This window comes from Shewanella oncorhynchi, from assembly GCF_012584455.1.
GTDB lineage: Bacteria > Pseudomonadota > Gammaproteobacteria > Enterobacterales > Shewanellaceae > Shewanella > Shewanella oncorhynchi.
Genome location: NZ_JABAEB010000005.1, coordinates 1 through 57,671, shown reverse-complemented (window position 1 = coordinate 57,671; position 57,671 = coordinate 1). Strand labels below are relative to the sequence as shown.

Genomic DNA, 57,671 nt, shown 5'->3' with positions numbered 1-57,671 from the left:
TCTGTATAAAACATATTTTTACCCGAAAGCTTATGTCTCCAAGCGCCTTGAATAGAATAATATTCATCACTGTCCTTTTGCTTTGCCCACCTATGTTCAGTTGCAGGATTATTATGCGTTTGATCTAATCTATACCAACAACGAATATAAGTATGACTGTGACCAGCTTCCAAATGGTTATCTGGACCATCTGTCTCATCTATATCATCTATCTCATCTATCTCATCGATATCCGCAGATCTAAGCGTTTCCAATATGCTAGTTTGGCTCTCCATATCATCCCTAAACGTTTCATTAGCAGCCCAAGCAGCTGAAAAAGGTAGGGTTAATGAAAAAAATAATAAAGCCTTATTCATACATTTCCTTAACAAAAATAAAATCAACACACATAAATTGGCCATAAAATTAAAATTGAGAAACCTAGTCATTCAACAGACTAATAAGTTTTGTCACAGCCAATATCAGAATAAATATTAAGTATGGGAGAATAATGATTAAAAACTCAAAAAAATATTATAATTAGTATGTTGACACCTGAAACTGGTCCGATGAGGTGATATAAAATATCCTTACTACGGGCAGTTATTTACATGAAGTGCTTAATCTTGTTTAACACTTGTGTAGATCGGCAAGTTTAGTAAGGAAAAATATCAGGATCTAAAAACGTTGTGCTACAAATGATGCCTATCAGATCTTTCCACCGAAGTAATTTGTCTACAAGTTGTTATTTAAAATACGTTTTTGTGATAAAACGCATTGATTAAACCGTATAGAGCGGGTTAAAGTGTGACCACAAAGTAAAAAGTGTGACCACTTAAGGAAAATGCAGGGCAAACTCGAACTCAATCATCGAGCACGCCATTTAGGGAAGAAGAAGCAAATCAGCAATGTGCGCCCAAACTCTAAGCAGACAAGTCTGCCACCACTTTCCAAAATAATAAGTACATTTGATTAGCGGGTTATGTCATCGGGTTAACTATTGACTCGCATTACTTCAGGGACGTAAATGACCGATTTCAGCAGCATTCTTTTATCCTACGGGATACTTCTGTCTGGCCTTCTTGTCACAGTGGGTGTGATGTATGTGTTGCTCAAACATCGCGATGCAACCGTCAAGCTGCCCGTTGATCGTGAGCAACTGACCCGTATCCCCGCCTATGGCTTACAAGAGCAAATCCATGATCTGCAATTAGATTTAATCGGCTGCATGATGATGGGACTATTGATTGTTTGCCTTCCATTTGCCGCCAGCAGCATCCAAGCGCATATCACAGTCGGAAAATTCCCTTGGTTGTTCGCCTTAACAGGTTTAATAGGAGTAATTTACTTCGGCATTAAAACTTGGAAACTCTTTTCCAAGCTCATCAAATTACGCCTTGGCCATACAGCAGAAATCGCTACAGCCAATGAACTCATAGGCTTACAAGCATTGGGTTATCAAGTGTTTCACGATATCCAAGCCGACGGCTTTAACATCGACCATCTTGTCGTAGGCAAAAATGGCGTATTCGCCATTGAAACCAAAGGCCGCCATAAACGGAACAAAGACCTACTCCAAACCAATGGAACTGGCCCAGGCTCTGGTAAAAAAGGCTATCAAGTATTTTACAAAGACGGGCGATTAAACTTCCCCTCATGGACAGAAACCAAACCAATCGAACAAGCAGAACGCCAAGCCAAGTGGGTCAGCCAATGGTTAACCAAGGCTACAGGGGCACCAGTATCATCAACCCCAGTCCTAGTATTCCCCGGCTGGTATGTCACGAGTCAATCAAAACCACCGTTCCCGATCCTCAACCACAAACAATTAGTCGGCACCATCCCAACACTCAGAACCCAAGCCCTTACCCAGCAACAAGTCGACACCATCATCTACCAAGTCGCCCAAAGATGCCTGAGTAAAAGCGAAATAGGAAAATGACTTTAATAGAATATTTTTTAACACATTTTCAACACTGCACCTTGAATTCAAAACACGTAGTCCCGATTTACTGATAAATCACAGGGAGAATATGAAATGGCTCGCGCACAAAAACAGTTTGAAAGCTTTCATAATACGATTCTTTTCGGCTACGAAAGCAGCAAAGACCTTCGTGAACGAAGGGATACCCTGCTGACTGATCTAAAAGAAAAAATTAGTGATGATGCACCACCGTATACAACCTTCACTCAGGGTAGCTATGCTCTCGATACAGGTATTCATCCTCTGAACGGCAATCCGGATATGGACATAGGCGTCCTCTTTGAATGTTCTCCTGACGACTACCCCGATCCGTTGGTTTTGAAAAAATACGTTCGCGATGCATTATCCAGACACAACCGCACAGTCAACATTCGCCGGCCTTGTGTAACAGTTACCTATAACAGGGACGGAAATCCCCTCCACCATATCGACCTTGCCGTTTACAGCTTGAACGCCGCGACACAAACTCAAATAGCCTGGTGCAGAGAAAGCACTCCACTAGATGACAGGGAATGGAAGCCGTCCGAAGCCCGGGAGCTGACAGAGAAGATCACCAATAAGTTCTCTGGTAGCGACCGTGACCAGTTTCGTCGATGTGTCCGAGCGCTCAAGCGCTGGCGAGATGAAAAAATCGGCCACAAAAACACCCCGAGCATCGGTTTGACGGTGGCGGCCTACTACTGGTTCATCGCTCGCTATGACAGTATCGATGGCAAACCCATAGATCTGATTGCACTGAGAGACCTAGTAGATGCAATGCTGGCCAGGTGGATGGGCTCACGCCTACAGGTCCATCTTCCTGTAGCGCCATTCAGCGATCTCTTCGAAGGGATGACAGACAATCAAATGACCGACCTAAAGTGCCGGCTTGAAGAGCTGCGTGATGCCTTAAACGAAGCTGATGCCCAGGCCGACACCCATGAAGCATGCAAAATACTGCGTAAGAAATTTGGCGAAGACTTCCCTGTTCCAGAGAAATCCGACACTACCAAGCAAACCTCAGCAGGGGTTAGTACTTCTGGTCGCTCAGCTTGACCGAAGTTCAAAAAGCTTTTATTGCCAAGGTTGAGGTAGCGCTACGAGAGCTTGGCGCGGAAATCGATGCGTTCGATCAAAAACGTCAATTGTCTGTGTGGGACATCACCCTTAACAGAGAGGGTCACTTATGGCCCTTGCGACTAGTCACAGTCGGTTGGAATATTGACGAACTTCCTGCCGTCTACTGGCGGAAGCCATCTCCAATTTGGGGATGGCCTCACGTCAGCAGCTCCGGAGATGTATGCGTAAGCGATCGTGAGGGGTTGGAGTATGACCCAGAGGATGTGTCAGGGGTAATCGAATGGATACTCCAAGAGTCAACTAGATTGCTCGCCAATAGCTGCGCTATGGCTGAGCATGATCGCAAGTTTGCCTTTGCCGATGAACTTGAAGGCTATTTGCGTAATGACGGCTCATCGTCAGCAATCCTTGACGAGAAGCTTGATAAGGCCAAATCCCTTTATGCAGAAGTCGCCTTCATTAGAAGGGGAGTAAGTGGCCCCATCACGCCAAAGGTGTGCCGGGTTAATCAAGGAAACACAAAGCTATCCGCCTGCCATCAAGAGCGATTAGGCATTCTTGATGTCACCATCCATCAAATCGATGGGCTTTTAAGTGAGTGGGGAAGTGACTGGTGGGAAGCATTCCTCAGCAGACTGCAACCGGCTCAGCGAGATATTGTCATCGCGCCTAAAAACCGTGGCGTTGTTCTGCGTGTACCCAACAGCTTTGGGCACTCATTACTGTTACTTTATTGGGGACTGCGCCAAGCAAAGAAGAGATCAACCTATCTTCTGGAGCGGCAGGATCATGAGTACTTGGTCCAACGTACTGGCGGAGAACCAATCATGCGCCACGTCATTGTCGCCGGCTGTGGTTCTATAGGTTCCCGAGTGGCCGAACATCTTGCTCTAGCGGGGGTTAACAAAATCACCCTCGTGGACAAAGACAAATTCAGCCCAGACAACCTGGGCAGGCATGTACTTGGAAGACAGTCGGTCTCCAAGCCCAAGGTTGATGAGCTGGCGACGCTTCTGAAAGAGCGGATGCCTGGTGTTCAAATCGAAGCTAGAGCGACGAACCTTCAAACAGTGCTGGCTAATGGAGAGCTAGCCGGAGCTGATGCTATAGTGCTAGCAACTGGTAATTCGACTCTCGAACGATCTATCGCTCGAAGAGCATTCAGGGAGAAGTGGCCATCATTGATTGTATCCACAAGTGTTGAAGCAGCTGGCTTGGGTGGGCACGCAATTGCTATGCGATCAGATACTCCTGGATGCCTAGACTGCCTATACATAGATCCCGACACACAGCAGTCCCTTCCTAATATGCGTACTACCCTCATTGCACCCGGCCAAAAAGTAACTCGTCAGTTGACGGGCTGTGGCGCCTTCACACCTTATTCAGCGCTAGATGCGACTCGAACGGCGGTCCTGGCTGCAGAGCGTGTGCTAACCAATATTCCTCTCTACTCACGATGGGCTGGGGAAGCTGTTCTCGCCAAAGCGGAAGGGATACAACCCTCTGCTACGTACGAAGCCCTGCGCACCCAGCGCATCGCCTCAGACGTCATACCATCTGAATTCGCCCAGCCGAGGTGTCCATGCTGCAGCGTTTGACTAGTGGGCATGTAGTTTGGGGGACAAATGAGGGCGCTTGCGGATCTCTATCGCCAGACGTGATAAGAAAACTATTCAGCTGGTCGCAAAAGCGCTTCTACTCGAAAGAGGCTGGTGGTTTGATTCTGGGGTTCGTCGATAGCGATACAAATGGTTTATTGGCCGAAGGGATTACAGTTCCCGGAACGGGAGATCAACGTTCTAGGACAAGCTTTTTCAGAAGTGAGAGACACCAACGAGAGGCCGAACTCTGGAATAAGAAAACAAATGGTAAAGGCACTCAACTAGGCCTTTGGCATACTCATCCTGAAGCCAATCCATCACCTTCCACTATCGACCTCAATGATTGTGAAAGTGTATTAAGAAAAGGCAAATTTGACTGCAATGGCCTCCTTTATCTAATTGTAGGCACAGAAACTATTGGATACTGGCATGCATACGCAGGTCGGCAGCTCACTCTTCTAGGGCATTTAAAACCATGAACACCACTCAATTGATGAATCGTATATTTGAACTTGCCACCTTGTATTTTCGAAGGAGCCCTGCTGGTCTGCTTCTCAGCTCCGGGGTTTCCCTTATGCTCGGTGGGCCTTGGCTAGCTGCAAAATTGATTTTCCGAAAAGAGTCCTCTGATGGCAGTTATATCGCAGGAGAAATAAATACGACCCAAACAGAGTGGTGGGTAAATGCCGCATGCTTAGGTGCCGGAGCACTGCTCATAGTAATCGGCTCATATTTCGCATGGATCACATTTCAAGAGCAGCGCAGAAAATTAGTGATCGCCCTAGAACTGCGCGGACTGAGCCAAACCGCAGATAGCCCACTTCAAAGTTCGATTCCCTCTCTGACTCTCGGCCGAAGAGAATCCATATTCATTGATGTACGCCAGCTGGTTCAAGGCACAACAGCACAAAAGCAAGAAGCTGTAAGCGCCGTCAACCTAATCCACATTCGCCTCAAACAACTCAAAGATGGTAGAGATCGCGATGATCTAAGCCTCTATGCTGGAGGGCTAGCACCTGTTCCACTTTTGTTCCTCACAGGAAATCTACTAGCCGCAGAAAGCAAAGTCCATTGGCTTGACTGGAACAGAAAAACATCTAAGTGGGTATCCCCGGATGAGGGCACTGATCTGACTGACCCTTTACCTATAATCTATAAGCCAGCATATCAAGAAGTGGTCTTAGCTTTTTCGATTTCGTACCCCATTGACTGCTTAGAACTCACAACTGCCTTCCCTGGAACTGATATTGTTGAGCTTAAAATAGAAAACCCAGCCCCAGGCATGGTGATCAGTGAAACATCTATCCAGACACTAATGCAAGACTTCATGAACTGCATAGCCACCCTAAAATCCAAAGGTGTGAAGAAAATTCATCTCGTCCTTGCTGCCCCCAGTATCATTTCCATGAGACTTGGAGCGTGTTATGCGGGTCGCAATATGCCTGAATTGATAATCTACCAATATCAGCAAGCTCAAAAGGAAACTCCCTACCCTTGGGGGATTAAAATGCCAAATTCAGAAACTAACCAAGGGGTATTAGTCACTTGGTGCAAAATGTCAGGACAGGCATAACTCTTCACTCAATGGTTACACCAGATACAGCATTGTTGCACCAGTGACCTTCTAAAACATGGATGTTTTAGTAGAGCCTACAGGGATGTATCTACGGCGTGTCACTGGTGTAACAATGCGAAAGCCTGCGGCAGGCAATTAGGAAATACCGTAGCTAGAAGCCACTACAAAGCCCATTCGCACCACTCAATTCTGCAGAATTAAAACTCAGGCAACAAAAAAGCGAACCGCTAAGGGTTCGCTTTTCATCAAACGTTAGACCTGAATAACGTCGCTATTCAGCCCTTACTCGTAGTCTTCCATCGGTGTGCATGAGCACATTAAATTGCGGTCGCCGTAAACATCATCGATACGATTCACGGTTGGCCAGAACTTGTTAGTGCGTACTGCGGCACTTGGGAACACGGCCACTTCGCGGCTGTATGGACGCGTATCAAACTCTGGGTCCATGATATCGGCCATAGTGTGCGGTGCGTTGTGCAGCGGGTTGTTGTCCACAGGCCATTCGCCTGATTCCACTTTGGCGATTTCGGCGCGGATTGACACCATAGCGTCGATGAAACGATCGAGTTCCACCTTAGACTCAGATTCCGTTGGCTCAATCATCAGAGTTCCCGCAACGGGGAAGCTCATGGTTGGCGCATGGAAACCGTAGTCATTCAAACGCTTAGCGATATCCATTTCGGTCACGCCTGAGGCTTCTTTCAGTGGACGTAGGTCGATAATACATTCGTGCGCGACGCGATCATTACGGCCACGGAACAATACTGGGTAGTGTTCAGACAGCTTCTTCATCACATAATTTGCGTTTAACAGCGCAGTTTGGGTCGACTTTTTCAGGCCTTTTGAACCAAGCAGCTTAATGTACATCCAGCTGATCGGCAGAATGCCAGCGCTACCGTAAGGTGCGGCTGATACGGCGCCATTGTTGTCGCTCACGCGGCCCGGTTTAACCACAACGTGACCCGCAACGAATGGGGCTAAGTGTGATTTGACGCCGATAGGGCCCATACCTGGACCACCGCCGCCGTGTGGAATCGCGAAGGTTTTATGCAAGTTAAGGTGTGATACGTCGGCACCAATAAAGCCAGGAGACGTTAAGCCGACCTGAGCGTTCATGTTAGCGCCGTCTAAGTACACTTGACCGCCGTGCTGATGCACTATGTTGCAAATTTCGCGGATAGATTCTTCATACACACCGTGGGTCGATGGGTAAGTGATCATGATGCAAGACAGGTTTTCAGCCACTTCGGCAGCTTTAGTCTTCAGATCTTCTAAATCGACGTTACCTTGCTTGTCACAGGCCGTCACCACCACTTGCATACCGGCTAATTGCGCCGATGCAGGGTTAGTACCGTGGGCAGATTGCGGGATCAAACAGATGTTTCTGTGCGCATCGCCGCGTGACTCATGGTATTTCTTGATGGCTAACAAGCCAGCGTATTCACCTTGAGCGCCTGAGTTTGGCTGGATGCACACAGCGTCGTAGCCTGTAATGTTCACTAACCAAGTCGACAACTCTTCAATCAACTGAGTAAAGCCTTTGGCTTGATCCAGTGGGCTGAATGGGTGCATGTTGGCAAATTCTGGCCAGCTCACAGGGAGCATTTCAACCGCTGCGTTTAACTTCATGGTGCAAGAGCCCAGTGAAATCATCGAGTAGTTAAGTGCTAAGTCTTTGCTTTCGAGACGTTTGATATAACGCATCATCTCGGTTTCGCTTTGATAGCGATTGAAGGTTGGGTGGCTTAAAATCGCATCTTGGCGCACGAGTGCCGCCGGAATCGATTGGCTACCTTGGCTGACGATTTGCGCGTCTAACGCGGCAACATCTAAACCATGGCCGGCACCTAAGATCACATCGAACAAGGCTTCGATATCTGTGCGCAACGTGGTTTCGTCTAAGCTCACGCCCACAATACCATCGGCATCGAAACGTAGGTTCATTTCAGCAGCCAGTGCGCGTGCATTGACGGCAGCAACATCTAAGCCTTTGATGCTAACAGTATCAAACCAAGTGCTGTTGACTAAGTTCACGCCCTTCGCTTTTAAGCCTGCCGCTAAAATATCGGCAAAACGGTGAATGCGTGATGCGATAGTTTTCAGGCCATCTGGGCCGTGGAATACGGCGTAGAAAGACGCCATATTCGCTAGCAGAATTTGTGCAGTACAAATGTTGGAGTTGGCTTTTTCGCGACGGATATGTTGCTCACGAGTTTGCATTGCCATACGCAGTGCGCGGTTACCACGGGCGTCTTTTGACACACCAATGATACGGCCAGGCATAGAACGTTTGTGCTCGTCACGGGCAACGAAGAAGGCCGCGTGTGGGCCACCAAAGCCCATTGGTACGCCAAAACGCTGTGCACTACCAAATACCACATCGGCACCCATAGAGCCTGGTGATTTCAGTAATACCAAAGACATAATGTCGGCAGCGACAGTCACAACCACATTCTTCGCACGCAGAGTTGCGAATAATTCAGTGAAGTCAGTGATTTGACCGAAACGGTTAGTATATTGGAACAAAGCACCAAACAGCTCATGGTTAACGGCCTCAGATGCAGGGCCAACCACCACTTCAAAACCAAAACACTCAGCGCGGGTTTTCACTACGTCTAAGGTTTGCGGGAACACATCATCGGCAACGAAGAAGATATTGGCTTTTTTCGCTTTAGAAACGCGCTTTGCCAGCGCCATCGCTTCGGCAGCAGCAGTAGCTTCATCTAACAAAGAAGCAGAAGCCAAATCTAAACCCGTTAAGTCCATCGACACTTGTTGGAAATTTAGAATGGCTTCTAAACGGCCTTGGGCGATTTCTGGCTGATATGGCGTATAAGCCGTGTACCAACCTGGGTTTTCAAATACGTTACGCAGGATCACGTTTGGCACTTGAGTGCCGTAGTAACCCATACCGATATAGCTCTTAAATACTTGGTTTTGTTTCGCTAAACCACGAATGTAAGCAATGCCTTCGGCTTCGCCGCAGGAATCACCAATGCTCAGGTCTTGGCTTAAACGGATCGACTCAGGCACAATTTGCGCGGTCAGATCGTCCAGAGACTCAGCACCAACATAGTTCAGCATGGCTTGCTGTTGGCTGCTATCTGGGCCGATATGACGACGTAGGAATAAATCGTGCTGTTCTAACTGAGTGAGGGTTTGCTTGGTCATGATAAACCTTGTTCCAGATTTGCCGAAATTCAGAACTGTAGGGTACTGATTAACGGACTGTTGTTATGTCAATCTTGCGCTAAAACAAACGAAGCCCCTTAGGGCTTCGTTAGCGTCGACGATTATTCTTCGTCGATAACAGCTTGGTAGCCTTCAGCATCCAGCAGAGCGTCGACTTCTGATTCGTCAGAAGGCATTACGCGGAAGAACCAGCCTTCGCCGTAAGCACTGCTGTTAACGAGTTCTGGCGAATCTTCCAGCGCTTCGTTCACGGCAATCACTTCGCCAGAAATGGGGGCATAAATGTCAGACGCCGCTTTTACTGATTCAGCTACAGCACAGTCTTCACCCGCAGTCACAGTGTCGCCAACTTCTGGGAGTTCAACGAAAACCATGTCACCTAACAGCTCTTGGGCGTGCTCAGTGATACCTACTGTGTAGCTACCGTCTTCTTCCTTGCGGATCCATTCGTGTGAAGAGGCGTATTTCAGTTCTGTCGGAATATTGCTCATTGTTCTTGTTCCTTGTTCCGTTTTTTTAAAATGCTTGTTTACCGTTGCGCACAAAGTTTGGCGCCACTACTCTAACAGCCACACGTTTTTTACGCATTTCGACTTCCGCAGTATCCCCAATCGAGCTAGGAACACGTGCCATCGCAATAGAATAGCCCAATGTTGGCGAGAAAGTCCCGCTGGTGATCACGCCTTGTTGCTCTACACCGGCTGCGTCGGTGAAAAATACTGGCATATCATGGCGTAACACGCCCTTTTCTTCCATCACTAGACCAACAAGTTTGCTGGTTCCGGCATCGCGAAGTGTTTCGAGGGCTTTACGGCCGATGAAGTCACGGTCGTTTGGTTCCCATGCAATAGTCCAGCCCATGTTGGCGGCTAATGGGTTGATGGTTTCGTCCATGTCTAAGCCGTAAAGGTTCATACCGGCTTCGAGACGCAGCGTGTCACGGGCACCGAGACCACAAGGTTTAACCCCTTGATCTAACAATGCTTGCCACAAGGCTTGGGCTTCATCTTCTGGGACGATAATTTCGTAGCCCGCTTCGCCAGTGTAACCCGTAGTCGCAATAAACAGTGAGCCAGCTTGCTTACCGAAGAAAGGTTTCATACCTTCGATGGCGGCGTTTTGCTCGGCACTGAACACGGCAGCGGCTTTCGCTTTTGCGTTAGGACCTTGAACGGCAATCATCGCCAGCTCAGGACGCTCTGTCACAGTGACATCAAAACCTTGGGATTGCTTGGCGATCCAAGCGAGATCTTTTTCGCGGGTCGCTGAGTTCACTACCACGCGGTAGTTTGTGTCAGTGAGGTAATAAGTGATGAGGTCGTCGATGATACCGGCATTGTCATCTAACATGCCGCTGTATAAGGCTTTACCTGGCATTTTAAGTCTAGCCACATCGTTCGCCAGCAACTTACGTAGAAATGCACCAGCGTCGCTACCTATCACATCAACCACAGTCATGTGGGATACGTCGAACATACCCGCGTCTTGACGCACAGCGTTGTGTTCTTCGATTTGTGAACCATAGTTGAGGGGCATATCCCAACCGTGGAAGTCGACCATCTTAGCGTTTGATTCTAAGTGCTTGTTAAACAGAATAGTTTTGTTAGCCATTGTTATCCCTTTTTGCGGCCTTTTTCAGGTCTCTGCCTAGTGTAGGGTGTAGATACTAGGGTCTAAAATGCGGCGAAATTATACCTTGCGTCACAAATTTGTATACAGGAGATTTTTCTAATCCGAAGCCATTGTCATTAGATTTTCTCATCTTCAACATGTAATTTTTTTACATGCGAAGGCCAGATTTGCGCAGCTTGCAGTCAATATGCTGATATTAGCGGCAATTCTGATCACATTAGCGCAACCTAGGCTAACGGCACAACTTAGGCAGTGCCGACTTATTACCCATGGCCTGTTGTATGAACACTGTTTTCAGCCCAGCGACATTATCAACCAGATTTAATCCCAGATCGCGAATCGCCTTTTTGACTGGGTTTGAACCTTCGAATAGGCGTTTAAAGCCCTCCATCGCCGCGATCATCTCCATTGCATCGGCTTTGCGCCAACGTTCAAGTGCACGCAGCTGCGCATAATCGCCGATATCTTTACCCGCTTGCTGTAATTCGCTGATCACTTCGATAATGCTGGCCGCATCTAAAAAGCCAAGGTTCACCCCTTGGCCCGCCAGTGGATGGATAGTGTGGGCGGCGTCGCCTGCCAACACTAAACGGTGGCGGGCAAAATGGCGGGCGTAGCGCATCCGTAATGGGAAGGCTTGGCGCTCGCTTTCCAGCTGGCAAATCCCTAAACGACCGTCGAAAGCCGCGGTTAAGTTGCGCTCAAATTGCACTTTATCCATTGCCAATAATTCAGTGGCGCGCTCGGGTGGCACCGACCAAACGATAGAGCAGAGATTGTCTTCATACAGAGGTAAAAATGCTAGCGGGCCGTCCTGCAAAAACACTTGGCGGGCGGTGGCAAGGTGTGGCATTTCGGTGCGAATAGTTGCGACGATTGCGTGGTGGCCGTAATCCCAAAAGGTCAGCGGGATCTTGCATTGCTCGCGCACCCAAGAGTTGGCGCCATCAGCGGCTATCACAAGTGCAGCACTGACACTTTCTATTTCAGAATCGGCGCCATTGGCAAGGGTCAACCAAGCTTCGCGCTCACCAAAGGCAATGCGCTCTATGCGTTGGTTTTGAATATGGGTGATATTGTCAAACTCACTGGCGCGTTTGGCGAGGGCAAAGCTAATGGCATCGTTTTCTATAATCGCGCCGAGACTGGTTTCGCTGATGCTGTTGGCATCAAAGGCAATTTTACCGAAACCATCTTTATCCCATACCGACATTTTTTGATAAGGCGTGGCGCGGGAGGTGTCTAAATAACTCCATGCCCCTAAGTTTTCTAACAAGCGCTGGCTCGCCTTATTGATTGCACTCACCCGTAAACGCGGCTCGCCGCTCACGGCCTCAGTGTGGCCCGCATCGATAACGACAACATTCAGATCGGCCTGCGCCAATCCAATCGCGGTGGCGAGTCCCACCATGCCGCCACCCACAATGGCGATGTCATAGGCTTGTGAACTTAACATGGGTACATCCTTTTCGCGTTGCGATACCAGTAAATTACTGAGTTATTTCCAGCCCATTGCCTTTTGAGCGACGGGGGTTTTCAGTGGCGGAAACCAAGACAAAAGCCGTAATCCTAAGTTACGCCCCAGCGCCATCGGCCAATATTGGTTTGAAAAGCCACGGACTAAAAATTCGATATTTCGGATAGTGCTGTTTCTGTCGTGCTCGCGGGCATTAAGGTACGCATGGGTCACAGCGGCGGAGCCGATATCGTCACCCTGTGCGAGCGCCGTTTGGATCACCTCGAGCAAACTCACCACATCACGCAGTCCTAAGTTAAACCCTTGCCCCGCAATCGGATGCAGTGTCTGCGCTGCATTGCCGATAAACACACATCTGTGATGAATTGGCCTTGGCATATAGGACAAATTAAGCGGATACGCATGGCGCGCGCTGACATCGATAAACGTGCCCGCACGATAACCAAAGGCCTGTTGAAGCGCCGCTAAAAACTCGGCCTTAGGCGAGTCTTGCATCTGTTTAGCCCGCGCATCATCGAGCGCCCACACGAGAGATAAGCGAGGTTGACCTTGAATATCGGCCATAGGCAATAACGCTAAGGGACCTGTTTGGGTAAAGCGCTCATAGGCCCAATGTTTGTGAGGCCTATTGGTTGGCAAATCGGCAGTTTGAATATTGGCAATAATGGCCGTTTGCTCAAAGGCCACTTGGGTCACAGGCAAATTAAAACTGCTGCGCACTTTGGATTGCAAACCATCGGCGGCGACCACAAGTTTGGCTTGAATTCGCTCGCCCGTATCGAGCACTAAGGTGTGACCTTCAACGTCGGGTTCTACTTGGGCAAGTTTGGCGGGGCAATAGAGTTTGACATTACTCTTATTCAACTCGTTAAACAGCACTTGGCCAACTCGTTCAAGCTCAACCACTTGGCCTAGGGCATCTAAATGAAACTGCGCCGCATTGAGTTCTGTCATGCCAAAGTGGCCGCGATCCGACACATGGATATTTTCAATCGCCGTGCCCAAATGGGCGAGCTTTTGCCATAAACCTAAACGGGATAATTCGAAAATAGAACCGTGGGCGATAGCAATAGAGCGGGCATCGAATCCGGGGTGTTGCTTATCGGGAAGGTGTGCTTCGATTAAGGCGATAGAAAGTGGCCGAGCTGCGGATAAAGAAAGACGCGCGAGAGCTAACGCTAGGGTTGCCCCCGCCATCGCACCGCCTACAATCGCGATGTCGACGTGTTGAACTGAAGTATCCATGTGATTTGTGGCCGTCATGGGGATCTCATTCAAGCTTTGGCATAACACTAAGGCATGTAAACATCAATGCTATGCACTCAAAAACACCAGTGCTATGGACTCAAAGGCAGGTTTGCCCACCTTTGACATCTAATGAAGCCACTACTGTGTTAACTTATTGAACATTAAACAACCGCGGTAAATTAATGCACAACCGCAGTATCGTCAGCCTCGCCATGGGGAAGCTCAGGACCAAACTCCGAGTAACACATGATGGCAGCAATACGAACAAACTCGAGTAATTCAGTGTAAGCGGCTTCGGATTCTTCATCGTCGGCAACATCAAATTCCACTTGGGCAATTTCCGCCAAGTCTTTGATCACTTCACGTACTTCTGCCGAGGCTTGATTCAGTTTCGGCTGAATAATCGCCATGCCAGTCAAAAAACTCTGGGTCCACAGAGACAAGGCTTCAACACGTTGGCTGAGCGGCTCTTCTTCTTCGGGCAACAGCGGCATAAAACCAAATTCAAAATCCACTAAACGCGTCACTGAATCGTTAAACAAATCACACACTAATTGGTGCAACTGCGCTGGCAAAGGTTGACCATCGTTCATCAGGTCGAATAAAGGCTTGATCCAAGTGTCGCCAGTTTGCTCTACACCACCGCAGATTAAACCGACTAAAGCACCGTGAACTTCTACCGGATGCTGGCCGATTTCAGCCGCATCTAAGGCGAGTTTTAAGCTGTCGATACGTAACGAAGGAGGGGTTGCCATATCAGATCCCAATAAGATTTTTCCAGCAGCAATGCTAGCAGAGATAAAGACTTGAACCAATACTGAATCCCAATAATGGCGAAATCGGCCACGCCCTGATAAAAAACTATCCAACTGCTCACACAAACAGCAAACAAAACCATCAAAGACCAATCCATTTGCGGCTTACCTTGCACTTTTAAGATCAGCCCTATATAGTCCGCCCTAAGAGGCTAACGAAAGGATCACCCGCGACATGAGTAACAGTGCTGTTGAAATTACCCTACTTGGGCGCACCTACTCTATCGCTTGCCCGAAAGGTCAAGAGGATGCCTTACGTACGGTAGCATTAGGAGTTGAACAACAACTCAGTGCGTTAAAAACCCGAACCAATAGCCTAAGCCGTGAAGAAATTGCGATTATGGCGGCGCTGAATATTGGACACGAGTTGTTCCAAGAAAAGCAAAAAAATAAGCATTACATGCAACAGATGGACGACAGGATCAGCTTGCTGCAGTCGACCCTCGAAAATGCCTTAGTTGAGCGTTCAACTAAATAGATTTAAACTGTGCGCCTTGGTGATTTAACACCATTTGAGTTAAACCGACTGACGCACAGTGAATGGCTAAACTGGCTTATCAACATAAACCAATGTTTTAGCGATTCAATACCGTTTTGCTCCCTGGGATGCATGCCAACTGGTAATGTCCCTGTGCCGATAATTTTTATCTCAGGGTGAATGCTTTACTGACATTGTGCATGCTCGGCTTGTACCGAGAAGCCTTAGGAGGTAATCATTTACCCGCCTTGAACCTACGGTTCAAGGGCTACACCGGTAGCGGCATTCTGGGGAGCATCTTAATTTATGTCTACATCCTCCAAACTTTCTCATTTGAATACCCAAAGCGACACGGCGCACCTTGCCGTAGAGGTTGCTGCTGTTGGTGAAATGACTGATGTCGCTAGCCATGTGGCAAATATCGCCATTCATATGCAAGAAAACCGCAATCAGTTACGCAAAAGCATTCGCACCGCCCGCAAATCCCTTTCAGAAACCGAGCAAACCCAAGCAAGCTTAAGCGCCAGCCAACGAATGCTCGATGCATTGCAGGCCCAAAATGCGCAACATGTGGCGCTTTATCTCACCCACGATGGCGAACTCGCCACGCCGCCGCTGATCGCTGTGCTATGGCAAATGGGCATAAACACCTATCTGCCTAGGTTACATCCCTTCAATGCCGGACAATTATTATTCCTGCATTACACCGCAGATACCCCCATGCAACCCAATCAATTTGGCATCTTAGAACCTAAATTAGATGTGCGCGCCATTATCCCAGTGACAGAGTTAGATGTTGTTATCACACCCTTAGTGGCTTTTGATTTAATGGGAAATCGTATGGGCATGGGCGGCGGCTATTACGATAGGACGCTGGCAAACTGGCAGCTTAAAGGTAAACCTTTGCCTATGGGTTACGCCCACGACTGTCAGCAAGTGACGAGTTTACCTTGCGAACATTGGGATGTGCCTTTGCCATTTATCATCACCCCAAGTCGGGTACTGACGTTTTGAAAAAGAAGGATCTAGAAGCTAGATTCTACAGCCATGCAGTGGCGTTCTAGAGCCATCTCTACCTTAAATGCCGGCCGCCGTCGACATTATGGCAACGACCGGTGACGTAGTGGCTATTCAGCAGATATTCCACTAAGTCGATAATCTCCTCATTCCCCGCCTCTTTCGGCAACAGCGCTTTGGCTAAGGTTTTTTGCTGATAGGCTGCGTCATCACCCGCATTAAATAGGATCATCGCTGGCGCAATCGAATTCACTTTGACCTCAGGCGCAAATTTGGCGGCAAAGGATAGCGTCATATTATGCAGCGCGGCTTTACTGGCAGCATAGGCGATATGCTTCTGACTGCCCTTCTCTGCCACATAGTCAGTAATATGAATCACATCACTGCCGCCGATTTCATCGCCAGCACGTAGCTGCGCCTCTAAGGCCAAGTTCAACTGATAGGGCACGCTCACATGCACTTGCATCATCCGCTGCAGCACTTCACTCATTGTAAAAGTGGCACTCTTTAAAGGCTCATTCTTTGTAAGCACAGGATCAGGCTGCCAGTCTGAAGCATTGTGAATAATGGCGCGAATTTGCGGCAATTTAGCTAACTCAGCAATTAAGGATCTCACTTGGACATCATCATAAAAATCGCAGGGATACAGGGTCGCACCTAAGGCGTTCAGCTCATCAATGCTAGCGTAATGGCTGCGATAAGTACCAATCACGCGCTGACCTTGGGCGAGAAAATGTTTGGCTAAGGCGTAACCTATGCGCTTACCCACGCCTGTGATAATGATGGGAGATGTCATACCTATCCTTTTGAGTCGTTATTTGTCAGGCTTTACCTTGTTCACTTAAAAATCAGCAATCAAGTTAAACTGATGAATAACCAAGATGTTACTGCACTCGTTTAAATTTAACCTAATAAAAAGCCGAATGAGATGCGGATCCGTTCTACAATCGCTTCGATCTAAAACCCTTTTTTCTGCGTATAGGGTAGAAGAAAACCAAGCTTAAGTACTCAAGCCAAGAGCTTAGACCAAGTATTGTGATCAAGTCATCAGAGGTAATACCGATGGAACTGCGGATTTTTTACGATGGGAATTGTCCATTATGTAGCGCCGAAATGCGTCAACTGAAAGCGCGCGATCCGAAGAACTTGATTGCGCTTGAGGATTTAAATGCGCCAGACTTTAGTGAGCGCTTCAGCCATATCGATAGAGACTACGCCAATACGATTCTCCATGGCGAAACCGCAACGGGCGAAGTGTTACTCGGGTTAGATGTCACGTGTAAAGCGTGGGCACTGACAGGGACGCACGCTTGGATCCAACTATTACGCCTGCCCGTGATTAAAACTGTCGCCGATTGGTGCTATCTCAGATTCGCAAAACACAGATATCGCATCTCTTATTTACTGACGGGCAAAGCCCGCTGCGACGATAATTGCCAAATTCCCACTAAGCGCCGCTGAATTAGCTTGGTAAAGTGTAAAACCCAGGCATAAAAAAAACGGAGCTCAATGGCTCCGTTTTTAATTCCTCATAATCTAAAAAGATTATCCGAAATATTATTTAACGAAATCAACGCCTAGTTTGATATCGCCTTTTAGCGTATCTAACATAGAATCACGAGCGTTAGCTTCGAATGCACTCACTTCACCGTAAGGCAGTACTTTTTCAATACCGTTTTTGCCTAACAGCACAGGTTGTGCGAAGAATTCAGCATGCTCGCTGCCGCCGTCAACATAGGCGCATTCAACGATGTTAGCTTCGCCTTGCAGACCACGAACCAGAGACAGACCGAAACGGCAAGCCGCTTGACCCATAGACAGAGTCGCGCTACCGCCACCGGCTTTAGCTTCAACCACTTCTGTACCCGCGTTTTGGATGCGAGTCGTCAAACTTGCCACTTCTTCGTCAGTGAAAGTCGCGCCTTCAACTTGAGACAGTAATGGCAGAATGGTCACGCCGCTGTGGCCGCCGATCACATTCACTTTAACGTCAGCAACGTTCAGGCCTTTTAATTCGGCGATGAAAGTTTCAGAACGGATCACGTCTAGAGTCGTGATACCGAACAGACGGTTTTTATCGTAAACACCCGCTTTTTTCATCACTTCTGCAGCGATAGCTACAGTCGTGTTAACTGGGTTAGTGATAATGCCAACCAAAGCCGTAGGGCAAGTTGCCGCTACTTTTTCGATCAGGTTGCGAACGATACCGGCATTGATATTGAACAGATCTGAACGATCCATACCAGGCTTACGTGCAACACCAGCAGAAATTAGAACAACGTCAGCACCCACTAGGGCAGGCGTTGGATCTTCACCAGCAAAACCTTTGATTTCAACAGCAGTTGGAATGTGGCTCAAGTCAACCGCAACACCCGGAGTTACCGGTGCGATATCATATAGAGACAATTGTGAACCCGCAGGCAATTGAGTTTTTAACAGTAGGGCAAGAGCCTGGCCGATACCACCAGCAGCACCAAGTACAGCAACTTTCATAGTTATCTCCGTTATTTCTCGGATATGTGTGACATGGATCTAATTTGCGTTGGCGTCACATTACTGGAATGTCACAACAATTTCAATTATCCCTTAGTCGTGGGACAAAAGAATTCCGGAATAACGTAGAAGCAATGTAGAACAATTACTCAAATTGGGATTTTTACGCCCCCTACAAACGCTTAACCACTGGGGCTTAGTGAATTTTTATTCAACCAATCTGGTTATTTGTTGACAATTTTTCTAAAAATATTCAAAATGGGCCTGTTTTTTTGAATAACGAATAATAATATTATGCAAACGACCAAGAATCAGGATGACCTTGTTAGAATTTTTAAGTCGATTTTAAAAGAAGAGCGCTTTGGCTCTCAGAGTGAAATCGTCACCGCCTTGCAAGCTGAAGGCTTTGGTAATATTAACCAATCAAAAGTGTCACGCATGCTCAGCAAGTTCGGCGCAGTGCGGACTCGCAACGCTAAGCAAGAGATGGTGTATTGCTTACCAGCCGAATTAGGCGTACCCACAGCGGGTAGCCCGCTGAAGAATTTGGTACTCGACGTCGATCACAACCAAGCTATGATCGTCGTGCGAACTAGCCCAGGTGCCGCGCAGCTGATTGCCCGCTTGTTGGATTCTATCGGTAAACCAGAAGGCATTTTGGGTACGATTGCCGGTGACGACACTATCTTTATTTGCCCATCGAGCATCCAAGATATCGCCGATACCTTAGAAACCATCAAATCTTTATTCAATTACGCAGAATAAAAAAACAGGTCAGTGAGCTGACCTGTTCTATTTTATCTGTACATTTTGAAGTGCAATATAGCGCTGGTTATTTGGCCATTGTCCCGATTACGTTACACATTCAAGCACAATATCTAACTCACAATATCTAACTCAACTATAACGATATCAGTAAGCCACACTGATGCGCTGGTTTGGGTGAGCGCCCTTTTCGGCTTCATCTACCATGGCTTTTGCGTAATCGGTTACAGAGATACGGCTTTGACCATTAGCATCGGTAAAGAAGCTGTCGCCACCAAGACGGTACGGGCCTTCACTCTCACCGGGATAAATCTCAGCGGCTGGGCTCACAAAGGTCCAATTGATTGCAGTTTGCGCCGCACGGAATACCTGCAAAGCTTCACCCTGAGCTAACGCCTCATCTTTATATGCTGCAGGGAAATCTGGGCTAGAGACCAGCGCCACACCCGGCGCCACTTCTAAACTCCCAGCACCACCGACCCACAATAAACGTGACACGTTAGCGTTAGGCAGCACATCCAGTAAATGCTGAACCGTACTCGCCACTAGACCATGATTTTGTTGGGCGCGGCCACCAACGGCGGCAATCACGACATCTACGCCAGCAAAAGTATCGGCGACCAATGGCTGCTCTAAATCCACGGCACGTACTGCCACGTCAGCCACGGATAACTTGCTTGGATCACGCACTAATGCTGTCACTTGATGTCCACGACTCTGTGCTTCTTTTAAAATTGCACCACCAATCCAACCCGTTGCACCTAAAATTGCGATTTTCATTTCATTGTCCCACTCAGATGATTTACATTGGATCCAGTTTACTTGCAGTTTTTCACCTAATAAACATCAATAATTGAGCATGATTGTTTCAATATAGGATACTAATGTGGATAAAATTGCCGCAATACGCAGTTTCGTCGAAGTCGCAAACTGTGGCAGCTTTACCAAAGCTGCCGAACATTTAGACCTCAGCCGCCTGCAGGTTTCCCGTCATATTCAAGAAGTGGAGCAGTGGTTGAGTTTACGCTTATTACACCGCACCACGCGCAGCGCCAGCTTGACTTTGCAGGGTGAGGAAGCGCTACAATTTTGCCAGCGGATCTTAAGTGAAGTTGCGGCCATGGAGAGCCGTGCCCACAGCCATAACAGTGAACTGGTAGGCAGTATTCGTATCGCTACGCCTATTGGCCTTGGGCAGCACAGTCTGTTTGATGTCGTCGATCGCTTTATTAAAATTCATCCTAAGGTCAACATTCAACTGGTGATGTCGGACAGTTTTGCGCAATTGGTAGATGAGAGAGTCGACGTGGCGCTACGTTATACCGAGCAACCCGATGAGAATCTCATAGCTCGGCGTTTGATGACCATAGATGCGGTACTTTGCGCGGCGCCGAGCTATCTTGATAGCGCAACGCCACTCCTCGAACCCATAGATCTGCTGGCCCACAACTGCCTCATACACTCAGCGCAACAAAACTGGCCTTTTCTAAAAGAACTGCAAGCCGAGCACGTCAAAGTTACAGGGAATCTTAGGGCTAACGATATGGGAGTGTTGGTCAGTGCGGCGCTACGTGGACATGGCATAGTGCGGTTACCCTGTGACTTGGCTAACCAATACCTTGCCAGTGGTCAGCTCAAAGAAGTCTTACCCGAATTTACGACACCAGGCCAAACCCTGTGGGCGGTATATTTGTCCCGCAGTTATCAGCAAAATCTAGTGCGCGCCTTTATCGATTTCACCGCCCTGCAATGGCAGCTCGATATCAAAAAATGGGTTCCCGCGCATTAGCATAAAAAAACGCACTTAGGCGTTAGCTTAAGTGCGTCTCGATTGATACTAATTCGGCTTGATTATAGAAAGCTTATTCGTCGAACTGCAGCATAAAATCCAGTGCAGGGGCAAAGAAAGATGAACCTGTCATCGCCTTAGTAAAATGCATCAAGTGATCATGATTGCCTTCGCCATCACCAAACATCATGCTATGCAGCATCTTTTCAAAATGTTCTGGCGTGCGGCAGTTAGAGATAAACATTAATCCCTGCTCCTTCAGCGAACCATAGGGCATACTCTGACGCAGGATCTCCATTGACTTACCATCGGCATGTTTAAGATTAACGCGCTTGATATGGCTGGTCAGTGGCTTATCTTCAGATTCATACTCGATATTATCTTGCTTAGTACGACCGATTATATCCTCTTGTTTTTTAACTGGTAACCTATGCCACTTACTCAAGTTATGGGCATATTTTTGCACATGAATATAGCTGCCACCCTTAAACTCAGGATCCTCATCACCCACAAGTGCAACTTCCTGGCGGTGGCGCCCCTTAGGGTTTTCGGTGCCATCGACAAAACCAGTCAAATCACGGCTATCCATAAATCTAAAGCCACGCTCTTCTTCAACTAACTCCACTAAGTCTTCAAACATTTGGCTGATTTCATTAGCCACTAAATGCAGAATGTCGTAACGATCACTGCGAATATGCACGAATAAATCATATTCAATTGCAGGCGCTTCACGACTGCCCACTTGCATCGCAGGGAAAGGTTTGAGCAGTTCAGGGCGAGCAGTAGGATAGAGGCTATCCCAATAATTAGCACCAATACCAACAAAACCATTGAATGCACTGTCGGAATATTGATCTGTCAGCTCATAAATATACTGCGCAACGTTGGCAAGACAGGGACGTAATTGCGACTCGACATTGTCATTGGCATTAAACATCAAATAGACACTGTGTAAGTTCCCCTCTGCACACACACCCAACTGTTCACGCGGCATATTTTGAATATCCATTTGGTTATCACCCTTTTTCTAAATTCATTTTCGGCAATATTATCCGCAACTTTACCTAAAAATGACATTAACTAACGCACAGTTTGCTCTGATCTGTTTATGATAATGCCAATAGCGGAGCATTATCCTACCCCAGACCCTTAAACATAAAAATTGACGAGACCATTAAAGTCTCGCCAATCAGTTAAATCGAATCCATGACGTCAGGTTCACTCAGTGTTGAGTTTACCTTAGCATTTATCTTAGTGTTAATAGCCTGCGGCGTGACCATCCTTGCGACTCTCAGAGGCCGCACGATATACGCCAGTTTCGGCATTAAATCCAATGGCTTGATAGCCACCAAACTCCCCAAGTCCATCACGCAGCACATGGCCTTTCTTAATCAACTCACGACGGGTTTCTACCGGAAAACCTGATTCCAGACTGACGTAGCCACCATCATTCATCACTTCGCCTGTGGGCTCGGTTGAACCCATATGCAAAATTCTGGGGGCATCGCCCGCTTCTTGCAAGTTCATTTTAAAATCAATCAGATTCATTACAATCTGCGCGTGCATTTGTGGCTGAGTCGCGCCGCCCATCACCCCAAAGCTCAGCCAAGGTTTACCGTCTTTGGTCACAAAAGCCGGAATAATGGTATGGAATGGACGCTTGCCCGGTGCGTAGGTATTAAAACGCCCTTCCGTTAAATCAAACATTTGCCCGCGGTCTTGCAGCACAAAGCCGAGATCCGGCGGTGTCATCCCTGACCCCATACCACGGTAATTACTCTGAATGAGTGACACCATGTTGCCATCTTTGTCGGCAGTAGTCAGGTACACAGTATCGCCATGTTGCAACGCTGGATTACCCGCATCGACACTTTTGGCGGCTTTTGTAAGGTCAATCAACTTAGCGCGATCATAGTTATATTTCTGTGAGATAAGCTCGGTAACGGGCACTTTATTAAAGGCCATGTCGGCATAAAACTTAGCTCTGTCGGCAAAGGCGAGTTTCTTTGCTTCGACAAATAAATGGACATATTCAGGACTATTAAAGCCCATGGCAGCCACATTAAAGGGCTCCATCGTTTTTAAGATTTGTAGCGCCGCAATGCCTTGACCATTAGGTGGCAGTTCCCACACATCGTAACCACGGTAGTTCACCGAAACGGGATCTATCCAGTCGCTAGTATGGCTCGCTAAGTCATCATAACTTAAATAACCACCTTGGGATTTCATGTACTTATCGATACTTTTGGCAATATCACCTTTATAGAAAGCATCGCGACCGCCCTTGGCAATTTTCTCATAAGTGTTAGCAAGCGCGGGATTTTTAAAGATTTCCCCTACGGCAGGCATCTTACCATTAGGCATATAGGTTTCTTTAAAACCGGGGAATTTAGCCAGTTTTTTACCACTGCCATCAAGGTAATAGGCAATCAACTCTGACACAGGGAAACCATCACGGGCGTAATGAATGGCAGGCGCGAGATTATCAGCCATAGCTAATTTACCAAACTTATTATGCAGCTCGTACCAACCGTCAACAGTGCCCGGTACAGAAACTGGCAAAGGTCCAAGCGGCGGTAAATAGTCTAATCCGAGGGATTTAAGCTTTTCTAAACTTAAGGATTTGGGACTGCGCCCCGATGCATTAAGACCATAGAGGCGTTTATCTTTTGCGCTCCAGACGATAGCAAATAAGTCCCCACCGACACCCGAGCCCGTTGGCTCGACTAACCCTAACATGGCGTTAGCGGCAATCGCTGCATCGACCGCACTGCCGCCCTGTTTAAGTATATCAATAGCAACTTGTGTAGCTAAAGGCTGACTGGTCGCCGCCATCCCTTGGGTTGCATACACTTCTGATCGCGTTGCGAAGGCTTTACCTGTGATCCTATCCATGGCCATCACTCCTGAAGACGATATTGCCGTTGCTACAATAACGAGGGTGCAAATTGAATTTATTGTTTTTATCATAATTCCTCCAAAACCGGAGGATAAAAGTAGCAAGGATGGTCGAAAATATCACCAACCAATACCACATAGACCCAAGTTAAACGTAAGCAAAAATGTCGTACTTTAGTTGGCTATGTCATATCTGCATTAAATAATTACTCATCGCTTAGATTGGGTCCCCACAGTTTGAATATGCTGAAGATTCAAACAACACAAGCGAATGCGGCTCAGTCGTTACCCCAACCTTTTGACCGATACTTAGCTGCATCATTTGGCTACGCACCTCCACATAATAAGCATGGGAAGCGGCCTCAATTTTGACCCAATAATGACAAAAGGCGCCTAAGAAACGTCGCTCAGTGATAGTACCAACGCCCTGTTCATCGGCGCTGAGCGTCAATTGCTGTGGTCGCAAGAATACTGTTCCACTGAACTCGTTCGGCAAATTTAATGGCGTGAGGCTGGTTAAATGACCTATGGGAGTGACAACACTGTGCCCATCAAACACTGCTGCAGGTAAGTAATTACCGCTACCTAAAAAGTCCGCCACATAGCGGCTGTTTGGGGCGGCATATAAAGCTTCGGCACTACCATGTTGCACTATGATGCCTTGATTAAAGATGGCTAAAGTATCTGCAAATACAAAGGCTTCATCCTTGCTATGAGTAACAAACACCGCGCTGACATTACGCTGTTTTAAGATGCTGCGAATTTCCGCCATCATCTCGTAGCGCACTTGGGCATCAATATTGGAAAAAGGCTCATCGAGCAGCAATAATTGCGGCTCATAGGCAAGTGCTCGCGCAATGGAAACTCGCTGCTGCTGACCGCCAGATAATTCATGGGGATAACGCTGTGCCAACCCTTCAAGTTTGACCAAGGCTAGCATTTCATCCAAACGTGCCTGACGTTCTGCGCCCGACAATCTAGCCACCCCAAAGAGGATATTTTCCGCCACAGTCAAATGAGGGAAAAGCGCATAGTCTTGAAAAATCATGCCGATGCCGCGCTGCTCGCTAGGTACAAACTGGCTATTGCCACTCACTATGCGGCCATTAATCTGGATTTCACCTTGGCTTATGGACTGTAATCCAGCAACCGCACGTAATAAGGTCGTCTTGCCACAACCGCTTGGGCCTAACAACGCCAGGATTTCCCCTTGAGCGACCGTTAAACTCAAACCTTTAAGTACTTGCTGGCCCTGATAATCGCTATGAATTTGCTTAAGCTTGAGCGTACTTGTCATCAGCTGTGATGCTCCAATGAACGGTTTAAATAAATAAGCGGCACTAAACCCACCAGTACAATCACAATAGCAGCTAATGCGCCGTGCTCGAGTTTTTCATCGGACGCAAACTGGAATACATAAGTTGCAAGATTCTCAAAGCCGATAGGCCGCAGCAATAACGCAGCGGGCAGTTCCTTCATGCTTTCGATAAACACCAATAAAGCGCCCGCAAACAATCCCTTGGCAAGTAAAGGCAAATGCACCCGCCGCAAAAGTTGCCTAGGAGTTTGCCCCATGGTCAGGCTCACCATGTCTAGCGATGGCGAGATGCGTTTATAACTGCTTTCAACACTGCCAATCGCAATTGCCACGAAACGCACACAAAAAGCAAAAATCAATGCCATCACACTGCCTGTAAGGATAAGACCAGGACCTGCTATGCCGACAAGATCCGCCAGATCGTTAATCGCAAAATCTAGCATAGTTAAAGGCACTAATACCCCAATAGCCAGCACAGTGCCTGGTAAGGCATAGCCCGTCGAAGCTAACCGTGAGGGCAAAGCATCACTCTGTCTTGGGCTTATCCGGCGAACGAACATCAGCAGTAAGGCGATTAAGCAACAGAGTAAACTGGTGATCAGCGCAAGACTGAGGCTGTTAAGACTCAATTGCCAAAAACTCTTATCCCAGCTTTGTTCAAAGTAACCAATCGCATAGGATAATAAAATCCCGAAAGGTAACAGAAAGGCTAATAGCAATAGCATGCCGCAAAAGCTGAGTGCAACTAAGGTTTGAGTCATCGAGAGTCGATACAAGTCAGTGACTTGTATACGTGATTGTTTTTGGAATAACTGCTGTTTACGACGGGCAAAACGCTCAAATCCAATCAGACTAAATACCACCAGCAAGATAATCGCCGATAACTTAGCGGCGGCGGTCAAATTGCCATAACCCAGCCAAGTGTCGTACACGGCTGTCGTTAAGGTGGGCACGGCAAAATAGTTAACCGTTGCAAAATCAGCGGCCGTCTCCATCGCCACTAAAGCCACCCCAACGGCGAGCGCAGGCCTTGCCATAGGCAAAGATAAACGCCAAAAACTTTGCCACGGTGAACAACCCATAATGCGCGAAGCATGGGCCAAACTTAAGGATTGCTCCATAAAAGCGGTACGCGCCAAGAGATAAATATAGGGAAACAATACCAGCGACAACATACACGCCGCGCCGCCTAAGGTACGAATATCGGGGAAGAAATAATCCTGCGGTGAGTCCCAGCCAAATATCGAACGAAGACCGCGCTGCACTGGCCCCGCATAATCGAGTAAATCGGTATAGACGTAGGCAACAATATACGCAGGCATAGCGAGGGGCAATAATAGCGCCCATTGCAAATATCGCCTGCCTACAAAGTCACAACGAGCCATCAACCAAGCGCAAGGTAACGCGAGTAATAACGCCCCCAGACTCACCCAGAAAATCAGCAATAAACTATTAATGATATATGTCGGCAGAACCGTTGCCATCAAGTGCCCAAACACGGCTTCGTCAGGCTGAAAAGCTTGAAATATCAACGCAAATAGTGGCAATACCAGCAAGGCGGCCACGGCATAACCAGCAAGCGACCAGCTTCTGGCTAATCCTAAAATCATGTCAATCCTTAAAACGTCACAGCGCCAATCACTGGCGCTAATAACCTAAATCTGCATTTTGTCGCTAGCACTGGAGCTAGAGATCAAACTGCACTTCATCTAATAGCTTAACCGCCGCTTGGTGATATTCTGCCAACTTAAAAATGGGCAATTGATCTGACTTAAACTTACCCCATGAAGCCACTAAAGATGAAGGTGCCACATCGGCTTTCACTGGATATTCCATATTCACATCGGCATAAGCCTTTTGAGCCACATCGGCGGATAAGAACTCCATCAATTTGATCGCATTGGCTTTATTAGGCGCATGGCGAGTTAGTACCATGCCAGACACATTCACATGGGCACCGCGGTCAGCTTGGTTCGGGAAGTTGAGCGTCACAGCTTCGGCAATCGCCTTTTGCTCAGGATCCTGCAACATATTGCCGTAATAGTAGCTATTACCAATGGCGATCTCACACACACCTTCTTTTACTGCGGCAATTTGCCCTCTGTCGTTCCCCTGAGGTTTGCGGGCTAAATTAGTTTTCACGCCTTGTAACCAAGTTTTTGCCTCAGCTTCACCGTGATGAGCAATCATAGATGCGACTAACGCTATGTTGTATGGATGTTTACCACTGCGAGTACAAATCTTTCCTTTATATTTGGGATCGGCTAATTCTTCATAGGTCAATTGCTGCTGGCCTAAACGATCCTTGGCTGTATAGAGATTTCGCACCCGCATAGTCAGGGCATACCACTGGCCATCGGGATCGCGATACTGCGCAGGAATATTGCTCTCTAGCAGGGGATTTTTGACTGGAGAGGTTAGATCTTTATCCACTAATTCAACTAAACGTGAAAAATCAGACGTCAGCACAAGATCCGCTGGGGATAAACGGCCTTCACGGACGAGACGCTCGGCAATACCGTCTTTAGCAAATACCAAATTCACACCTATGCCAGTTTCTTCGGTGAAACGCGTCAGGATAGGCTCCACCAAGAAAGCTTGACGATAAGAATAAACGGTTAATTTATCATCTGCATTCGCTGAATGCCCAACCGACATTAACCCAACAACAGCCGCGCAAGTTACCCATTTCATTACCGAATTCTCCCCAAAGTGATGACGTGTTCAGTAAAATTTGAACACTAACGCATTAATGATAATGCTTATCAGTTTCGCAAGAGTAATAGATACAGAACTTGAGAGCAAGCAGCTAATTAACTTTATGTTTTTAATGGCATTAATCTGAAAATTTGAGATTATCTCAAATCAAACTAAACTGAACCTTAATTTGATTAAAATGCTTTCAGGAGGCGCTATGTTAACTGTTTTGCTGCTAGGCGTAGCCGCAATTGCGCTATTTGGCTTATTCAAACTCAATACTAGTCCCAAAAGACATAAAAACTCTTCTCAAGCTGCAGATCCCAGTATTAATAAAACTCACAGTTTTCACAGTGTGAGCATAGTGAATAACGGCAGTTGCTGTGAGCAGATTGAAGCGCTTTCTGGAAAACGATTTTTATCGAAAGATGCGCCCGAAATTCCGATGGAAGAATGCACTATGGCAAACTGCCAATGCCGCTATCAACACCATGAAAACAGGCGCCAACTAGGCAATGATCGCAGAGTAGAATATGGGGTTACTCGTGAGTTATTCGGCGCTTTTGGTGAACAAAATCGCCGTGATAGGCCAAGAGGAAGACGCGCAACCGACGGTTGAGCATCCTCTGCGGATTATTGGGGACGAGTTTGAATAAATGCAGGTAAATCACGCATTTCACTGAACCAAAGTGCTGTCGCAGGTGCAACCTTACGCCAATCTAGCTCTGGATGTCTAAAATCCACATAATCGAGTAAGCAAATCAAGGCTAATTGCGGTGCTTGAATCGTGGTTTGGGTGATCACAGTTTGAAGCTCAATCTGCATAAGGCCGCGCAGCAGTGCTTGTTCAAAACGTGCAGTCCAAAATACTGATCTCACGCCTTCTTCTTCACGCATTTGCTCTTGGCGTAATTTCACCGCGCTATCGATTAAGCCTTTAACTAAAGAATACTGACACTCCAGCACCCAGTTATTATTTGAGATCCCAAACATCTTACGATCGCCAAGCTCTGCATCTAGGTAACGCATGATCACTTCACTATCGAATAGTGCTACACCATCGTTGGTAATAAGACACGGGATCTGTCCTAACGGGTTAGCATCGAGTAATTCTGCGCTGTTTTCAAAGGGATTAACTAACTGCTCTTCAATATTGTTAATCCCTAGATACTGGATTAAGGCTCTTACACAACGGGCATAGGGCGAAGCTTGAGAACTTAACAACTTCATCAAAAATTTCCTTTTGTTTGCATTAAACGCTATGGCTTTTTAGGGGCAAGAACGGAAACAAGTTTACTCTCGCCTTCTATGTAAAATTGAGATTACCAGTATTTTTCAACGGTAATTTGCCCAGGAGCACGGCGTAAATTCTTCACTAACCCTTTATCGAGTAAAGCGGCTTGCGCACCGTTAATCATACCCGGATTGCCGCAGATCATAACTTGAGAGTCAGCTGCGTTTAAGGTTAATCCTGCCTTTTTTTCGATTTCACCCGAGACGATCCCCTCGGGAATGCGGCACTGCAAAGCATCGGCAAAGGGTTTACGGGTCACACTCAAGACTAATGTAAATTGTTCAGGGTATTTGCGTTCTAAATTACGCAGCTTATCAAGATATGCCAAATCCTGTGCCTCGCGCACGCCATACACAAGCACGACTTTTTCAAAACGCTCCCAAGGTTCATCGGTGTCGAGCATAGACAAAAATGGCCCTACTGCTGTTCCTGTGGCTAAAAACCACAAATGCTTCCCTTGGAGTTCCCCCTTAGGTATTTCAGCTAAGGTCATAAAACCGGTCGCGGTTGAGGTAATTTCAATTTCATCGCCTATTGCAAGGTTGTGTAATTGAGGCGATAACAGGCCATCCTCTACCGCAACTGCGAGCACCTCGGCATAGGGTTTATCGGGAGAATTTACTAAGGAGTAGGCTCTAGCCACACGCTTATCATCTTGCATTTGACTTAACTTGATAAACTGACCAGGAATAAATGGAGCTAACTCGGCAGCAATGCGCAATGAGAATAACTTATCACTCCAATCAATACGTTCTATCACTTGTCCCCTAATCCACATAACTTGCCCTCAAGCGAAACGTTAAATAGGCTTCCAGCATAGACTTTTTTCTGCACAACAAAAACCCCTTATATAAGGGGCTTATGACTATAACACTGAATATAGAACTGAAAATACCGAGGTATTAACTCGGACTCGATGCTGTCTCATCAGTCTTCTTGTTAAAGCTATCTCTAAAGGCTTGCAGCCCCTCTTGCACTAAGCTGTAGGTTTTATCGACACCATCGGCAATATCACCCTGCAATACTTTAAGGCCGGACAGAATATCTTTAGCCTCTTTAAAGCCATTGTCGATGGCACCGCCAATAATCCCCATAAAGCTATCGAGTTGATCACTTAGACTCATACCCGAATTTTGTTGTTGGTGAATGCTAAAAAACTGCGTCGCAAAACTCACGATACGATCTGCAGTCGCTTCTGGAGAAGTATCTACGCCATTATCGTAAGCCGTCTGAATCGCGTTCTCGCCCATAGTGGGCGCTAATTCTTTATTAATCGACTCTATCGCTGCGCGATAAAGCAAGGCCATAGACTGATCGCCTGACTTGATATTTACATCTTGCTGTGCCGATAAAATCGCTTGATTCATCAGCTGCTTGCTCGTTTGCTGCGCAGTTTGCTTCGAGGTTACTTCTGTGGCTTTCGCGTCCTTCGAATCACTCACTTCGGTGCCCTTAGACGCCGCGTTTTCAGCATATTTTTTCTGTGGCAAAGGAGTACTTTGCACTTGAGGGGGTTTATTGATTTCCATGATGACTATCCATTCAATTCGGGTCGACTTAATTATCGACCAAAATTTAACCAGCTTTAGTAATTTTTAGAATTGAAGTACCATCTGACCACAAGGCCATGATAAGGCCCACATAAATTAAGTGGGTTCATTCTTTAATAAGGTGCATAAAGCGCCAACCCACCGCAATGCAGATCATTACTATCGCTGAGCTTAGACATAAGCCAATAGAAGAGGATGTTACACCATGGCAGCAGGCCGTAGTTTGAGTCATTTCCGCTTTCACGGGTTTACACTCATGCTTAAGCACTATTTTAAGCATAATCTGGGTATCAATATAAAACGCTTTAGCCTGCTAACAATCCTCGTCATATTCACTTGCCTCGGCTTTACTCCCATTAGCCAAGCTCATGCTGAAAGCAGACTAATTATTTTAGTCAGACATGCAGAAAAAGCCGACACGCCAGCCAATAACCCGCAGTTAACACCCAAGGGAGAAATACGCGCAGCATCACTGATCACTGCCTTGAGCCGCACGCCGCTTTCGCAACTTATTGCGACTCAATACCTAAGAACCCAACAAACACTCGCGCCCATCGCCGAGGCTCGCCATTTACCTGTGACGATAGTAGAAGCAGCCAAACCTATCGAAGGACATATTCAACACATTGTCGAACAAGTGCATGCTGTAAAGGGCAATACACTCATCGTTGGGCATTCAAACACTGTCCCACTGATCATTAAAGCCCTTGGTGGACCTGAGATCCAAGCGATAAGTGAAGATGACTATAGCCAGCTGTTTTTACTCTCTCTTAATGATGACCAACCTGCGAGCTTGATCGCCACCCGTTACGGACAAGAATAAGGATAAATAACATGAGTGAACTCAATTGGTTTATGTGGGGACTCGATCTATTTTCAGGGCTGTTTTTGATTGTAATAGGACTCGCAGTACTCGCGGTTATTTACATGTATATCGCAGATAAAATGCAGACCAAACAAGCGGTAAGACATAACTATCCTGTAATTGGTCGCTTTCGGTATCTGTTCGAGAAACAAGGCGAGTTCTTTAGACAATACTTTTTTGCCCAAGACAGAGAAGAACTGCCATTCAACCGTGCAGAACGCAGTTGGGTTTACCGCGCGGCTAAAAATGTTGATAGAACTATCGCCTTTGGTTCGACTCGCCCCTTAGATAATGCCGGTACCATTATGTTTATGAATACCGCCTTCCCAACCCAAGATGAAGAGATCACACCCATTCATCCACTGACAATTGGCACCAATTGCCGCCAACCCTATACGACTCAAGCCATTTGTCATATTTCAGCCATGAGCTTTGGGGCTCTATCGCGCCCAGCAATTACCGCCCTTTCCCACGGCGCGGCGCAGGCGGGTTGCTGGCTTAACACAGGTGAAGGCGGCTTGAGCCCTTATCATCTAAAAGGTGGCTGCGATATCGTCTTTCAAATTGGAACGGCCAAATACGGTGTACGTAATGAGCACGGACATTTAGACGATGAAAAGCTCAAGTCGATAGCCATTCATCCCGAAGTCAAAATGTTTGAAATTAAAATGAGTCAAGGAGCTAAACCGGGCAAAGGTGGCATTTTACCTGGGATCAAAGTCACGGCTGAAATTGCCCATATTCGCGGTATTCCTCAGGGTTATGACTCTATTAGCCCTAATGGTCATATTGAATTCAAATCCGTGAACGATATTTTGGATATGGTTGAACGAGTACGTGAAGTTACCGGTAAACCAACAGGCATTAAGGCCGTACTCGGTGACGTGCAGTGGCTCGAAGATTTATGTGATGAAATTGAACGCCGTGGCGAAGACTCTGCCCCCGACTTCTTTACCTTAGACAGTGCCGATGGCGGCACAGGCGCTGCACCACAACCTTTAATGGATTATGTCGGATTACCACTGAAGGAAAGCTTACCTATCCTAGTTAATGTCTTGATCCAACGAGGTTTGCGTAAACGCATCAAAGTCATCGCTTCGGGTAAACTCATAGTGCCATCAAGAGTCGCTTGGGCTTTGGCATTAGGTGCCGACTTCATCGCATCGGCCCGTGGCAATATGTTCGCCCTCGGTTGTATTCAAGCCTTACAGTGCAATAGAGATACCTGCCCAACGGGCATCACAACGCACAATCCCAAGCTACAACAAGGACTCGATCCTAGGGATAAATCGGCTCGTGTTGCTAACTATAATCATAATTTACACCATGACTTAGCCTTAATTGCGCACTCTTGCGGAGTGACAGAACCAAGACAACTCAAACCTTCACATGTCCGAATTGTGCTCGATAGCGGTTTATCCATTTCACTCGATAAATACTATGCACATATGGATAAGTAGCCGCGAACCCTCGCGGTTAATGGCGAATACAACTTTCGTTTATATAGGGTTTACATAAGGTATATTTGAATGCGTATCACAAAAGAGGTAAGATCCGTGACGTGAGACATTATTCAAATGTCTTACCCACAATTGAACTTAAGGAAACACTTTGAAATCTAGCTTCGTAAGCCAACTGCCCGCCAGTAAAACTGTAAGCACTAGCTGTAAGAGCTGTAATCGCCTAACCGAGATCGAAGGTGAACTGGTGTGTTTTCGCGAAGGGCAGATCATTCGACTCACTTTGATAGATGAGTCAGTACCTAAATTGAATCTTTTATGTGAAGGTTGGAAAGCGGGGAAGCTGAACGGCGTAGCTTAATTCAGCCATATTTTATCTCTGGAGTCTCTCTAGAGCATCAAGAATAGAGGCTCACCTCTATTCTCGGACGTTCTCACCTAAACTGTACTAAAGCACTAGCGAACACACCTAACGCATACCCATAAAGTCACTTGTCGGCGCGTTCATATCGCGGATCACACCTGCCAGCACCATTTCTGGATTGACTTTCGCCAAGGTAAGTCGCCGAGTGGTCACCAGTAGACCCGCATTCAATTCAGCATGAATACGTTGCAACGAATCATAATCAACACCACGTTTTTTCAATGTCGCCATGATGGCATACCAATCAGTGGCGACTTTTTCTTCTTTGCCTTCAATATTAGCTCTCAGTGTAATATTTTCCATGCCAGATCTCTTCCGATTGATGTGTTGGCATTGAGTATAGAGAGCCGAAGCTGAATAAAGACTGAACTGTATTACGCTATTAACTGCTCAGATGAGTATGTTGTTGCTCATTTTGTATCCGCCATAATTTGGCATAGAGACCATTTGCCAACAGCAAAGTCTGATGATTACCTTGCTCAACTATTTCTCCTTGGCTTAATACCACAATTTGATCGGCATCGACTATGGTCGATAGCCTATGAGCTACCACTAGGCTAGTGTGCCCCTTAGCGACTTCCCGCAGTGCCGACAAAATAGCTTGCTCGGAGCGACTATCGAGTGAAGATGTTGCCTCATCAAACACCAGCACGGGCGAGCCCTTCAAAATGGCCCTTGCTATCGCGACCCGCTGTTTTTCTCCGCCAGATAGCTTTAAGCCGCGCTCACCCACCTTTGTGTCCCAACCAAGGGCAAGTGATGCAATAAATTGCTCTAAGTGCGCTAATTTAATAGCATTACGCACTTCTTCATCCGTCGCGCTTGGGCGACCATAACGTATGTTTTCGACTAATGAATCGTTAAACAGCACAGTATCCTGCGGCACGATAGCGATGGCACGCCGCAGCGCATCTTGCGTGAGATGGCGGATATCTTGTCCATCGATTTTAATCGCACCTTGGTCCACATCGTAAAATCGAAATAGCAGTTTAATCAGGGTCGATTTACCTGCGCCACTATCACCTACAACAGCCACCTTTTTACCGGCTTCAACCTTAAAGCTCACGTCCCGCAGAATTTGCCGCTCATCGTAGCTGAAATTAACATTTTCAAATATCAACTCACCCTTAGTGGGTTGAAAATCGAGTGCTTGGGGTAAGTCGACTATCATAGGATGTTTATCGAGCAGGCTAAACATGCGCTCAATATTGGCTAACGCGCCGCGAATTTCGCGATATACAAAACCTAAAAAGTTAAGGGGTAAAAAGAGCTGCATCATAAACGCATTAATCAACACAAAATCACCTAAGGTCATATCGCCATAGGTAACTCGGTAAGCCGCCAGCGCCATCATAGCAGTCATAGCCAAAGCGATAATCACAGCTTGTCCACCATTGAGCGCAAACAAAGATAAACGATTCTTACGCTTAGCTATCTCCCACTGTTCAAGCGCTTGGTCATAGCGCTGCGACTCATACTTTTCATTATTAAAATACTTTACCGTTTCATAGTTCAGCAAGCTGTCGATGGCGCGGGTATTCGATAACGAGTCAGCCTTGGCCGCATCACGTACATACTCAGTACGCCATTCGGTCGCGACCACAGAAAAAATAATATAAGCCAGCACAGCAACAAAAGTGATTGCCGCAAACGCAATGCCGTAGTTATAGAAGAAAATGCCAATCACCATGACAATTTCGAGCAAGGTTGGCACTATGTTGAACACCATAAAACGCATGAGGAAACTCACGCCGCTGGTGCCGCGTTCAATATCACGGGATAGGCCGCCGGTTTTGCGCTCTAGATGAAAGTCGAGATCCAGTCGGTGTAAATGGTCGAATACCGCTAAGCCTAAACGGCGGATCGCCCGCTCAGTCACCCGACCAAACAAGGTATCGCGGATCTCCCCCGTAATCGCCGTCAGTAAACGAATCGCACCATAGGCCAACACTAATCCTACGGGCACACTGAGGGCTTGCGCGGTTTTATCGGCATCTAAGGTGTCGACCAAATGCTTCAGAATAAAAGGTAGAGCCACGCTGGTCAGCTTAGCGATGATGAGGCATGACATCGCCAACGCAATACGGCCTTTGTATTCCAATAAGTAAGGCCAAAGCAGTTTCATGACGTGCCAGTTTAATTTATCGACTGGACCTTCAAAATATAACGTTGGGCGCATAGGACATAACCTTGAATGAGTTATGCCAATTGTAACAGTTCACACCGGACATAAGCTAAGCGAAACTAGCAAAGTCTGAATAAAATCAATCAGATTTTCCTGACAGACAAATAGACTTATTCACGACATACTCATCTGCTATTTTGATTGTATTTAAAGCCAAAACATCATACTTACGCATTACACTGGCGTATTCACAATAAATGAATTTATACTGATTTGTGTTCAGGCATGTACCGTTTTGCTTAACCTCAGAGCCGTATGTAAGAGGATAAGAGTGCAATGGAAGAAGGCTTGGCACAAAGTTGCTGCTGTTGATTATTTTTGCAGTTTTGCCCAAAATGCCATGGAGGCGGTTATACAAATCAATAGAATTTGTTAACCTCTACGCGCTAGATTTTGCGATTCATACGCCCAAGTTCTAGCGAGAACATTAAGACAAACAAATTAAATTAAGATCAAAGGAAGCTTTATGTTGGATTCCGCTAAAGTTCAATACCCGCCATTACCACTGATCCAAACTTGGGTGTGGATGATGATCGAATCAGGCAATCCAGAGATACAAGATAAAGGTAGAAACAACCTTATTGCCGCCTTTGGTAGCTTAGCCAAAGCAAATGAATACATTGTTGAAATAAGCAATAAATAGATAAAACAAAGGCGCCGGGATAGCGCCTTTGTTTTTACTTAACCCGCAATCGTTAACGGCTAACTCAGGTATAGTTGCGGCTTAATGTTCGCTCGAGCAGACAATTAAACCTGACGGCGTTCGATAATGCTTTGGTTCAAAATGGCTAACAGACGCTCGGTATCATCCCAACCAATACACGCATCGGTAATACTCTGCCCATAGCATAACTCTTGACCTTCAATAAGATCTTGACGACCTTCCACTAAATGGCTTTCTACCATAACACCAAAAATAGCAGTATTTCCCGCCGCCACTTGACCAGCTACATCTTCAGCAACCACTAACTGACGTTGATACTCTTTACTACTATTAGCATGGCTAAAGTCGATCATGATGTTGTCGGCAAGCTTTGCTTTTAACAATTGCTGGCTAATCTCAGTGACATGCGGCGCGCTATAATTGGGCTCGCGGCCACCCCGTAAAATAATGTGGCAATCAGGATTGCCCTTAGTCGAAACGATCGCCGAATGGCCCAACTTAGTCACAGATAAAAAATGGTGTGGTGCATTGGCAGCACCTATCGCATCAATAGCAACTTTGATCGTGCCATCAGTACCATTTTTAAAGCCGACCGGACAAGAAAGACCCGAGGCTAACTCTCTGTGTACTTGAGATTCTGTCGTACGGGCGCCAATGGCTCCCCAGCACATTAAATCAGCCATATATTGTGGGGTGATCATGTCAAGAAACTCACCCGCGGTTGGCATACCGCTATCGTTCAAATCCACTAATAATTTACGGGCGGTGCGTAAACCATCATTGAGTTTAAAGCTGTTATCCATGTAAGGATCGTTAATCAGCCCCTTCCAACCCACTGTGGTTCTTGGTTTTTCAAAATACACTCGCATCACAATTTCGAGTTGATCTTTATAACGTTCACGCAGTGAGACCAAACGCTGTCCATATTCCAACGCAGCTTTGGGATCGTGAATAGAACAAGGCCCAATCACCACTAATAGACGATCATCAGACTTAGCCAGAATATTATGGATACTATTACGCGCATTAAACACAGTCGCAGAGGCTTTTTCGGAAGCAGGAAATCGTTCAAGAATCGCGATAGGTGGAAGTAACTCTTTTACTTCTTTAATGCGAACGTCATCATTTTGGTAATACATAATTTTACTGCTCCAACGCTGGTGTTTTAGGCTATTTCTATCGCTGCGATAAGGGATCTCAACTGCAATACTGAGTTCAATTTATCGAGTCTCAAGCGCCAATGCAACCAAGTTGTCTCCATTTCAAAAAATCAAATATAACTTATTGTTTTAATATATTTAAAAAAAATCAAAATTCAAATATGCCAGCTAACTCACGGCCTTGATGAACAAAATCGAATATGGCGGATAAAAAGGAATAAACATATTTACTGCAAGTGTATTTAGGTGCCCTATATTAGCAAGCAAAGATGTTTACCCGTAATAAGCTTAATTGATGGCCAGCGCTCTATAGAAAAGAGCGGGCAAATGCTAATGCTGTAACATGACTTGTAACTTGCTCTGATAGCGTTGACGCTCTGACTCATCTCGGCTCAAAGCCAAGGCTTTATCCATATTCAGTTTGGCACGCTTTTCGTCCCCCAGCGCCCAGTAGGTTTTAGATAAACCGAAGAAGAACTCATGACGATAATCCGCTTTTGCCAACGCCCTTTGATACCAAGCCAAGGCCTCGTCGTATTGATGCTCATCATAGGCTTGCTGCCCCATGTCATAGTAATAATAGGGATTACGTATTCGCGCTAATTCAAGCACTTTATTAATTTCGGCCCATTCATCAAGCCGCCCCTGCTCCCCTAAAATCAAGGCTAAGTTATAAAGCGTTGTCAGATTTTTCGCATCAAACTTGAGTGCATAGCGATAAACCTGTTCGGCCCGCTTTTCATCACCTTTATGCCGGTAAATAATGGCGAGCGTGTTGAGTGAAGGAACAAACTGGCCGACTTTTAAACCCACTTTAATCAAGGCATAGGCCCTGTCTAAATCACCGTTCACCAAAGACTCTGCCGCCATATTGTTGTAAAACATGCTGATTAAGGTCTGCCGATCCACTTGGGTTTTACCGTATCCCCGTAGAGCTCGCTCTGGCATAAAGTCCACTAAAACTGCGGTAGATGACACATAAACTGAATGTGCGTTTTCAGGTGGAAGTAAGCGTAAATTCACATGCCCATTGATTAAATAGAAATCACCTTGCTTATCCCATACGGGTTCTATCGCAATATCTTGATACTCAGCACTCACATTCAATATGTCCGCTAACGCAGAAGTCATGACCACTAAAGACATGCAATTACCCGCCTTTTGGGCGTAGGTTTCACGGGCAATTTGGGTCAGATTATCTTGATATCGAAAATCAATGTTAGCGCTATTGGTTTGACTCGCATTGATATAACTAGCTAACCATTCATTGGCTAACATGTTGTTATTGTGTGATAAAGTGTATATCCCATAACGACGTTTTACGTCTGTCACGACCTCGGGTGGCAGATAAAAAATATCCGCAACAGAAGGAATATCGGCCACAGGGGTAAACAGTGAATCGGCAAGTAACGACTCAAGATCCGACGGATTAGGCTCAATGGTCGTCGAGCTACAAGCAAACAATTGACTGAATACAACGCTCAAGATCGTAATCAAGTATACGGCTCGGAATAGTTTCGACATACGTCCTCCCACACCATTAGCTCCTATTTGAGCTTATTACAAATGGCGAAAAAGACGACATAAAATGGTTACAAAAAATGATAATCGCGATCGATTGAAAATAATTGCAAATAATTTAACGAATTAACTATTGCGAAGGTCGGTCAACTTCTATGTATAACTCACGCTGCTGATAATCATACGGCCGATAGTTATGCTCTCCACAGGTAAAATGTCGATAGGGTTTCATGACCGTAACGCAACCTGAGGGTAAAGCCTGCAGAATTTGGATTTGCTGCTGGCGACGAAGCGACTCCTGCCATTCAAAATCCTTGAGCACTTGATCACGCACGGCAAAGGCATCGACAGGCTCACTTGAGCGATTAACGATCACTTCTCCTGCAAAGGCAGAAACCGATATCCAGCCAGAAATGACGATAAGACTTAGTCGCGAAAATTGACCTATTGTTTTTATATTCAAGCTCATAGAACACTCCTTAATTTATGCAAGAAAACAGAATTGCTCAGTAATTAAGCTTATGACCCTGTACTTAAACTTCAATCACAGTGATTACCCATAAAAAAGCAGAGCCTAGGCTCTGCTTCACTATCCCTCGATCCAAGCTAAGCATCAAGGTGAATCACGCATTAATGTGCAAGTTTAATCAGCCCGCATTTTTGACCGTAACAAACTCAGGATAGGCATCAATACCACAGTCAGAAGCATCCATACCGTTGTATTCTTCTTCCTCAGTCACACGGATCCCCATGGTTATCTTAATCACATACCAGACAGCAAATGACGAGCAGAACACCCAAGTGAAAATGATCGCTGCGCCCGTCAACTGTCCGGTAATAGTTGCATTGGCATTGGATAATGGCACACACATTAAGCCAAGGAAACCAGCCACACCGTGTACTGAAATCGCACCGACGGGATCGTCGATCTTAATGCGATCTAAGCCCACAATCGAGAACACCACCACGCCGCCCGCCACTAAACCAATCACACCCGCCATTAACAATGAAGGCGAGAGAGGATCTGCCGTAATCGCCACTAATCCAGCCAAAATACCGTTAAGGATCATGGTCAAATCCGCTTTACCCCAAATCATCTTACACACGATAAGAGCTGAGATAGCACCAAAAGCCGCTGCAGTATTGGTATTCACAAACACTTTCGCCACTGAGCTTGCATTCGCCGCATCCGACACCATTAATTGCGATCCGCCGTTAAAGCCAAACCAGCCCATCCACAGAATAAACATACCTAAGGTTGCCATTGGCAAGTTAGAGCCTGGAATAGGATTCACTTGACCATTAGGCCCGTATTTCCCCTTACGCGCACCGAGCAATATTACGCCAGCAATCGCCGCGGTCGCCCCCGTCATATGCACAATACCGCTACCAGCAAAGTCTACAAAGCCCAGTTTAGCGATAAAACCTTGGCCCCAAGTCCAATAACCTTCTACTGGATAGATAACCGCTGTCATCACCACAGAAAAGAACAAGAAAGCCCACAACTTCATCCGTTCCGCCACAGCACCAGAGACAATTGACATCGCCGTTGCCACAAATACAACTTGGAAGAAGAAGTCAGATTCTAATGCATGGCTCGCATCTGCTGATTGTGAACCAATTAAGGTGCCAATTGACGGTAACCAGCCACCTTCAGTGTTATCCACATACATGATGTTATAGCCAACCAACAGATACATCACACAGGCAATCGCGTACAGCACAACGTTCTTAGTTAAAATTTCAGTGGTATTTTTAGAGCGAACTAAACCCGCTTCTAACATGGCGAATCCCGCCGCCATCCACATGACTAAAGCGCCAGAAATCAAAAAGTAAAAGGTATCGAGTGCAAAGCGTAGTTCAGTGACTGTGCCGCCTAATTTCGTTAATTCTTCCATTGTCAGCCCCTTATAGCGCTTCAGTATCAAGTTCACCCGTACGGATACGGATAGCATGTTCTAAATCAACGACGAAGATCTTACCGTCACCAATTTTCCCCGTATGGGCCGCAGTGGTAATGGCCTCAATCAACATGTCGAGATTTTCAGCCTTAGTGGCAATTTCTAGTTTTACTTTTGGCAAAAAATCCACCTGATACTCGGCGCCGCGATACAACTCTGTATGCCCTTTCTGACGGCCAAAACCTTTCACTTCGGTCACCGTCATGCCCTCAATACCAATTCCGGCGATAGCTTCACGGACATCATCCAACTTAAACGGCTTGATGATAGCGCTGACTAGTTTCATCCTGACCTCCAAAAAAACGCGATTGTTATTAACTTGTATCAAAGGTAATTCAATCATTAGGCCAACAATTTAATCCATTGATTATTATTGATTTAAATTGTTTAACACTATTTTTTAAGGTTAAAAATGCACCATAATCGAGCACTAACTGGTGCGATGCACTCTTTTAGTGAGCAGTTTAAGTGCGACAGCTATTCGACCTTAGGCCTATTGGTAACAAGGTTAAATTAGGGTCTACTGGGGGAAGCGTAAATCGAGATGAAATCTGAGCATCACAACACAAGCTCTTAAACAAAAGCGAAGATCATCACTAAGACAATCATCAAGCGCAGAAGGAAGGCCCGATGTTAAAACCAGAAGAATGTGTTCTCGTTATCGTCGATGTGCAAGGAAAACTTGCACAAATCATGGATAACAGTGACAAGCTGCATCAACAACTACAGACCTTAATCCAAGGCGCACAATTATTTGAAATTCCAATACTGTGGTTAGAACAGCTACCCGATAAACTCGGAGCAACTAGCCCTGAGCTGCAAACTTTACTTGCGAAAACCAGCTCACCCATTGCCAAGCAGCATTTTAGCGGCTGGCACTGTGACGCGTTTGCAAAGGCATTAACTAAGACGAATCGCAAACACGTCATACTCGCGGGTATTGAAACCCATGTGTGTGTTTACCAAACCTGTTGTGACCTTATCGAACAGCAATATTCGGTGCATCTCGTCGCAGATGGCGTCTCGTCACGCAGTGCCGATAATAAAAAACTGGGTATTCAGATGATGACGGCCAGAGGCGCCTTATTAACTAACGTGGAATCGCTATTATTTGAATTACAACATCAAGCCCAAGGCGAGCGCTTTAGGGCATTATTAAAACTGATCAAATAGCGACTTAGCCCGTGGTATTTCTTCAGCCAGCATGACCAACGCCTGACATTACTCGATATTTTTTTCCATAAAAAAGCCCCCGCTGAGTCAGCGAGGGCTTTTATTTACATGAGGGGTTAGCTCATATTGAAAACTCAACCGCGATTGATTAAAACCTACTTATAAGTGGCTTCGCGTTTTTTCGCTTCTTCATCCCACTTAGGTAACATGTCTTTCTTGAATGCTTCTTTCTCTGCATTCATCTTATCCATATCCATACCTAAGGCTGCTTGTGCCTTAGCTTTGGTAGAGATATCAGGAATAGCGATTGGATCTGTGATGCCTTTTTTCGCTAATAACTGTGCTAACTTAACTCGGGCATCGGCCGCTTTATTCACTGAAGTACCTAAAACACGTAGGGCTTCTTCAGGAGCATGAGCAGCAACACCATGGGAAGCAATCGCTAAGTCCCAGCGCCATTGAGCATGACGGATATCGGTCAAGATAGGCTTCATTTCAGCTTCAGTTGCACCCAATTCCCACGCTTTAGCAGCTTCGAAGTGCGCTTTGACTAATTGCTCTTCCGCTTTCAGTTTCATTTCTTTAACTTTAGCTTTACGTTCATTAGTGACGCCAACTAAGAATTCTTTCGTTTGGCTATGGCAAGTTGCACAGGTTTCTTCGAAACGGTCAAATGGATTACCCACTTTATGATCGGTAAATTTCTTACCTTCAGGGCTAGTCACTTTTGGCATATGGCAGTCAACACAACTGACATTATTTTTACCATGAATACCCAGTTTCCACGTTTCATACTCTGGATGTTGCGCTTTTAACATAGGTGTTTTAGACAGCGCATGAGTCCAATCGGAGAACTCGATACCGTCGTAGTAAACTTCCATCTGGTCAACAGTTATGCCCATATCCCAAGGGAATTTGACGAAACCTTTTTTGTCTTCTTTTTTCTCAAAATAGTATTCAACGTGGCACTGACCGCACACCATAGATTGCTTGTCTTTCTTCGAAGCTTTATCAAATGGCGTACCGATAGCATCCATTGCACGGTCTACATAAGGACGAGAGATCCGCAGTTTTGGTGAACCTTTTTCATGACAATCACCACAGCCAATGGTGTTAGTGACTTCAGGGCCACCCTTAGCCCATTTACCTTTGAAGTAGCCATCTTCACCTTGCTCTTCAATTAAGCGAGGTACATCAGGGCTCTTACAGCTCCAACATGCCATAGGCAATGGACCATCTTCCGCATTTTTCGGCGCACCAGTACGTAGGGTATTACGCACGTCGGTCACGGCATACATATGGCCGCGAGGAGCGTTGTAATCTTTTGCGAATGCATAGCCAGCCCACAGGATCACCATATTAGGATCCTGCCCAATCGCATCGACAAGTTCTTCACTCTTTGCGGTATCATGCCAGCTATTATATTGATTCTTAAATTTATCTTTATAAACTTCGTTGCGAGGCTCTGTTTTATCACTCGCCATTGCGCCCGCTGCCATGAAGCTGGCGGCAACCAGTGCACTCAGTGCAAAGGACTTACCTGTCATCTTCTTCATCATCTCATCTCCGTGTTGCATTATTGTTGTAAATCACGACATCTCCATGGTCAAACTTAGTGATTTAACCCTGCTAAAAATATACCTCTTAGGGGGTATCTAGGTTGAAGTTTGCGCTAGATCAAAATGTAAAGGTGTTGTTGTTCACATTTCTATACTTTTGTTAATGTATTACATTATTTTCTAATGTAAAAACCACTGCAAAGTGCCATAACAGCGGCCATCAAAATGAACAGCGGATTAATGAAACGAGGTAGTCTCACCTCAAAAATCTTAGGATTAATGTTAGTACTTATTCTGCTCTCTAGTAGTTTATCGACTTTTGCTATCATCAATTTGTCCTACAGCTTAGGCGACGCCAAGGCGATTAATGCCTCAGGGTCGCTGAGGATGCAAAGCTATCGGTTAATGTTTTACGCCAACTCAGGCAGTGATGCTGCGCAGGATAAAATCACCGAATTCGAAAATACGCTCTATTCCGACACATTAAAGCCCTCGGAAAGTTGGTTTAGTCCGCCAGAAATTGCCGCTCAATATCAGCTTGTCATCGATAAATGGCTGGTGATGAAACACTACATAGAACAAGAAAACTCCCGCGATTATGTCGCCTCACTGAAGGACTTTGTTGATACCATTGATTTACTGGTGCTTGAGATGGAGCACTACGCCGCCTTTAAACTCAGGCTCCTTGCCGCCAGCCAAATATTAGGCTTAGGCGTCATGCTCATTATCGCTTTTGTGGCCGTGCGTTTTACAAAGAAGAAAGTGGTGATCCCGCTGCAAAAACTGATGGAATCGGCCAACACGATTTCTAAGGGTAATTTTGAAATAGAAATGCCCGAGACCGAATATATTGAACTTACAGCGCTGACCCATGCCCTACAAAAAACGGCGAAGGAACTCGCGACGCTTTATGGCAACTTAGAATCGCAGGTAGCAGAAAAAACCTTAGCGCTGACAAGGGCCAACAACGAGCTGGCATTCTTATATGATAACCTACTGACATTAAACGCAAATAAACTCGATTACAAGGCTCTCAAGGCGGCGCTGAATCAGTTAAAAGGCTATGAATCACTCGACTACCTAAGACTCATCATTCAATACCCAGAGCAAGAGTTAGAAGTGATTGAGGCCGATGGCGGTTGGCCAGATATGACTCAAGAGAGCACCCGTTTCCCACTGCAATTTGAGCAGGCTAATTTAGGCTATTTAGAGTTAATTGCCGACCAAACACCCAATATCGCCTTGTTTAACAATTTCGCAATTATGTTGACGCGCTCAATCGTGATCCACAATGCCACAGAGCAAAGACAGCAACTGGCGCTAATGGAGGAACGTGGCGTAATTGCCCGAGAGCTGCACGACTCTTTAGGTCAAGTGCTATCTTTCCTAAAAATCCAAATTAGCTTATTACGCAAAAACTTAGATTGCAGTTGCCGCAGTCCAATCGTTGAGGCGCAGCTAACCGAAATCAACGAAGGTGTAAGCACTGCCTACGTGCAGCTCAGGGAGTTACTATCCACCTTTAGGCTCACAATTAAAGAGCCCGATCTAAAAAGTGCTTTAGAGGCTATGCTTGAGCAACTCAGGACAAAGACGAATATAAAGATAACCTTAGACTATAAACTTGCGCCACAATGGCTAGAGGCAAAGCAACACATCCACATACTGCAGATCACGCGAGAAGCGACGTTAAACGCCATCAAACATGCTGAGGCCAGCCTCATTAACATCCATTGCTATAAGGATGACGAGGGTATGGTCAATATTGATGTTTGTGATAACGGCATAGGTATTGGACATTTAAAAGAACGAGATCAACATTTTGGCATAGGTATAATGCATGAACGAGCCAGTAAGCTTTCAGGTAAAGTCGTGTTCAGCGACAATGATTTAAAGAGATTTAAACCTGCTATGGCAACCACGACTGAGCAAGGATGCAATGCACAAGACGACGCACTCAACCCTAACAGCCCATTAAACCTTATGCAGCACAGCAAGGGGTCAAGTGGCACTAGAGTGACGCTTATTTTCCCATCTCAACAGGAGCCTTCAAATGGGTAAACCTTATTCAGTACTAGTGGTCGATGACCATCCCCTCTTGCGCAAAGGCATCTGCCAGCTCATCGCTTCAGATCCTGACTTCAGCCTATTTGGCGAAGCCGGTAGTGGTTTAGACGCATTAACCGCAGTGGTCACCGATGAACCCGACATCATATTGCTCGATCTGAATATGAAAGGCATGACAGGCCTAGATACCCTCAACGCCATGCGCCAAGAAGGTGTTACCTCACGCATAGTAATTCTCACCGTTTCAGATGCAAAACAGGATGTTATCCGTTTACTTCGCGCTGGAGCCGACGGCTATTTGCTCAAAGATACTGAGCCAGATTTGCTGCTCGAAAAACTCAAAAATGCCATGCTTGGCCATAGGGTGATCAGCGATGAAGTAGAGGAATACCTTTACGAACTTAAAGATGCGACCGATGAACAAGAATGGATTTCAAGCCTGACCCCAAGGGAGTTGCAAATTCTACAGCAACTGGCGGAAGGCTTAAGTAATCGCATGATTTCAGAGCATTTACACATTAGTGAAGGCACAGTTAAAGTGCACGTGAAAAACCTACTGCGTAAAGCCAATGCTAAATCGAGAACCGAAATGGCGGTGCGCTACCTAAATAATTAAAGATACGAAAATAAGCTTGGTATCGCGCAAACAATAAAGGCAATCCCATGATTGCCTTTATGTTTTTATCAAATAGAGATTAAATAAATGATTACAAACCTTTCTCAATAAATTGCTGCCAACTCAATAGCGCCTGCTCAAAATCCTCAAGGCCACAATAAGCTTCTGACTCAGCATCATAGAGTGACATAGCCTCTTCTAATTCATATTCTTGCTCAAAGCCTAAGGTATTGGCAAAGACTCGCGCCTGTTCACGCTCTAACTCTAAGGTAAAATCATTACCAACAAGACGCCATGAACCTCGTTTATCGGCTTGAATTTCTTTTATCACACCCAACACTTGCTGAATTTTAGCTAACTCAGTCCCTAATTCTTCCGTAAACCATTGCCCAAGCACTTCATGATCCATGCTAAAGCTAGCCCCAAAAGTGCCAGTTAAACTGTTACGCCGAAATTCGTATTCCATTTTATTGTCTCTTTGATCTAAGCCTACTAATGCTAATTTTAACCTATCCTTGGCTAAGTTGCTTGCATCCCTCAGCACATCAAATTTATGTCAATTTACGTTTGTCTCATGTCGTTAAGCATAAGTACTGACTTCATTTTCATGACAAAATCAGTTAGTTTGTTTGAATGATTTTGAAAGTTAAATGGAATGCGATATGCACGAAGGGTTTATCTACAGTTTAGTGCTCAGCGGCGCCCAAGCGGGTTCCACCTTGAGCCTAGAACAGATCGAAAAATGGGATCCTCAGGATGGCCTACTCTGGTTACACCTTCGCTATCGTAATAAAAAGGCACGCCACTGGATACTCAATAGCGGTCTGCCTAAGGTCGAAAGTGATGCCCTACTCGCCCAAGACACTCGTCCCCGTGCTGTGATTACAGGTGAAGGCATATTACTCGCATTACGCGGCGTTAACCTCAACCCCAATTCAGCTCCCGAAGACATGGTGGCCGTGCGTATCTATGCCGATAAACAGCGGATCATATCCACCTGCGATCGCGAGTTACAGTCGGTCAAAGATGTCGCCGAGCTGATCCTTGAGGGAAATGGGCCTACAACTACGGGGGACTTTATCGTCGCAATCTGCGAGCGACTGACCAATCGTAAAGTCGAGTTTATTGATAAATTGGAAGAACAGCTCTCTGATTTAGAAGAGCTCGTCGTCTCAGGCAATGTGAAAGACTTACGTACCGATATCGCCGAACTGCGCCGTCAAACTGTAGCCATTCGCCGCTATTTAGCCCCACAGCGCGAAGCATTCTCGAAAATGATTTCCGAGCAATTCAGCCTATTTAAAGATACTGAGCGACTCAAACTGAGGGAAACAAACGATAAACTTATCCGCACCATTGAAGATCTCGATGCCCTGCGCGATAGAGCCAATGTGACTCAAGAAGAATTACTCAGTCAGCAGTCGGAGCAACTCAACAAACGCTTATACTTCTTATCCTTAGTGTCAGCAATCTTCTTACCGCTAGGCTTTTTAACAGGCTTACTTGGGGTCAATATTGGCGGGATACCGGGCGCGGACAACACTTGGGCCTTCGCCACCTTCTGCGGCATATTAATCTCACTCGTCGCCCTGCAAATGGCACTGTTTTATCGATTTAAGTGGTTATAGCCACCTTAAAACAACAAAGCAAATCGATTAGGATTGGCGTTGTTTTCTCTCAGTCCTATAAGCTAATTGTTATGGGCTAATGCTTACGAGCTAATTTTTATGATTTAGGCTGAAATGTCGGCAGCTCAAACACATTGGTCATCACTTTATAAAGCTCAGTTCCTTGGTGCACTGATGCCGAAGCAAAGTGCAAAATCGGCACGCAGTCCTGCGACAAACTAACCGTTTTTAGCTCATCCGCCGTACCGTATAAATCCATTCGCAGCAAATTCACTAAGGGCTGCCCCGCTGCCAGTGGTTCACCCACAGGCGCGAGGTATTCCACTAATCCAGCACTTGGCGCGTGATACTTTTTATAGTCCTTAAGGTAACAACCAAAGCGCTGCATTTTAGCGGGCGCAACGGTTTCAGCGATCACGCCTCGGTGGCTTAAATATGCCAAAATCCCTTGTGCATCACCCAACGCATCCTCAAGACAGACGCGCTCTTGGCTCGCCAATTCCAAGGTTAACGCTGACACTGCAACTCCTAAATCGCGCCCTTGAGATTTTGCAAAATCACTCAATTGCCACCAAGGACAAAACGCAGCCTCATCCATGGCGCCACCAAAGGCATTGGGGATAATGAGCGTATAAGGGATCGACAAAAACTGCGCAGCAGCTAAGTCATATTCAGGACAATACAAGTGCTTACAAGACTTAGGTCCTGTGTGCAGATCGAGCACTATATCCGCGCCATGGGCCATAATCTGCAGGTTAACCGCAAGTCTATGACCCGTGGTGATGCCCCATTCATGACGCAATTTTTGCTGACAGGCTTCAACCAAAGTACTGCGATAGGCTTGTATCAGCTCGCTATCACTCAGCTTGGCATGTTCCCCATACCAAGTCGGTAAATCGATTGCATGATTCAAATACTCACGATTCCAATTCGCGCCCGTAATAGGATCAAATCGGCCAAGGGTAAACTCACCACTTTTTTGGTTGATCCCAAGGGGATTGGCAAGCGGCACTAAAGTGATTTCGCCGCGGATGTCATAGTGTTCAAGCTGCTTCATCAACTGATAAATCACCGCATTACCTTGTACTTCAGCACCGTGGACATTGGCCTGAATATACACTTTGGGGCCAGTCGCCTTATCGTCACTCGGTTTGAAATGGTAGATAGGCAAAGTGAGTGCTTGCCCTGCGGCAAGCTCCCCGATTTGCAGAGACGATGTTGTCGGCAACATACTAAACGCCTTCGAACAGATTTTGATGCAGCGATTTAACCACTTGCGCCGCTTCCGACTCTGCCACTAACACACACAGATTATGTGGGCTGGCACCTTGGCAAATCATCCGCACATTGTGTGGTTCTAACACTTCAAACACACGACGACAAATACCCGGCGTCGTCGCGATGCGGTTACCGATAATCGCCACTAAGGCCAATCCATCTTCAACTCGCACACGACAATGCTGTGATAATTCTTGCAGCAATGCCTCACTCAACAGACCTTGACCACTTGAATCTGAACCGGTTTTATCGAGGGTTAGAGACACATTCACTTCTGATGTGGTAATCAAATCCACACTGATCTTATGTCGCGCTAATGTCGCAAAGGTTTCCGCTAAAAAGCCCTGCGCATGCAACATTTGCAAGCTGTGAAGATTTAATAGGGTTTGATCGCGGCGCAAAGCCACAGCGCGGAATACGGGCGCATCTTCCACTTGATGACGGATCCAAGTTCCGCCCTTTTCAGGCTCTTTACTTGAACCCACAAACACTTGAATTTGCTGACGAACGGCAGGAAGAATAGTCGCTGGATGCAATACCTTGGCACCAAAGGTCGCCATCTCGGCAGCCTCATTGAAACTGATCTCGGCAATCGGAAAGGCATTGGGCGCCAAACGAGGATCCGTTGTATAAATCCCAGCGACATCGGTCCAAATCTCTACCGCTGAGGCGCGTAACGCTTCAGCTAACAGTGCAGCAGAATAATCACTACCACCACGACCTAACGTTGTTGTTTGTCCCGCTTCATCGGCACCGATAAAGCCTTGCGTGACAATCACTTGTTCCGCTAATAGTGGCTGTAGATAATCACGAGCTAGAGTCGCAATCTGCTCGACCTGAGGTTCGGCTCGGCCAAAGTGGCTGTCAGTACGTAACACTCGGCGCACATCGAAGGCACTTGAGTTGACACCTTTCTCACGGATCACCGCCGAAAACAACGCTGAAGAACATTGCTCACCGAGGGACAACAACTCATCCATGGTCGCTTTGCTGCGTTGTGATGCGAGCGCTTCACTCAATACTGACATGCGACTCAATAATTTATCTAATGCGGCGGCCACATCGTTAGGACGACCGAGCTTATCTAAAATCGCATATTGAATTTGGGCAATTTGTTTTAATCGCTGTAATCGGCCATCGTCGTTGATCGATTCTTGGGTCAATTCCACTAGTAGATTCGTCACGCCGCTCGAAGCGCTGACCACGACTAAACGGCAATGAGGATTAGCTAACACTATGTCGGCACAGCGATTCATAGCGTTATAGTCGGCAACTGAGGTGCCACCAAATTTTGCGACAACGAGGGACATTAGCTCACCTCCGTGAAACACGTAGGGCAACAAATAAACACAGATTGAATAAGATATTGATTAACTAACATGATCACACTCCGAACTGACTTCGTTCGAAGAGCCTGGTGCTCAATGATAACGCACCCCAAAAGAAGGGAAACAGCAATCGTCACCAGAAGCTCTCCACCAATTACAGGTGACAATCGTCAGGATTCAGCCTGAGCGACCGACATAAACATGCAGCAACCATATCTATGCCTCGGCGTTAATCTCCCTCATCAGTCATCGCTGGAGTTTGTGCTCCTCTGACCGACTACCTAGTTAACGCTCCTCTTCTGTTCCTTTCCTAGGAAAGGGACGAAAAAAGTAGCAATAAACCCCTAATGAAGTCAATGCTAATTTCATAACAAATGAACAATTTAAATAAAATCTTTTGAAAACAACTAAGTGTTCAAATCGGGTAGCTCGTATACCAGCTGCACATAATCTCTAAATTTGCCTAAACACACTTCATCATGCCCATCCAAGGTGCAAGGCACTAAACTCACATCCCCTTGTTCGACAACATAAATCGCATATTGATTAAATTTCTTACCCAATTGCAATGCCATCGTTCTATCGATAAACACGGCCCAACTTTTTTCCATGTGGGATAAATCCGGTGCAGCGCCCACTAAAGCACGATAAGGGCTACCGAGTAATTCAATTTCACGAAGAAGTTGGCGATCGAGTAAACGGTTTTGGCTAGGAGAGAGAAGCTTTGAAGCGGGATTATGAGCGGTAATAACAGCAAAGGAAAAATCACAGGATAATGCTTGAGTCAGCAAAAACAACGGCGCTTGGTAACATTGCCACAAATTTTGAGTCGTATTGTCCATTGGTAGTCTAGTCGAAAAATGAACCCAAGCTAGTGTAGCAGAGTGATTGTAAAATCCAAAGAGGCGTGAACTGGCTCACAGGAATAAGAAATACATTAGTTATACTAATCAATAGCTAAAGTAAATATCATGGTAAAAACCCCTGCCCACCTAAAATTTATTAACATTTCATTTGTTAACAAATGACTAAAACGAGTACAATGTACGTACTGGTGAGTTGAAACAGATTGAGCAAGATGCTTATCGTTCAATACAGTTTGTTACATATATCGCTTAAAGTAACGTGAACTGACCGGGCATCTGTTTAAAATCTGTTCTACATTTGATTTGTCTTTTAAACATTTAAAAAAACAATAGTTAAGGAACTTATTCTAACTATTGCTTATCGAAGTTGATACTGATTACGTTTTCTCGTATTACACTTAAACGTGCACTTAATCTACATCCAGATATAGATGTCACCGTAAAGATTTTCCTTTTGAGCACAAAGCAGTTCAAGGAAGTATCAACGCTTTTATGAATATAAGAGCCCGAAGTAAGTTGCTCTTATTGGTTAGTATAAACTGATTAAAATTTAGGTAAATAATATGCAAAATCCGCACATTCTGATCGTTGAAGATGAAGCCGTTACCCGTAACACGCTGAGAAGTATTTTCGAGGCAGAAGGGTATGTGGTAACTGAGGCCAATGATGGCGCAGAAATGCATAAGGCTATGCAGGAAAACAAAATTAACTTGGTCGTTATGGACATTAACTTGCCAGGTAAGAATGGTCTATTGTTGGCACGTGAACTACGTGAAATCAACAACATCGGTCTTATCTTCCTGACAGGTCGTGACAACGAAGTCGACAAAATTCTTGGACTTGAAATTGGCGCGGACGATTATATTACCAAGCCGTTCAACCCACGTGAATTAACGATTCGTGCTCGTAACCTCCTGACTCGTGTCAACAGCGCTGGCGCTGAAGTCGAAGAAAAGAGCTCAGTAGAATACTACCGCTTCAATGATTGGAGCTTAGAGATCAACAGCCGTTCATTAGTGAGCCCACAGGGTGAATCTTACAAACTGCCACGTAGCGAGTTCCGCGCTATGCTGCACTTTGTTGAAAACCCAGGCAAAATTTTGACTCGTGCCGATCTACTGATGAAAATGACTGGCCGTGAACTTAAGCCACACGATCGTACTGTAGACGTGACTATCCGTCGTATCCGTAAGCATTTCGAAAGCTTACCAGATACGCCAGAAATCATCGCGACTATTCACGGTGAAGGCTATCGTTTTTGCGGTAACTTAGAAGGCTAATCCGCTAAGCAACATCCGCATTAATTGGTTTGATAAGAATCGATTCAAAAAACCAGATCCTAGGATCTGGTTTTTTTATGCCTGCTATTTGGCGTTTTTCAACTGCCTATCGAGGAAATCTGCCAGTGAGCGATATAAGTGATTACGTACTTTCTCGCCACGCATCGAATGTTTAGATCCAGGATAATCGATCATCTGGAATAATTTCCCTTCATCCTGCAACGCCTTATAAACCCGAGTGCTGTTTTCAAACAAGACGTTATCATCGGCCATGCCGTGATACATCAACAGACCCGATTGATAGTTTTTCACATAAGGGAACACGCTGCTGGCGTCATAACCTTTTTCATTCCCCTCAGGATGGGCTAAGTAACGCTCAGTATAATGGGTGTCATATAAGCTCCAGTCGGTTACAGGTGCACCCGAAATCGCGGCTTTAAAGTAATCCGGCGCCTTAAATAAACTCATCAAGGCCATGTAACCGCCGTAGCTGTGGCCGTAAATCGCTACATTATCGGCATCGACAAATGGCAGACTCCGTAAATAGTCCACTCCCACTTTTTGATCCTTGACTTCAGCTTCACCCAAATGACGGTAAATCACTTGCTCAAACTTTGTGCCCCTGTGGGCACTGCCGCGGTTATCCAACTGGAACACCACATAGCCTTGTTGCACCAGATACTGGGTAAAGTAGTCCTGCTCGCTCCAACTGTTGGTCACTAACTGTGCGTGCGGCCCACCGTAAACCCGCACTACGACAGGGTATTTCTTGCTCGCATCGAAGGGAACAGGTTTGAATAAACGGGTTTGTAACACTTGGCCATCTTCGGCTTTCAGTTCACCAAATTCAGGGATTTGCCACAGACCCGCATAGTCATATAAAGGATGGCCTTGCTTGACTTCATTTTGCTCAACCCAAGCCAGTTGCTGGCCCTTGTCACCGTGTAAACTGATCTGCGGTGGCTGAGATAAGCTATTGAAATAATCCAGATACACACTTTGATTGTCGGCAAACACAGGATCGTGCATGCCCGCTTGCTTGCTTACCCGCTCAACCTTGCCACCAGCTAAAGGCACGCGATAAAGTTGTTTCTCGATTGGCGTATCTTTGCGGCCAGTGAAATATACCCAACCAGCGGTTTCATCTATGTATTCCAACGCATCGACAGCCCACTCGCCCTGAGTCAATTGGGTTTTAAGTTTGCCTTTTAAGTCAAAAAGATACAGATGATTAAAGCCGTCACGCTCAGATGCCCAAATAAAAGCCGATTGCTGTTTTAAAAAGTGCAGATCGTTATTGAGGTTCACCCAAGCGTTACTGCGTTCTTTCACTAAGGTTTTTGGCTTAGTCAGTGAATCTAACGCCACCAGTTGCAAATCTAGCTTATGTTGATCGCGACTCTGCCACTGGAACGACAAATGTTTGCTATCGGGCAGCCAATCGACCCGCGGCAGGTAAATATCTTTGCTATTGTCTTCGCTGTTCTCTTCGCGCAGCTTCACCCAATTGATAACCTTATCTTTTAACGTGACCACACCGAGGGCGATGTCGACATTGTTTTTGCCGGCATAGGGATAGCGCTGCTCAGTAAGTTTAATACCGTCAGCATAGATTTCGTTACGGGTTACTTGCTCGACACCGGACTCATCGATACGGGTAAAGGCGATAGCCGATTCATCGGGCGCCCACCAATAACCTGTCATGCGATCCATTTCCTCCTGAGCGACAAACTCGGCCATGGCATTCTTAATCGCCCCGCCGCCATCGGTTGTCATAGCTTGGAGTTTTTTGGTCGCCAGATCTAACACATACAGATTTTGATCCCGCACGAAAGACACAAAATGTCCCTTGGGCGATAGGCGCGCATCTGTGGCAAACCCTTCGCCAATGGGAAGTTGGCTGACACTGTTATCCACTAATGAAAAGTAATACAGATTACCAGCAGCCGGAATTAATAGCGCTTGGCTATCATCGGCCCAAAAGTACTCCATAATGCCTTCACCATAAATACGTTGGCGCTCGCGGCGGGCTTTTTCTTCATCGGATAATTCATTGCTTGCCAACTTATCGGCATTGAGCAATAGGCTAGATTTGCCCGTCTTTACATCCATCTGCCAGAGATCATAAAAATTTTGATTGTCTTTACGGCCCGCAAGATAAGTGACACGCTGACCATCGGGTGACAATTTCAAACCACGGGGACTGGTGCCCGCTAATGCGGGCGAGGCATTCATTCGCTCAATCGTCAGTGGCAGTTTGCCGCCTTCCATTGCATAAGCTGGGGTAATTGAAAACATAGCTGTCGAAATCATGGCCATTTGGCTCGCTATCAGTAGGGGAACGGCGCGCACCTTAAGTGAGCACGCAGGGAACCAAGTTAACCTATTTTTAATCATTATTATTCCTTGGGAGCATAATCGCCTAAGATGTCAGCGATTAAAAACAAGCCGACATTGTGCCAGAGGCCGCCTATAAATAGAAAGAGCATGCAATATGCCGATACAAATTAGGCCCTTGCGCCAAGCTCAATCCAAATAATCCCTAAAAGCCTTAATATTCGCTAAAAGCATCAGCAACATCGCTGAAATTGTCGACTAACTGAGTTATCATTCGCGGCAAATAACGAAATTGACCTCATTGTTGAACCCTTAAAGGACATAACATGCAGACTCTGGCCCAGCACCTGACCTCACAGGCAGTGAACGACTCCCTCTCCCACCTAATTTTAACCTTAGCCGACACCTCAAAAGCCATTAGCCATGCCGTTCGCCACGGTGCACTTGCGGGCGTGTTAGGCGCGACTGAACAAGAAAACGTCCAAGGTGAAACCCAGAAAAAACTGGATATCATCACCAACGACATGCTCAAAGATGCCTTAAAAGCTGACGGTACAGTGCGCGGTTTAGCGTCGGAAGAAGAAGATCATGTGGTTGAAGTCAGCCAAAATGGTCAATATCTGGTGTGTTTCGATCCACTTGATGGCTCATCTAATATCGATATCAACTCGTTAGTCGGCACCATTTTCTCCGTCCTGCCAGCCCCTGCTGGCGAGCTGACTGAAACCAGCTTTTTACAATCTGGCCGCGCACAATTAGCCGCAGGTTATGTACTTTATGGTCCATCGACCATGCTGGCATTAACCACAGGCCAAGGTGTGCAACTGTTTACTTTGCACCCAGAAACCAATGAGTTTTTACTGACGAATGCCGCCATGAGCATTAGCCCAGACACAGCCGAATTTGCCATTAACATGTCGAACCAACGTTTTTGGGAAGCGCCAATGCAGACCTATATTGCCGATTTACTGCTCGGTAAAATTGGCCCACGCGAAAAATCATTCAACATGCGCTGGATTGCGGCCATGGTTGGCGATGTACACCGCGTGCTATCTCGCGGTGGTATTTTCACTTACCCAACCGACAATAAAGATCCTAAAAAACCGTACAAACTGCGCTTGATGTACGAAGCCAACCCAATGGCCTTCTTAGTCGAACAAGCTGGCGGTAAGGCTTCTACCGGTTATGAAACCATTTTGGATATTCAACCAACACAAATTCACCAACGTGTTGCTGTCATCCTAGGCAGCAGCAACGAAGTCGACGCTTGCCTGAGCTACCACGGTATCGATTACAGCGAAGAACCAAGTCTGGACTAAGCAGAATCGCTTAGATTCTGATTTTTAGTATAAAAGCCACTGATTACAGTGGCTTTTTTATTGTCGCGTAATGCGACAATTTGATTTTTGATGCGGCATAACCGACAAAGGAATTGCGGCCTTCGGCCGAGAAAATCGTGGGGCTTCACCCCACACCCGACCAAGGAGGACTGCTCGTCCTATCCTCCTTGGATGCTCCAAGACGCCCCTAACGGAGTTGAAAGCCCCTTGGGCATTAAGCGTTCTTATGCTATCGCGTCAGACGCTCGTCCCTGATTCGACTGACGCTATCTCGGCATCCATGCCTCGCTCACGCAACGAACGCAAATGCCCTGCGGCAACTCCGAGGGGAGGTGAACTCCTGTCGATGCTGTATGGACTGTAAATTCAGAAAGAATTATGCCTGTCCGATCTTTCCCTTAGCTTTTGATGGTAAAAACTCAGAAAACTCTGGAAAGTGTGCAGCAAGCTTGAAACCAAACTTGCTGCATTTTACGTAGAGTTTAATTCTCCGATTTGCAAGGGTAGCTGCACTTTCGAAATAATGTCTAGCATCATCAAATTTATCAGATTCAAAACTTACAATAGCTCGATTAAACGCAACAAGTGCCTTAATTTGTTTTGATGTAGAGTAAAGCTCGGCCGCGGAAAAATATTTTTCGGAAGCATCTTTATCTCCCGTTAACGCTTTACACAGTCCCAAATTAGCCATTTCGTACGCGGTTGAACCTCGTTGATACATGTCTTTTTCTAGGATCGTTTCAGCCTCTTCAATTAGCTCATTATGGAGAAGCATAAAAGCTGAGTTATTGACACTTCTGGAGCCTCCCAAGTCATTTTTAAGTCTATTAATCATAAAAGCCAAAAGGACGCCCATCAGTAGTGCCGCAAGCGCTGCCTTTTCTGCCTGTGGACCTTTTTCCAGAAGGTCATCCAAGCTCACTCGCTTTGAAAGGAATCCCTTTTGAACTAGGCCTTCACTATATCTTCCTGAAACATGTAATTCCTTTTCCATGTACTCACTTGTGAGTATTGAGACAGTGTAGTGGTCAAGTAAAATTGGCCACGGTTTTAGAGTCATTCCAATATAAACGTTCTGACTCATTTGGCGTTAACCC

General features: G+C 46.1%; 53 protein-coding genes, 1 other RNA gene and 1 riboswitch (1 of these 55 running past the window's edge). Of the genes, 22 read left to right on the top strand and 32 right to left on the bottom strand.

Going from position 1 to position 57,671, the window contains the following annotated elements:
- Positions 1 to 356 carry the beginning of an SGNH/GDSL hydrolase family protein gene (locus HGO26_RS09010; protein WP_211085868.1) on the bottom strand. 973 nt of this gene lie to the left of the window's left edge, so 356 of the gene's 1,329 nt are visible here — the first part of the coding sequence; it begins with the start codon at positions 354 to 356; its stop codon lies off the left edge, out of view.
- Between the two features lie 650 nt (positions 357 to 1,006).
- Between HGO26_RS09010 and HGO26_RS09005 the strand changes: the two genes are divergently transcribed.
- The 5 genes from HGO26_RS09005 (at position 1,007) to HGO26_RS08985 (ending at position 6,196) form a co-directional block, all read left to right on the top strand.
- On the top strand, positions 1,007 to 1,921 hold the full coding sequence (locus tag HGO26_RS09005) for a nuclease-related domain-containing protein (protein ID WP_168824685.1): 915 nt from the start codon (positions 1,007 to 1,009) through the stop codon (positions 1,919 to 1,921).
- A gap of 96 nt (positions 1,922 to 2,017) precedes the next feature.
- On the top strand, positions 2,018 to 2,998 hold the full coding sequence (locus HGO26_RS09000; RefSeq protein WP_168824684.1) for a nucleotidyltransferase domain-containing protein: 981 nt from the start codon (positions 2,018 to 2,020) through the stop codon (positions 2,996 to 2,998).
- Complete coding sequence (locus HGO26_RS08995) at positions 2,995 to 4,620, top strand: ThiF family adenylyltransferase (RefSeq protein WP_168824682.1); 1,626 nt, start codon at positions 2,995 to 2,997, stop codon at positions 4,618 to 4,620. The genes HGO26_RS09000 and HGO26_RS08995 overlap by 4 nt, the downstream gene beginning before the upstream one ends.
- Positions 4,605 to 5,102 (top strand): Mov34/MPN/PAD-1 family protein, encoded by a 498-nt coding sequence (locus tag HGO26_RS08990; RefSeq protein ID WP_168824680.1) that lies wholly within the window; start codon positions 4,605 to 4,607, stop codon positions 5,100 to 5,102. Before HGO26_RS08995 ends, HGO26_RS08990 begins: the two co-directional genes overlap by 16 nt.
- Complete coding sequence (locus tag HGO26_RS08985) at positions 5,099 to 6,196, top strand: SAVED domain-containing protein (protein WP_168824678.1); 1,098 nt, start codon at positions 5,099 to 5,101, stop codon at positions 6,194 to 6,196. The genes HGO26_RS08990 and HGO26_RS08985 overlap by 4 nt, the downstream gene beginning before the upstream one ends.
- Before the next feature lie 285 nt (positions 6,197 to 6,481).
- Here the strand turns inward: HGO26_RS08985 and gcvP are convergent, their stop codons facing one another.
- The 6 genes from gcvP to HGO26_RS08955 all read right to left on the bottom strand — a co-directional run bounded on the left by gcvP (position 6,482) and on the right by HGO26_RS08955 (position 14,503).
- A complete protein-coding gene (gene gcvP, locus HGO26_RS08980; RefSeq protein ID WP_168824676.1) occupies positions 6,482 to 9,370 on the bottom strand; it encodes an aminomethyl-transferring glycine dehydrogenase in 2,889 nt (962 codons plus the stop codon).
- 122 nt (positions 9,371 to 9,492) lie between these two features.
- Complete coding sequence (gene gcvH, locus HGO26_RS08975; RefSeq protein WP_011845766.1) at positions 9,493 to 9,882, bottom strand: glycine cleavage system protein GcvH; 390 nt, start codon at positions 9,880 to 9,882, stop codon at positions 9,493 to 9,495.
- 25 nt (positions 9,883 to 9,907) lie between these two features.
- On the bottom strand, positions 9,908 to 11,002 hold the full coding sequence (gcvT, locus tag HGO26_RS08970; protein ID WP_168824674.1) for a glycine cleavage system aminomethyltransferase GcvT: 1,095 nt from the start codon (positions 11,000 to 11,002) through the stop codon (positions 9,908 to 9,910).
- Between the two features lie 253 nt (positions 11,003 to 11,255).
- Positions 11,256 to 12,479 carry an FAD-dependent monooxygenase gene (locus HGO26_RS08965; RefSeq protein ID WP_168824672.1) on the bottom strand — a complete coding sequence of 408 codons (1,224 nt, stop codon included), beginning with the start codon at positions 12,477 to 12,479 and terminating at the stop codon, positions 11,256 to 11,258.
- Positions 12,480 to 12,521: 42 nt separating this feature from the next.
- Complete coding sequence (gene ubiH, locus HGO26_RS08960; RefSeq protein ID WP_168824670.1) at positions 12,522 to 13,763, bottom strand: 2-octaprenyl-6-methoxyphenyl hydroxylase; 1,242 nt, start codon at positions 13,761 to 13,763, stop codon at positions 12,522 to 12,524.
- A gap of 164 nt (positions 13,764 to 13,927) precedes the next feature.
- The gene (locus tag HGO26_RS08955; protein WP_105252998.1) at positions 13,928 to 14,503 is read right to left on the bottom strand and encodes a UPF0149 family protein; all 576 of its coding nucleotides are present in this window, start codon (positions 14,501 to 14,503) and stop codon (positions 13,928 to 13,930) included.
- A gap of 235 nt (positions 14,504 to 14,738) precedes the next feature.
- On the opposite strand from HGO26_RS08955, the gene HGO26_RS08950 reads away from it, so the two are divergent.
- From HGO26_RS08950 to HGO26_RS08940, 3 genes are all read left to right on the top strand, one after another.
- Entirely contained in the window at positions 14,739 to 15,041 is a 303-nt protein-coding gene (locus HGO26_RS08950) for a cell division protein ZapA (protein WP_168824668.1), read from the top strand.
- Positions 15,042 to 15,158: 117 nt separating this feature from the next.
- A non-coding RNA gene (ssrS, locus tag HGO26_RS08945) (6S RNA) lies at positions 15,159 to 15,339 on the top strand.
- An 8-nt stretch (positions 15,340 to 15,347) separates the two neighbouring features.
- A complete protein-coding gene (locus tag HGO26_RS08940; protein ID WP_168824666.1) occupies positions 15,348 to 16,055 on the top strand; it encodes a 5-formyltetrahydrofolate cyclo-ligase in 708 nt (235 codons plus the stop codon).
- A gap of 58 nt (positions 16,056 to 16,113) precedes the next feature.
- On the opposite strand, the gene folM is transcribed toward HGO26_RS08940, so the two are convergent.
- Complete coding sequence (gene folM / locus HGO26_RS08935; RefSeq protein WP_168824664.1) at positions 16,114 to 16,854, bottom strand: dihydromonapterin reductase; 741 nt, start codon at positions 16,852 to 16,854, stop codon at positions 16,114 to 16,116.
- Between the two features lie 266 nt (positions 16,855 to 17,120).
- Between folM and HGO26_RS08930 the strand changes: the two genes are divergently transcribed.
- Positions 17,121 to 17,519 carry a thiol-disulfide oxidoreductase DCC family protein gene (locus HGO26_RS08930; protein WP_168824662.1) on the top strand — a complete coding sequence of 133 codons (399 nt, stop codon included), beginning with the start codon at positions 17,121 to 17,123 and terminating at the stop codon, positions 17,517 to 17,519.
- Between the two features lie 96 nt (positions 17,520 to 17,615).
- Here the strand turns inward: HGO26_RS08930 and mdh are convergent, their stop codons facing one another.
- Positions 17,616 to 18,551 (bottom strand): malate dehydrogenase, encoded by a 936-nt coding sequence (gene mdh, locus HGO26_RS08925; RefSeq protein WP_105250210.1) that lies wholly within the window; start codon positions 18,549 to 18,551, stop codon positions 17,616 to 17,618.
- 294 nt (positions 18,552 to 18,845) lie between these two features.
- Here mdh and argR point away from each other — a divergent pair, with 294 nt between their 5' ends.
- The gene (gene argR / locus HGO26_RS08920) at positions 18,846 to 19,316 is read left to right on the top strand and encodes a transcriptional regulator ArgR (protein ID WP_006080175.1); all 471 of its coding nucleotides are present in this window, start codon (positions 18,846 to 18,848) and stop codon (positions 19,314 to 19,316) included.
- 147 nt (positions 19,317 to 19,463) lie between these two features.
- Here argR and HGO26_RS08915 read toward each other — a convergent pair whose 3' ends face one another.
- Positions 19,464 to 20,096 carry an NAD(P)-dependent oxidoreductase gene (locus tag HGO26_RS08915; RefSeq protein WP_168824660.1) on the bottom strand — a complete coding sequence of 211 codons (633 nt, stop codon included), beginning with the start codon at positions 20,094 to 20,096 and terminating at the stop codon, positions 19,464 to 19,466.
- Between the two features lie 106 nt (positions 20,097 to 20,202).
- Here HGO26_RS08915 and HGO26_RS08910 point away from each other — a divergent pair, with 106 nt between their 5' ends.
- On the top strand, positions 20,203 to 21,105 hold the full coding sequence (locus tag HGO26_RS08910) for a LysR family transcriptional regulator (protein ID WP_113939097.1): 903 nt from the start codon (positions 20,203 to 20,205) through the stop codon (positions 21,103 to 21,105).
- A 73-nt stretch (positions 21,106 to 21,178) separates the two neighbouring features.
- On the opposite strand, the gene HGO26_RS08905 is transcribed toward HGO26_RS08910, so the two are convergent.
- The 5 genes from HGO26_RS08905 to HGO26_RS08885 all read right to left on the bottom strand — a co-directional run bounded on the left by HGO26_RS08905 (position 21,179) and on the right by HGO26_RS08885 (position 28,015).
- A complete protein-coding gene (locus tag HGO26_RS08905; RefSeq protein WP_168824658.1) occupies positions 21,179 to 22,114 on the bottom strand; it encodes a Dyp-type peroxidase in 936 nt (311 codons plus the stop codon).
- A gap of 248 nt (positions 22,115 to 22,362) precedes the next feature.
- Positions 22,363 to 24,075, bottom strand: coding sequence for a gamma-glutamyltransferase (gene ggt, locus HGO26_RS08900; RefSeq protein ID WP_168824656.1), 1,713 nt, complete (start codon positions 24,073 to 24,075; stop codon positions 22,363 to 22,365).
- Positions 24,076 to 24,220: 145 nt separating this feature from the next.
- Positions 24,221 to 25,300 carry an ABC transporter ATP-binding protein gene (locus HGO26_RS08895; protein WP_168824654.1) on the bottom strand — a complete coding sequence of 360 codons (1,080 nt, stop codon included), beginning with the start codon at positions 25,298 to 25,300 and terminating at the stop codon, positions 24,221 to 24,223.
- Positions 25,300 to 26,931, bottom strand: coding sequence for an ABC transporter permease (locus HGO26_RS08890; RefSeq protein WP_131525199.1), 1,632 nt, complete (start codon positions 26,929 to 26,931; stop codon positions 25,300 to 25,302). Before HGO26_RS08890 ends, HGO26_RS08895 begins: the two co-directional genes overlap by 1 nt.
- Before the next feature lie 76 nt (positions 26,932 to 27,007).
- On the bottom strand, positions 27,008 to 28,015 hold the full coding sequence (locus HGO26_RS08885; RefSeq protein ID WP_131525198.1) for a Fe(3+) ABC transporter substrate-binding protein: 1,008 nt from the start codon (positions 28,013 to 28,015) through the stop codon (positions 27,008 to 27,010).
- 220 nt (positions 28,016 to 28,235) lie between these two features.
- On the opposite strand from HGO26_RS08885, the gene HGO26_RS08880 reads away from it, so the two are divergent.
- Positions 28,236 to 28,637, top strand: a complete 402-nt coding sequence (locus HGO26_RS08880) for a hypothetical protein (RefSeq protein ID WP_168824652.1) — start codon at positions 28,236 to 28,238, stop codon at positions 28,635 to 28,637.
- A gap of 14 nt (positions 28,638 to 28,651) precedes the next feature.
- On the opposite strand, the gene HGO26_RS08875 is transcribed toward HGO26_RS08880, so the two are convergent.
- The 3 genes from HGO26_RS08875 to HGO26_RS08865 form a co-directional block, all read right to left on the bottom strand.
- Positions 28,652 to 29,248, bottom strand: coding sequence for a glutathione S-transferase N-terminal domain-containing protein (locus HGO26_RS08875; protein ID WP_131525196.1), 597 nt, complete (start codon positions 29,246 to 29,248; stop codon positions 28,652 to 28,654).
- 92 nt (positions 29,249 to 29,340) lie between these two features.
- The gene (locus HGO26_RS08870; RefSeq protein ID WP_105250220.1) at positions 29,341 to 30,090 is read right to left on the bottom strand and encodes a ferredoxin--NADP reductase; all 750 of its coding nucleotides are present in this window, start codon (positions 30,088 to 30,090) and stop codon (positions 29,341 to 29,343) included.
- A 124-nt stretch (positions 30,091 to 30,214) separates the two neighbouring features.
- Complete coding sequence (locus tag HGO26_RS08865; protein ID WP_168824649.1) at positions 30,215 to 30,841, bottom strand: DUF5610 domain-containing protein; 627 nt, start codon at positions 30,839 to 30,841, stop codon at positions 30,215 to 30,217.
- A gap of 226 nt (positions 30,842 to 31,067) precedes the next feature.
- On the opposite strand from HGO26_RS08865, the gene HGO26_RS08860 reads away from it, so the two are divergent.
- From HGO26_RS08860 to HGO26_RS08850, 3 genes are all read left to right on the top strand, one after another.
- Complete coding sequence (locus HGO26_RS08860) at positions 31,068 to 31,685, top strand: SixA phosphatase family protein (RefSeq protein ID WP_168824647.1); 618 nt, start codon at positions 31,068 to 31,070, stop codon at positions 31,683 to 31,685.
- An 11-nt stretch (positions 31,686 to 31,696) separates the two neighbouring features.
- Positions 31,697 to 33,187 carry an FMN-binding glutamate synthase family protein gene (locus tag HGO26_RS08855; RefSeq protein ID WP_105250223.1) on the top strand — a complete coding sequence of 497 codons (1,491 nt, stop codon included), beginning with the start codon at positions 31,697 to 31,699 and terminating at the stop codon, positions 33,185 to 33,187.
- Positions 33,188 to 33,338: 151 nt separating this feature from the next.
- Positions 33,339 to 33,548, top strand: a complete 210-nt coding sequence (locus HGO26_RS08850; RefSeq protein WP_105250224.1) for a hypothetical protein — start codon at positions 33,339 to 33,341, stop codon at positions 33,546 to 33,548.
- Positions 33,549 to 33,656: 108 nt separating this feature from the next.
- Here the strand turns inward: HGO26_RS08850 and HGO26_RS08845 are convergent, their stop codons facing one another.
- On the bottom strand, positions 33,657 to 33,914 hold the full coding sequence (locus tag HGO26_RS08845) for a hypothetical protein (RefSeq protein ID WP_105250225.1): 258 nt from the start codon (positions 33,912 to 33,914) through the stop codon (positions 33,657 to 33,659).
- Positions 33,915 to 33,993: 79 nt separating this feature from the next.
- Positions 33,994 to 35,790 carry an ABCB family ABC transporter ATP-binding protein/permease gene (locus HGO26_RS08840; RefSeq protein ID WP_168824645.1) on the bottom strand — a complete coding sequence of 599 codons (1,797 nt, stop codon included), beginning with the start codon at positions 35,788 to 35,790 and terminating at the stop codon, positions 33,994 to 33,996.
- A 472-nt stretch (positions 35,791 to 36,262) separates the two neighbouring features.
- Here HGO26_RS08840 and HGO26_RS08835 point away from each other — a divergent pair, with 472 nt between their 5' ends.
- On the top strand, positions 36,263 to 36,439 hold the full coding sequence (locus HGO26_RS08835) for a hypothetical protein (protein ID WP_105250227.1): 177 nt from the start codon (positions 36,263 to 36,265) through the stop codon (positions 36,437 to 36,439).
- A 104-nt stretch (positions 36,440 to 36,543) separates the two neighbouring features.
- On the opposite strand, the gene aroG is transcribed toward HGO26_RS08835, so the two are convergent.
- The 5 genes from aroG to HGO26_RS08810 form a co-directional block, all read right to left on the bottom strand.
- Positions 36,544 to 37,599: a 3-deoxy-7-phosphoheptulonate synthase AroG gene (gene aroG / locus HGO26_RS08830; protein ID WP_131525191.1), complete on the bottom strand. Its 1,056-nt coding sequence runs from the start codon at positions 37,597 to 37,599 to the stop codon at positions 36,544 to 36,546.
- Between the two features lie 351 nt (positions 37,600 to 37,950).
- Positions 37,951 to 39,144 (bottom strand): tetratricopeptide repeat protein, encoded by a 1,194-nt coding sequence (locus HGO26_RS08825; protein ID WP_168824643.1) that lies wholly within the window; start codon positions 39,142 to 39,144, stop codon positions 37,951 to 37,953.
- A gap of 127 nt (positions 39,145 to 39,271) precedes the next feature.
- A complete protein-coding gene (locus HGO26_RS08820) occupies positions 39,272 to 39,610 on the bottom strand; it encodes a hypothetical protein (RefSeq protein WP_168824642.1) in 339 nt (112 codons plus the stop codon).
- Positions 39,611 to 39,788: 178 nt separating this feature from the next.
- Entirely contained in the window at positions 39,789 to 41,039 is a 1,251-nt protein-coding gene (locus HGO26_RS08815) for an ammonium transporter (RefSeq protein WP_028761801.1), read from the bottom strand.
- Positions 41,040 to 41,049: 10 nt separating this feature from the next.
- A complete protein-coding gene (locus HGO26_RS08810) occupies positions 41,050 to 41,388 on the bottom strand; it encodes a P-II family nitrogen regulator (protein ID WP_028761800.1) in 339 nt (112 codons plus the stop codon).
- Between the two features lie 344 nt (positions 41,389 to 41,732).
- Between HGO26_RS08810 and HGO26_RS08805 the strand changes: the two genes are divergently transcribed.
- Positions 41,733 to 42,275: a hydrolase gene (locus HGO26_RS08805; RefSeq protein WP_168824640.1), complete on the top strand. Its 543-nt coding sequence runs from the start codon at positions 41,733 to 41,735 to the stop codon at positions 42,273 to 42,275.
- 155 nt (positions 42,276 to 42,430) lie between these two features.
- Here the strand turns inward: HGO26_RS08805 and nrfA are convergent, their stop codons facing one another.
- Positions 42,431 to 43,834 (bottom strand): ammonia-forming nitrite reductase cytochrome c552 subunit, encoded by a 1,404-nt coding sequence (gene nrfA / locus HGO26_RS08800; RefSeq protein WP_113939112.1) that lies wholly within the window; start codon positions 43,832 to 43,834, stop codon positions 42,431 to 42,433.
- Between the two features lie 225 nt (positions 43,835 to 44,059).
- On the opposite strand from nrfA, the gene narQ reads away from it, so the two are divergent.
- Both narQ and HGO26_RS08790 read left to right on the top strand, forming a co-directional pair.
- Positions 44,060 to 45,895 carry a nitrate/nitrite two-component system sensor histidine kinase NarQ gene (narQ, locus tag HGO26_RS08795; protein ID WP_168824638.1) on the top strand — a complete coding sequence of 612 codons (1,836 nt, stop codon included), beginning with the start codon at positions 44,060 to 44,062 and terminating at the stop codon, positions 45,893 to 45,895.
- Entirely contained in the window at positions 45,888 to 46,517 is a 630-nt protein-coding gene (locus tag HGO26_RS08790) for a response regulator (RefSeq protein WP_105250232.1), read from the top strand. The genes narQ and HGO26_RS08790 overlap by 8 nt, the downstream gene beginning before the upstream one ends.
- Before the next feature lie 91 nt (positions 46,518 to 46,608).
- On the opposite strand, the gene HGO26_RS08785 is transcribed toward HGO26_RS08790, so the two are convergent.
- A complete protein-coding gene (locus HGO26_RS08785; protein ID WP_168824635.1) occupies positions 46,609 to 46,983 on the bottom strand; it encodes a YacL family protein in 375 nt (124 codons plus the stop codon).
- Between the two features lie 196 nt (positions 46,984 to 47,179).
- Here HGO26_RS08785 and HGO26_RS08780 point away from each other — a divergent pair, with 196 nt between their 5' ends.
- Positions 47,180 to 48,145 carry a zinc transporter ZntB gene (locus tag HGO26_RS08780; RefSeq protein WP_131525184.1) on the top strand — a complete coding sequence of 322 codons (966 nt, stop codon included), beginning with the start codon at positions 47,180 to 47,182 and terminating at the stop codon, positions 48,143 to 48,145.
- A gap of 97 nt (positions 48,146 to 48,242) precedes the next feature.
- On the opposite strand, the gene HGO26_RS08775 is transcribed toward HGO26_RS08780, so the two are convergent.
- The 3 genes from HGO26_RS08775 to HGO26_RS08765 all read right to left on the bottom strand — a co-directional run bounded on the left by HGO26_RS08775 (position 48,243) and on the right by HGO26_RS08765 (position 51,593).
- Positions 48,243 to 49,376, bottom strand: a complete 1,134-nt coding sequence (locus HGO26_RS08775) for a succinylglutamate desuccinylase/aspartoacylase family protein (protein WP_168824633.1) — start codon at positions 49,374 to 49,376, stop codon at positions 48,243 to 48,245.
- A gap of 1 nt (position 49,377) precedes the next feature.
- Positions 49,378 to 50,733 (bottom strand): lysine-sensitive aspartokinase 3, encoded by a 1,356-nt coding sequence (gene lysC / locus HGO26_RS08770; protein WP_131525182.1) that lies wholly within the window; start codon positions 50,731 to 50,733, stop codon positions 49,378 to 49,380.
- A 150-nt stretch (positions 50,734 to 50,883) separates the two neighbouring features.
- Positions 50,884 to 51,058, bottom strand: a riboswitch (Lysine riboswitch).
- Positions 51,059 to 51,158: 100 nt separating this feature from the next.
- A complete protein-coding gene (locus HGO26_RS08765) occupies positions 51,159 to 51,593 on the bottom strand; it encodes a DUF3293 domain-containing protein (RefSeq protein WP_168824631.1) in 435 nt (144 codons plus the stop codon).
- Between the two features lie 587 nt (positions 51,594 to 52,180).
- On the opposite strand from HGO26_RS08765, the gene arcA reads away from it, so the two are divergent.
- Complete coding sequence (arcA, locus tag HGO26_RS08760) at positions 52,181 to 52,897, top strand: two-component system response regulator ArcA (protein WP_006080127.1); 717 nt, start codon at positions 52,181 to 52,183, stop codon at positions 52,895 to 52,897.
- An 84-nt stretch (positions 52,898 to 52,981) separates the two neighbouring features.
- Here arcA and HGO26_RS08755 read toward each other — a convergent pair whose 3' ends face one another.
- A complete protein-coding gene (locus HGO26_RS08755; protein ID WP_168824629.1) occupies positions 52,982 to 55,294 on the bottom strand; it encodes a S9 family peptidase in 2,313 nt (770 codons plus the stop codon).
- Between the two features lie 266 nt (positions 55,295 to 55,560).
- Here HGO26_RS08755 and HGO26_RS08750 point away from each other — a divergent pair, with 266 nt between their 5' ends.
- Complete coding sequence (locus HGO26_RS08750) at positions 55,561 to 56,553, top strand: class 1 fructose-bisphosphatase (RefSeq protein ID WP_168824627.1); 993 nt, start codon at positions 55,561 to 55,563, stop codon at positions 56,551 to 56,553.
- A gap of 397 nt (positions 56,554 to 56,950) precedes the next feature.
- Here the strand turns inward: HGO26_RS08750 and HGO26_RS08740 are convergent, their stop codons facing one another.
- Entirely contained in the window at positions 56,951 to 57,568 is a 618-nt protein-coding gene (locus HGO26_RS08740; RefSeq protein ID WP_168824625.1) for a tetratricopeptide repeat protein, read from the bottom strand.
- Positions 57,569 to 57,671 lie beyond the last annotated feature (103 nt).

Coding starts and splice junctions, on each gene's coding strand:
- HGO26_RS08915 (WP_168824660.1), bottom strand. CDS start 20,096: ATGAAAATCGCAATTTTAGGTGCAACGGGTTGGATTGGTGGTGCAATT.
- HGO26_RS09000 (WP_168824684.1), top strand. CDS start 2,018: ATGGCTCGCGCACAAAAACAGTTTGAAAGCTTTCATAATACGATTCTT.
- HGO26_RS08765 (WP_168824631.1), bottom strand. CDS start 51,593: ATGGACAATACGACTCAAAATTTGTGGCAATGTTACCAAGCGCCGTTG.
- HGO26_RS08755 (WP_168824629.1), bottom strand. CDS start 55,294: ATGATTAAAAATAGGTTAACTTGGTTCCCTGCGTGCTCACTTAAGGTG.
- HGO26_RS08950 (WP_168824668.1), top strand. CDS start 14,739: ATGAGTAACAGTGCTGTTGAAATTACCCTACTTGGGCGCACCTACTCT.
- HGO26_RS08895 (WP_168824654.1), bottom strand. CDS start 25,300: ATGACAAGTACGCTCAAGCTTAAGCAAATTCATAGCGATTATCAGGGC.
- HGO26_RS08890 (WP_131525199.1), bottom strand. CDS start 26,931: ATGATTTTAGGATTAGCCAGAAGCTGGTCGCTTGCTGGTTATGCCGTG.
- folM (WP_168824664.1), bottom strand. CDS start 16,854: ATGACATCTCCCATCATTATCACAGGCGTGGGTAAGCGCATAGGTTAC.
- HGO26_RS08845 (WP_105250225.1), bottom strand. CDS start 33,914: ATGGAAAATATTACACTGAGAGCTAATATTGAAGGCAAAGAAGAAAAA.
- HGO26_RS08955 (WP_105252998.1), bottom strand. CDS start 14,503: ATGGCAACCCCTCCTTCGTTACGTATCGACAGCTTAAAACTCGCCTTA.
- HGO26_RS08835 (WP_105250227.1), top strand. CDS start 36,263: ATGTTGGATTCCGCTAAAGTTCAATACCCGCCATTACCACTGATCCAA.
- aroG (WP_131525191.1), bottom strand. CDS start 37,599: ATGTATTACCAAAATGATGACGTTCGCATTAAAGAAGTAAAAGAGTTA.
- ggt (WP_168824656.1), bottom strand. CDS start 24,075: ATGATAAAAACAATAAATTCAATTTGCACCCTCGTTATTGTAGCAACG.
- HGO26_RS08860 (WP_168824647.1), top strand. CDS start 31,068: ATGGCAGCAGGCCGTAGTTTGAGTCATTTCCGCTTTCACGGGTTTACA.
- HGO26_RS08815 (WP_028761801.1), bottom strand. CDS start 41,039: ATGGAAGAATTAACGAAATTAGGCGGCACAGTCACTGAACTACGCTTT.
- HGO26_RS08870 (WP_105250220.1), bottom strand. CDS start 30,090: ATGTGGATTAGGGGACAAGTGATAGAACGTATTGATTGGAGTGATAAG.
- HGO26_RS08985 (WP_168824678.1), top strand. CDS start 5,099: ATGAACACCACTCAATTGATGAATCGTATATTTGAACTTGCCACCTTG.
- HGO26_RS08840 (WP_168824645.1), bottom strand. CDS start 35,790: ATGCGCCCAACGTTATATTTTGAAGGTCCAGTCGATAAATTAAACTGG.
- HGO26_RS08780 (WP_131525184.1), top strand. CDS start 47,180: ATGCACGAAGGGTTTATCTACAGTTTAGTGCTCAGCGGCGCCCAAGCG.
- HGO26_RS08740 (WP_168824625.1), bottom strand. CDS start 57,568: ATGGAAAAGGAATTACATGTTTCAGGAAGATATAGTGAAGGCCTAGTT.
- HGO26_RS08930 (WP_168824662.1), top strand. CDS start 17,121: ATGGAACTGCGGATTTTTTACGATGGGAATTGTCCATTATGTAGCGCC.
- arcA (WP_006080127.1), top strand. CDS start 52,181: ATGCAAAATCCGCACATTCTGATCGTTGAAGATGAAGCCGTTACCCGT.
- HGO26_RS08905 (WP_168824658.1), bottom strand. CDS start 22,114: ATGGATATTCAAAATATGCCGCGTGAACAGTTGGGTGTGTGTGCAGAG.
- HGO26_RS08825 (WP_168824643.1), bottom strand. CDS start 39,144: ATGTCGAAACTATTCCGAGCCGTATACTTGATTACGATCTTGAGCGTT.
- HGO26_RS08880 (WP_168824652.1), top strand. CDS start 28,236: ATGTTAACTGTTTTGCTGCTAGGCGTAGCCGCAATTGCGCTATTTGGC.
- HGO26_RS08940 (WP_168824666.1), top strand. CDS start 15,348: ATGTCTACATCCTCCAAACTTTCTCATTTGAATACCCAAAGCGACACG.
- HGO26_RS08990 (WP_168824680.1), top strand. CDS start 4,605: ATGCTGCAGCGTTTGACTAGTGGGCATGTAGTTTGGGGGACAAATGAG.
- HGO26_RS08820 (WP_168824642.1), bottom strand. CDS start 39,610: ATGAGCTTGAATATAAAAACAATAGGTCAATTTTCGCGACTAAGTCTT.
- HGO26_RS08790 (WP_105250232.1), top strand. CDS start 45,888: ATGGGTAAACCTTATTCAGTACTAGTGGTCGATGACCATCCCCTCTTG.
- HGO26_RS08805 (WP_168824640.1), top strand. CDS start 41,733: ATGTTAAAACCAGAAGAATGTGTTCTCGTTATCGTCGATGTGCAAGGA.
- HGO26_RS09005 (WP_168824685.1), top strand. CDS start 1,007: ATGACCGATTTCAGCAGCATTCTTTTATCCTACGGGATACTTCTGTCT.
- lysC (WP_131525182.1), bottom strand. CDS start 50,733: ATGTCCCTCGTTGTCGCAAAATTTGGTGGCACCTCAGTTGCCGACTAT.
- HGO26_RS08865 (WP_168824649.1), bottom strand. CDS start 30,841: ATGGAAATCAATAAACCCCCTCAAGTGCAAAGTACTCCTTTGCCACAG.
- HGO26_RS08810 (WP_028761800.1), bottom strand. CDS start 41,388: ATGAAACTAGTCAGCGCTATCATCAAGCCGTTTAAGTTGGATGATGTC.
- gcvP (WP_168824676.1), bottom strand. CDS start 9,370: ATGACCAAGCAAACCCTCACTCAGTTAGAACAGCACGATTTATTCCTA.
- HGO26_RS08875 (WP_131525196.1), bottom strand. CDS start 29,248: ATGAAGTTGTTAAGTTCTCAAGCTTCGCCCTATGCCCGTTGTGTAAGA.
- HGO26_RS08965 (WP_168824672.1), bottom strand. CDS start 12,479: ATGTTAAGTTCACAAGCCTATGACATCGCCATTGTGGGTGGCGGCATG.
- gcvT (WP_168824674.1), bottom strand. CDS start 11,002: ATGGCTAACAAAACTATTCTGTTTAACAAGCACTTAGAATCAAACGCT.
- HGO26_RS08855 (WP_105250223.1), top strand. CDS start 31,697: ATGAGTGAACTCAATTGGTTTATGTGGGGACTCGATCTATTTTCAGGG.
- nrfA (WP_113939112.1), bottom strand. CDS start 43,834: ATGATGAAGAAGATGACAGGTAAGTCCTTTGCACTGAGTGCACTGGTT.
- argR (WP_006080175.1), top strand. CDS start 18,846: ATGCAAACGACCAAGAATCAGGATGACCTTGTTAGAATTTTTAAGTCG.
- HGO26_RS08750 (WP_168824627.1), top strand. CDS start 55,561: ATGCAGACTCTGGCCCAGCACCTGACCTCACAGGCAGTGAACGACTCC.
- HGO26_RS08885 (WP_131525198.1), bottom strand. CDS start 28,015: ATGAAATGGGTAACTTGCGCGGCTGTTGTTGGGTTAATGTCGGTTGGG.
- gcvH (WP_011845766.1), bottom strand. CDS start 9,882: ATGAGCAATATTCCGACAGAACTGAAATACGCCTCTTCACACGAATGG.
- HGO26_RS08775 (WP_168824633.1), bottom strand. CDS start 49,376: ATGTTGCCGACAACATCGTCTCTGCAAATCGGGGAGCTTGCCGCAGGG.
- ubiH (WP_168824670.1), bottom strand. CDS start 13,763: ATGACGGCCACAAATCACATGGATACTTCAGTTCAACACGTCGACATC.
- narQ (WP_168824638.1), top strand. CDS start 44,060: ATGAACAGCGGATTAATGAAACGAGGTAGTCTCACCTCAAAAATCTTA.
- HGO26_RS08785 (WP_168824635.1), bottom strand. CDS start 46,983: ATGGAATACGAATTTCGGCGTAACAGTTTAACTGGCACTTTTGGGGCT.
- mdh (WP_105250210.1), bottom strand. CDS start 18,551: ATGAAAGTTGCTGTACTTGGTGCTGCTGGTGGTATCGGCCAGGCTCTT.